The 56,877-nt window shown below is 71.5% G+C and carries 50 protein-coding genes (1 of these 50 only partly in view); 24 read left to right on the top strand and 26 right to left on the bottom strand.

Annotation, left to right across the window (positions count from 1 at the left end; genetic code table 11):
- Positions 1–26 precede the first annotated feature (26 nt).
- Positions 27–656: a hypothetical protein gene (locus tag DEJ08_RS13715; protein WP_111055505.1), complete on the top strand. Its 630-nt coding sequence runs from the start codon at positions 27–29 to the stop codon at positions 654–656.
- Between the two features lie 65 nt (positions 657–721).
- Here DEJ08_RS13715 and DEJ08_RS13710 read toward each other — a convergent pair whose 3' ends face one another.
- Positions 722–1,702: an alpha/beta hydrolase gene (locus DEJ08_RS13710; RefSeq protein ID WP_111055506.1), complete on the bottom strand. Its 981-nt coding sequence runs from the start codon at positions 1,700–1,702 to the stop codon at positions 722–724.
- On the bottom strand, positions 1,695–3,236 hold the full coding sequence (locus DEJ08_RS13705) for an MFS transporter (RefSeq protein ID WP_349775352.1): 1,542 nt from the start codon (positions 3,234–3,236) through the stop codon (positions 1,695–1,697). The genes DEJ08_RS13710 and DEJ08_RS13705 overlap by 8 nt, the downstream gene beginning before the upstream one ends.
- Before the next feature lie 195 nt (positions 3,237–3,431).
- Here DEJ08_RS13705 and DEJ08_RS13700 point away from each other — a divergent pair, with 195 nt between their 5' ends.
- From DEJ08_RS13700 to DEJ08_RS13690, 3 genes are all read left to right on the top strand, one after another.
- Entirely contained in the window at positions 3,432–3,794 is a 363-nt protein-coding gene (locus DEJ08_RS13700) for a hypothetical protein (RefSeq protein ID WP_111022117.1), read from the top strand.
- Positions 3,795–3,805: 11 nt separating this feature from the next.
- Complete coding sequence (locus DEJ08_RS13695; RefSeq protein WP_111055508.1) at positions 3,806–4,615, top strand: hypothetical protein; 810 nt, start codon at positions 3,806–3,808, stop codon at positions 4,613–4,615.
- Positions 4,616–4,679: 64 nt separating this feature from the next.
- On the top strand, positions 4,680–5,486 hold the full coding sequence (locus DEJ08_RS13690) for an isocitrate lyase/PEP mutase family protein (protein ID WP_111055509.1): 807 nt from the start codon (positions 4,680–4,682) through the stop codon (positions 5,484–5,486).
- Between the two features lie 101 nt (positions 5,487–5,587).
- On the opposite strand, the gene DEJ08_RS13685 is transcribed toward DEJ08_RS13690, so the two are convergent.
- The 11 genes from DEJ08_RS13685 to DEJ08_RS13635 all read right to left on the bottom strand — a co-directional run bounded on the left by DEJ08_RS13685 (position 5,588) and on the right by DEJ08_RS13635 (position 21,439).
- The gene (locus DEJ08_RS13685) at positions 5,588–6,550 is read right to left on the bottom strand and encodes a family 16 glycosylhydrolase (protein ID WP_258367289.1); all 963 of its coding nucleotides are present in this window, start codon (positions 6,548–6,550) and stop codon (positions 5,588–5,590) included.
- Between the two features lie 291 nt (positions 6,551–6,841).
- Positions 6,842–8,167, bottom strand: a complete 1,326-nt coding sequence (locus tag DEJ08_RS13680; RefSeq protein ID WP_181439069.1) for an alpha-hydroxy acid oxidase — start codon at positions 8,165–8,167, stop codon at positions 6,842–6,844.
- Positions 8,164–9,651, bottom strand: a complete 1,488-nt coding sequence (locus DEJ08_RS13675) for a rhamnulokinase (RefSeq protein WP_111055510.1) — start codon at positions 9,649–9,651, stop codon at positions 8,164–8,166. The genes DEJ08_RS13680 and DEJ08_RS13675 overlap by 4 nt, the downstream gene beginning before the upstream one ends.
- Before the next feature lie 31 nt (positions 9,652–9,682).
- Complete coding sequence (locus DEJ08_RS13670; RefSeq protein ID WP_111055511.1) at positions 9,683–11,731, bottom strand: bifunctional aldolase/short-chain dehydrogenase; 2,049 nt, start codon at positions 11,729–11,731, stop codon at positions 9,683–9,685.
- Positions 11,732–11,771: 40 nt separating this feature from the next.
- Positions 11,772–12,944, bottom strand: coding sequence for an L-rhamnose isomerase (gene rhaI / locus DEJ08_RS13665; RefSeq protein ID WP_111055512.1), 1,173 nt, complete (start codon positions 12,942–12,944; stop codon positions 11,772–11,774).
- Positions 12,945–13,121: 177 nt separating this feature from the next.
- Positions 13,122–15,440, bottom strand: coding sequence for a family 78 glycoside hydrolase catalytic domain (locus DEJ08_RS13660; RefSeq protein ID WP_111055322.1), 2,319 nt, complete (start codon positions 15,438–15,440; stop codon positions 13,122–13,124).
- 119 nt (positions 15,441–15,559) lie between these two features.
- On the bottom strand, positions 15,560–16,438 hold the full coding sequence (locus DEJ08_RS13655; protein ID WP_111055321.1) for a carbohydrate ABC transporter permease: 879 nt from the start codon (positions 16,436–16,438) through the stop codon (positions 15,560–15,562).
- Positions 16,435–17,367, bottom strand: a complete 933-nt coding sequence (locus tag DEJ08_RS13650; protein ID WP_241660435.1) for a carbohydrate ABC transporter permease — start codon at positions 17,365–17,367, stop codon at positions 16,435–16,437. Before DEJ08_RS13650 ends, DEJ08_RS13655 begins: the two co-directional genes overlap by 4 nt.
- 5 nt (positions 17,368–17,372) lie before the next feature.
- Positions 17,373–18,692, bottom strand: a complete 1,320-nt coding sequence (locus DEJ08_RS13645) for an ABC transporter substrate-binding protein (RefSeq protein WP_111029963.1) — start codon at positions 18,690–18,692, stop codon at positions 17,373–17,375.
- A 589-nt stretch (positions 18,693–19,281) separates the two neighbouring features.
- Complete coding sequence (locus DEJ08_RS13640) at positions 19,282–20,385, bottom strand: LacI family DNA-binding transcriptional regulator (protein WP_111055320.1); 1,104 nt, start codon at positions 20,383–20,385, stop codon at positions 19,282–19,284.
- Between the two features lie 43 nt (positions 20,386–20,428).
- Entirely contained in the window at positions 20,429–21,439 is a 1,011-nt protein-coding gene (locus DEJ08_RS13635) for a LacI family DNA-binding transcriptional regulator (RefSeq protein ID WP_071405040.1), read from the bottom strand.
- Positions 21,440–21,693: 254 nt separating this feature from the next.
- Between DEJ08_RS13635 and DEJ08_RS13630 the strand changes: the two genes are divergently transcribed.
- The 4 genes from DEJ08_RS13630 (at position 21,694) to DEJ08_RS13615 (ending at position 25,584) form a co-directional block, all read left to right on the top strand.
- Positions 21,694–23,049 (top strand): MFS transporter, encoded by a 1,356-nt coding sequence (locus DEJ08_RS13630; RefSeq protein ID WP_214540720.1) that lies wholly within the window; start codon positions 21,694–21,696, stop codon positions 23,047–23,049.
- Complete coding sequence (locus tag DEJ08_RS13625; protein WP_111055319.1) at positions 23,046–23,387, top strand: L-rhamnose mutarotase; 342 nt, start codon at positions 23,046–23,048, stop codon at positions 23,385–23,387. Before DEJ08_RS13630 ends, DEJ08_RS13625 begins: the two co-directional genes overlap by 4 nt.
- A 25-nt stretch (positions 23,388–23,412) precedes the next feature.
- Complete coding sequence (locus tag DEJ08_RS13620) at positions 23,413–24,345, top strand: metallophosphoesterase (protein WP_111055318.1); 933 nt, start codon at positions 23,413–23,415, stop codon at positions 24,343–24,345.
- A gap of 177 nt (positions 24,346–24,522) precedes the next feature.
- Positions 24,523–25,584, top strand: a complete 1,062-nt coding sequence (locus DEJ08_RS13615) for an NADP-dependent oxidoreductase (RefSeq protein ID WP_051596869.1) — start codon at positions 24,523–24,525, stop codon at positions 25,582–25,584.
- 52 nt (positions 25,585–25,636) lie between these two features.
- Here the strand turns inward: DEJ08_RS13615 and DEJ08_RS13610 are convergent, their stop codons facing one another.
- Genes DEJ08_RS13610 through DEJ08_RS13600 form a run of 3 tightly spaced genes read right to left on the bottom strand, consistent with a single transcriptional unit; the run spans position 25,637 to position 28,576 of the window.
- Positions 25,637–26,497 (bottom strand): ABC transporter permease, encoded by an 861-nt coding sequence (locus DEJ08_RS13610; RefSeq protein ID WP_027466217.1) that lies wholly within the window; start codon positions 26,495–26,497, stop codon positions 25,637–25,639.
- Entirely contained in the window at positions 26,484–27,461 is a 978-nt protein-coding gene (locus tag DEJ08_RS13605; protein WP_111055325.1) for an ATP-binding cassette domain-containing protein, read from the bottom strand. The genes DEJ08_RS13610 and DEJ08_RS13605 overlap by 14 nt, the downstream gene beginning before the upstream one ends.
- 38 nt (positions 27,462–27,499) lie before the next feature.
- On the bottom strand, positions 27,500–28,576 hold the full coding sequence (locus tag DEJ08_RS13600; protein ID WP_146248550.1) for a LolA family protein: 1,077 nt from the start codon (positions 28,574–28,576) through the stop codon (positions 27,500–27,502).
- A gap of 125 nt (positions 28,577–28,701) precedes the next feature.
- Between DEJ08_RS13600 and DEJ08_RS13595 the strand changes: the two genes are divergently transcribed.
- Entirely contained in the window at positions 28,702–30,183 is a 1,482-nt protein-coding gene (locus DEJ08_RS13595; RefSeq protein ID WP_111038193.1) for an FGGY-family carbohydrate kinase, read from the top strand.
- 98 nt (positions 30,184–30,281) lie between these two features.
- Here DEJ08_RS13595 and DEJ08_RS13590 read toward each other — a convergent pair whose 3' ends face one another.
- From DEJ08_RS13590 to DEJ08_RS13575, 4 genes are all read right to left on the bottom strand, one after another.
- Positions 30,282–30,764, bottom strand: a complete 483-nt coding sequence (locus DEJ08_RS13590) for a ribose-5-phosphate isomerase (RefSeq protein WP_111029970.1) — start codon at positions 30,762–30,764, stop codon at positions 30,282–30,284.
- The gene (locus DEJ08_RS13585; RefSeq protein WP_111055316.1) at positions 30,761–32,500 is read right to left on the bottom strand and encodes a dihydroxyacetone kinase family protein; all 1,740 of its coding nucleotides are present in this window, start codon (positions 32,498–32,500) and stop codon (positions 30,761–30,763) included. Before DEJ08_RS13585 ends, DEJ08_RS13590 begins: the two co-directional genes overlap by 4 nt.
- A 73-nt stretch (positions 32,501–32,573) precedes the next feature.
- Positions 32,574–33,890 carry an MFS transporter gene (locus tag DEJ08_RS13580; protein ID WP_214521431.1) on the bottom strand — a complete coding sequence of 439 codons (1,317 nt, stop codon included), beginning with the start codon at positions 33,888–33,890 and terminating at the stop codon, positions 32,574–32,576.
- A gap of 29 nt (positions 33,891–33,919) precedes the next feature.
- Positions 33,920–35,089 (bottom strand): zinc-binding dehydrogenase, encoded by a 1,170-nt coding sequence (locus DEJ08_RS13575; RefSeq protein ID WP_111055315.1) that lies wholly within the window; start codon positions 35,087–35,089, stop codon positions 33,920–33,922.
- 107 nt (positions 35,090–35,196) lie between these two features.
- Here DEJ08_RS13575 and DEJ08_RS13570 point away from each other — a divergent pair, with 107 nt between their 5' ends.
- Positions 35,197–36,054 carry a GolD/DthD family dehydrogenase gene (locus DEJ08_RS13570; protein ID WP_111055314.1) on the top strand — a complete coding sequence of 286 codons (858 nt, stop codon included), beginning with the start codon at positions 35,197–35,199 and terminating at the stop codon, positions 36,052–36,054.
- Positions 36,055–36,107: 53 nt separating this feature from the next.
- Positions 36,108–37,085 (top strand): sugar-binding transcriptional regulator, encoded by a 978-nt coding sequence (locus DEJ08_RS13565; protein ID WP_111055313.1) that lies wholly within the window; start codon positions 36,108–36,110, stop codon positions 37,083–37,085.
- A 323-nt stretch (positions 37,086–37,408) separates the two neighbouring features.
- Here DEJ08_RS13565 and DEJ08_RS13560 read toward each other — a convergent pair whose 3' ends face one another.
- Positions 37,409–37,933 (bottom strand): DinB family protein, encoded by a 525-nt coding sequence (locus DEJ08_RS13560; protein ID WP_111055312.1) that lies wholly within the window; start codon positions 37,931–37,933, stop codon positions 37,409–37,411.
- A 191-nt stretch (positions 37,934–38,124) separates the two neighbouring features.
- Here DEJ08_RS13560 and DEJ08_RS13555 point away from each other — a divergent pair, with 191 nt between their 5' ends.
- Entirely contained in the window at positions 38,125–39,657 is a 1,533-nt protein-coding gene (locus DEJ08_RS13555; RefSeq protein ID WP_111055311.1) for an MFS transporter, read from the top strand.
- Between the two features lie 232 nt (positions 39,658–39,889).
- Here the strand turns inward: DEJ08_RS13555 and DEJ08_RS13550 are convergent, their stop codons facing one another.
- A complete protein-coding gene (locus DEJ08_RS13550) occupies positions 39,890–40,918 on the bottom strand; it encodes a GTP-binding protein (protein WP_111055310.1) in 1,029 nt (342 codons plus the stop codon).
- Positions 40,919–40,963: 45 nt separating this feature from the next.
- On the opposite strand from DEJ08_RS13550, the gene ykgO reads away from it, so the two are divergent.
- Together ykgO and DEJ08_RS13540 are read left to right on the top strand one after the other, a co-directional pair.
- Positions 40,964–41,086, top strand: a complete 123-nt coding sequence (ykgO, locus tag DEJ08_RS13545) for a type B 50S ribosomal protein L36 (protein WP_017888460.1) — start codon at positions 40,964–40,966, stop codon at positions 41,084–41,086.
- A 28-nt stretch (positions 41,087–41,114) separates the two neighbouring features.
- The gene (locus DEJ08_RS13540; protein ID WP_111055309.1) at positions 41,115–41,771 is read left to right on the top strand and encodes a histidine phosphatase family protein; all 657 of its coding nucleotides are present in this window, start codon (positions 41,115–41,117) and stop codon (positions 41,769–41,771) included.
- 73 nt (positions 41,772–41,844) lie between these two features.
- Here the strand turns inward: DEJ08_RS13540 and DEJ08_RS13535 are convergent, their stop codons facing one another.
- A complete protein-coding gene (locus DEJ08_RS13535; protein WP_111055308.1) occupies positions 41,845–43,578 on the bottom strand; it encodes a glycerol-3-phosphate dehydrogenase/oxidase in 1,734 nt (577 codons plus the stop codon).
- A 192-nt stretch (positions 43,579–43,770) separates the two neighbouring features.
- On the opposite strand from DEJ08_RS13535, the gene DEJ08_RS13530 reads away from it, so the two are divergent.
- The 3 genes from DEJ08_RS13530 (at position 43,771) to ald (ending at position 46,983) form a co-directional block, all read left to right on the top strand.
- Positions 43,771–44,733: a sugar-binding transcriptional regulator gene (locus DEJ08_RS13530; RefSeq protein ID WP_027466231.1), complete on the top strand. Its 963-nt coding sequence runs from the start codon at positions 43,771–43,773 to the stop codon at positions 44,731–44,733.
- Between the two features lie 48 nt (positions 44,734–44,781).
- The gene (locus DEJ08_RS13525; RefSeq protein ID WP_111055307.1) at positions 44,782–45,741 is read left to right on the top strand and encodes a helix-turn-helix transcriptional regulator; all 960 of its coding nucleotides are present in this window, start codon (positions 44,782–44,784) and stop codon (positions 45,739–45,741) included.
- A gap of 141 nt (positions 45,742–45,882) precedes the next feature.
- Positions 45,883–46,983 carry an alanine dehydrogenase gene (gene ald / locus DEJ08_RS13520; protein ID WP_111055306.1) on the top strand — a complete coding sequence of 367 codons (1,101 nt, stop codon included), beginning with the start codon at positions 45,883–45,885 and terminating at the stop codon, positions 46,981–46,983.
- A gap of 153 nt (positions 46,984–47,136) precedes the next feature.
- On the opposite strand, the gene DEJ08_RS13515 is transcribed toward ald, so the two are convergent.
- Positions 47,137–47,946 (bottom strand): TspO-related membrane protein, encoded by an 810-nt coding sequence (locus DEJ08_RS13515; RefSeq protein WP_111055305.1) that lies wholly within the window; start codon positions 47,944–47,946, stop codon positions 47,137–47,139.
- 153 nt (positions 47,947–48,099) lie between these two features.
- Here DEJ08_RS13515 and DEJ08_RS13510 point away from each other — a divergent pair, with 153 nt between their 5' ends.
- The 7 genes from DEJ08_RS13510 to DEJ08_RS13480 all read left to right on the top strand — a co-directional run bounded on the left by DEJ08_RS13510 (position 48,100) and on the right by DEJ08_RS13480 (position 55,338).
- Positions 48,100–49,083, top strand: a complete 984-nt coding sequence (locus DEJ08_RS13510) for a magnesium and cobalt transport protein CorA (protein ID WP_111029980.1) — start codon at positions 48,100–48,102, stop codon at positions 49,081–49,083.
- Between the two features lie 79 nt (positions 49,084–49,162).
- Positions 49,163–51,274: an alpha-galactosidase gene (locus tag DEJ08_RS13505; RefSeq protein ID WP_111055304.1), complete on the top strand. Its 2,112-nt coding sequence runs from the start codon at positions 49,163–49,165 to the stop codon at positions 51,272–51,274.
- A 100-nt stretch (positions 51,275–51,374) separates the two neighbouring features.
- A complete protein-coding gene (locus tag DEJ08_RS13500; RefSeq protein ID WP_071405054.1) occupies positions 51,375–52,658 on the top strand; it encodes a chloride channel protein in 1,284 nt (427 codons plus the stop codon).
- A gap of 95 nt (positions 52,659–52,753) precedes the next feature.
- A complete protein-coding gene (locus tag DEJ08_RS13495) occupies positions 52,754–52,966 on the top strand; it encodes an Rv0909 family putative TA system antitoxin (protein ID WP_071247674.1) in 213 nt (70 codons plus the stop codon).
- A 135-nt stretch (positions 52,967–53,101) separates the two neighbouring features.
- Positions 53,102–54,394 carry an aminotransferase class V-fold PLP-dependent enzyme gene (locus DEJ08_RS13490; protein WP_111055303.1) on the top strand — a complete coding sequence of 431 codons (1,293 nt, stop codon included), beginning with the start codon at positions 53,102–53,104 and terminating at the stop codon, positions 54,392–54,394.
- A complete protein-coding gene (gene sufU, locus DEJ08_RS13485) occupies positions 54,391–54,840 on the top strand; it encodes a Fe-S cluster assembly sulfur transfer protein SufU (RefSeq protein WP_111038180.1) in 450 nt (149 codons plus the stop codon). Before DEJ08_RS13490 ends, sufU begins: the two co-directional genes overlap by 4 nt.
- Before the next feature lie 27 nt (positions 54,841–54,867).
- Complete coding sequence (locus tag DEJ08_RS13480) at positions 54,868–55,338, top strand: GNAT family N-acetyltransferase (RefSeq protein WP_111055302.1); 471 nt, start codon at positions 54,868–54,870, stop codon at positions 55,336–55,338.
- Here DEJ08_RS13480 and DEJ08_RS13475 read toward each other — a convergent pair.
- Both DEJ08_RS13475 and DEJ08_RS13470 read right to left on the bottom strand, forming a co-directional pair.
- On the bottom strand, positions 55,331–56,140 hold the full coding sequence (locus DEJ08_RS13475; RefSeq protein ID WP_111055301.1) for a hypothetical protein: 810 nt from the start codon (positions 56,138–56,140) through the stop codon (positions 55,331–55,333). The genes DEJ08_RS13480 and DEJ08_RS13475 overlap by 8 nt on opposite strands.
- A gap of 18 nt (positions 56,141–56,158) precedes the next feature.
- On the bottom strand, positions 56,159–56,877 hold the 3' portion of the coding sequence (locus tag DEJ08_RS13470; protein WP_111055300.1) for a zinc-binding alcohol dehydrogenase family protein. The gene runs 334 nt beyond the window's last position; 719 of the gene's 1,053 nt are visible here — the last part of the coding sequence; the start codon falls outside the window, past its right edge; the stop codon is at positions 56,159–56,161.

The raw sequence follows: 56,877 nt of genomic DNA, 5'->3' as shown, positions 1-56,877 counted from the left end.
CGAGAAGCCGACCCGAAGGCGACCCGATGGACAACTGCGACGAGCGACGGCCTGGTGCCCTCGCGTTCAAGAAGCATCTCGGCGAGCAGTTCGGCGGTGATCTCCGGCGGACAAGGGCAGCCCCGGTCGCGCCACGGCTCCACGGCGCGGTGCAGGCGACTGCCGCGCGAGCGCACACCGCCGGCGCCTCGAACGGCGGACTCCGTCAGGTCGTTGCTGAGCCAGTCCCGGTGCGGTTCGAGATGGCGAGCACGGGGCTGTCCCTCGCCGGCCTGGGGGTCGCGATCGGATGCGGAGTCGCGCGCACGATCGGCCAGCAGATCCTGCCAGTCGCGAGGATCGTGGATCCCGAGGCGGGCGACGCGGAGCTCGACGAACGCGGCGTGTTCGAGGCACAGCTCGCCGAGGTGCTCACGGAGTCTTGGCCTCTCACCGTGGAACTCGCTGCAGAGGAGCTGGCGGCGGACACCATCATCATGCCCGTCGTCGGTGATCGCGTGCACTACAGCAGGGGTTCCGGGCACCTCATCGGGCTGCAGGGAGTCGTCGTTGAGTCCGAAGACCGACAAGCCCTGCCGCGCGGGCTGCGGTCCGTGCAGCTCGACGGTGAGGCGTGGCCGATCGTCGTCACGGTGGTGTCCCTGGACCGGATCTAGCTGTTGCTGCGAACAGGAGCCGGTCCCGGCACGAGCGCCGCGATGCGCTCGTGCCGGGACTGCCGTCAAACCGCCGGGCTGAGGAGACGCCCGGTGAACTCGCGCAGGGCCCGCACGGCCCGCCGCGACAGCGTCGCGTCGGGCATCATGCTCGTCGATCCGTGGAACGCTCCCGGCCACACGTGCAGTTCCGCCTGGACCCCTGCCGCCCACAGCGAGCTGGCGTAGGCGACGGTCTCGTCGCGGAACACCTCGGTGCTGCCGCAGTCGATGTACGCGGGCGGGAGCCCGGCGAGGTCGGTCGCGCGGCCGGGTGCGGCGTAGATCGACACGTCCTCGCCGCCCCGCCGGTCACCGAGGTAGGCGTCCCAGCCGAACCGTGTCATCTCCCGGTCGGCGACCCCGACACCGTCGAACTGCCGAGCCGACAGTGTCGCGTCGCGGTCGTCGAGCATGGGGCTCACGAGCACCTGGCCGATGACGGAGGGCCCCCGTCGGTCGCGGGCGAGGAGGGCGGTGCCGGCGGCGAGACCGGCACCGGCGCTCTGCCCGACGAGGACGATGCGCTCCGGGTCGATGCCGAGTTCGTCGGCGTGCTCGGCTGCCCAGACGAGACCGGCGTAGCAGTCCTCGACCGGGTACGGGTCCGGGTGTTCCGGAGCCAGGCGGTAGTCCGGGCTGACCAGGACCACGTCGTGCACCAGCAGCCACTCGTCGTAGGAGTCGAGGTTGCCGAGGTGGTGGCCGAACATCATGCCGCCGCCGTGGATCGCGTAGGCCAGGGCAGCCGTGCCGGTGCGGCCGGTACGTTGGATCACGGCGAGGTCGATCGGGTCACCGCGGTGCCCCGGGATCGTGATGCTGCTGCGCTCGAGGCCGCGAGCATGCAGTCCTTCGTCGAGCTGCGCCTCGGTCATGTCCAGCTGTCGCATCTGCGGCAGCATCTGCGCCGTGAGGTGGAAGCGGCCGCGCGCATCCATGGCGGTGAGGAAGGGCACGAACTCGGGATCGAACGGCGGGCGGGGGAGGGCGATGGTGTCAGACACGGGAGGTCTCCTCGGTGATGGTGATCGGGTCGGTGTGTGCAGGGGTGGTGTCGGCAGGGTCGGACGGGGCCTCGTCCTCTGGTTCGACGGCGGGCTGGGCTCGGAGCATGCCGACCACGACGAGCAGTGCTGCGACCGCGGCGAGGCCGAGCCCGGCGACGGTGAGGGCGTCCTGGAAGCCCTCGAGCCGGGCGGCGGTCCAGGTGGTCGTGGTGATGCTCCCGGCGACGAAGGCGGCGACGATGGTCCCCGCCGCGGCCACGGCGGCACCGCCCGCGAGCTCGCTCGACGTGTCGACGAGCGCCGCTCCGACGGAGGTGCGGTCGGCGGGCAGGCCCGTGAGGACCGAGGCGCCGGCGACGACGCCGACGACCCGCATGCCGGCGGCGACGAGCACGAGCGCGACGAGCACCCACAGGTACCCGTACCGGCTCAGGGCGCCGAAGACCGCGAGACCGGAGACGACCGAGACGGCGCTCATCCAGGCGGCGCGGCCCAGGCCGACCCGCTGCACGAACGGCCCGACGAAGCGGCCGCCGACGAGCAGGACGACCACCTGCGGCAGCGTCCCGACGGCGGCCAGGGCCGGCGGCCAGCCCCAGGCGAACTGCAGCTGCAGGGTCACGAGGTACGACAGTCCGGCGACGGCCAGACCCGACGCGGCCTTGAACGCGAGGCCGCTCGAGACGAGTGGTCGGGCGAGCAGGTGCAGGTCGATCAGCGGGTGCCGCGCGGTCCGCTCGCGGGCGACGAACCCCACCGCGCAGGTGACGGCGAGGGCGAGGACGGCCCACCCCCACCAGCCAGCGGCTCCGGACTCGACCAGGAACGTCGGCGCCACGAGCGCTCCGGCCGTGGTCACGGTACCGAGCAGCGCTCCGACCACGTCGACCGGATCACGATGGAGCCCTGAAGCCTCGTCGCGGGCGACACCGAGCCGGATGCCGACGAGTGCGAGGACCGCGATGGGCATGTCGGCCAGCAGCAGCACCTGCCACGGGGCGACGGCGAGCACGAACCCGCCGACGGTCGGCCCGATGGCCAGCCCGACGAGCCCGGCCGTGGAGATGACGGTGAGTGCCCGCACCCGGAGGCCTTCGTCGTCGAAGAGCCGGAACGCCAGCGCCATCGACCCGGGCGTCGTCATCGCCGCGGCGACGCCCATCGCGACCCGCACGGCGATCAGCTGCTCGGTCGACGTGACCACCGCCGTGGCGAGGCTCGCCAGGGCCAGCAGGACGAGCCCGGCGAACATGACCCTGCGGCGTCCGATGCGGTCGGCGACAGCGCCGAAGAGCAGCATCAGCCCTCCGAAGGCGACCGAGTAGGCACCTGAGACCCACTGCAGGCCCGTCGTCGACGAGCCCAGGTCGCGACCGATCGTCGGCAGGGCGACGTTGAGCACGGAGTTGTCGAGCATCTCGAACAGGAACACCGCGGACAGCCCGGCGAGGGCGATCCAGGCGTCGCGCAGACGAGGCGACGAGTCACCGGCGGGCACGCGCCCGGTGGTGAGAGCGGGACTGGGGGACACGATGGCGCACTCCTTCGAGGGAAGAAGTGGCGACTCGTTCGATGCCGCGTGCGGGTGCGTCGCAGATCGCGGCGCCTTTTACCTCAGTGATCGAGACCATACACGGACTGCCCACTCGAGGAAAGTCCGCGGTGGACGTCCCGGTTGCTGCCGTCGCAGTTCGAGGTGGGAAGTGGCAGGACCTACCCTGGACGGATGCTCTCCCGCCGCGAAGCCGCCGTCCGGCTCGACATCCCCCTCGAGATGGCGACCCGCCACGGCATCCCGTCGCGCCTGAGCGAAGCGGAGCTCGACGCGATCGAGCAGGACCCGCCCGCCTGGCTCGTGCAGTCCCGGGCCAACCGCACCGGCACGAAGAAGGTCTGGACGCGCCTGGAGTGCGTGGTCTGCGGCTTCGACGAAGAGGCACGCCCGAAGAAGTGGTGGCCCGAGTGGGACTACCTGATGTGCGACTACCACGCCCCGTACCAGGCGCCCGAGCCCACCGCCGGCCTGACGCGGCGTGAGGTCGAGGGCATCGGTAGCCGCTTCATCGCGCTCGTCGACGAGAAGCTCTGAGCAGCAGCACGATGCGCCTGCTGAGCGAGGCATCGCGGGGCGACTGGCTCGTCGCGCGTGCCGGGCGTTGGGCGAGCGTCGGTGGTGTCGCGGGCACCGGGTTCGAGGCGTACGCACGCCTGTTGCACCCGGTCGGCGCGCACCGGGCGGACCTCGACACCACGGACGAGTGGGGCGACCACCCGGACGTCGAACACACCCGCTGGCGGTGGGCGGAGGTCGCCCGCCGCAACGACCGCGTGATGCACCCCCTGGTGCAGTGGCAACGCCTGACCGACGACGAGCAGACGACGTCGTGGGCCGACGGCTGGCGCGTGGACCAGTCGGACGACGGGTGGTTCGACCCGCAGGACCTCGCCGTCCTCACCACGCACCTACGGAGCGCGACGTCGACCCCCGAAGACCTGGTCGTCGGAGCGTGGGAGGGGACGGGCGGGCCGCCGTCCGCTGAACGCCGGCACCGGATCCGACGTGCGCGGGGCTTGATGGCCTGGCCCGCGCGGGACACCTGGCTCTTCAGTGCGACCCTGGACGAGCTCGTCGATCCGTCGTGGGCGCAGCGGGCGGTCCCGGGTTGGGAGAGCTTCGGGCTGCACGGCCAGGTGGCGCCGCACACGACATTCATCTGGCCGGAGGACCACGCGTGGGTCGTCGCCGCCGAGGAGGACTGGGACTCGACGATCGTCGCCGGATCGCGCGCGCTCGTCGACCGCGTGCTCGACGACGGCCGGTTCGAGGCGTTCGAGGTCCGCGAGCACGACGACCTGTCGTGGGACGGAGACCTGCTGAACCCACGCAGGTCTCCTCGCCCCGAGGGCTGAGCGGCGCCACCGCGTCGTCCGGAACCCGCCAGCTCGTCCGCGCTCGGACCGCTGGGATCGAAGGGTGAACACCACTTCGACCAGAGCCGCGACCTTCCACGGCCTCCACGACCACCGATCCCGACCACTCGTCCTCGTCAACGTCTGGGACGCCACGAGCGCCCGACTCGTCGAGGATGTCGGCGCGACCGCGATCGCCACGACCAGTGCGGGCGTCGCCTGGTCACTCGGGCGACCGGACGGGAACACCCTGACCCGCGCGGAGGCGATGGACGCGGTCGCGCGGATCGCGGCTTCCGTGTCGGTGCCGGTCACCGTCGACGTCGAGTCCGGGTACGCCGACGATGCGGACGGCGTTGCGCGCACGGTTGAAGCGGTGCTCGAAGCGGGCGCCGTCGGGATCAACATCGAGGACGGCAGGTTGCATCCGGATGCGCTCGCCGATCGGATCGGGGCGGCCCGGCGCGCGGCCGACCGAGCCGGGGTGCCGCTATTCGTCAATGCACGGACCGACGTCCACCTCGCCGGTCTCGTCGATCCCGAACGGCTCCTGGCCGAGACGCTCGAGCGAGCTCGTCGCTACCGCGGAGCCGGCGCTGACGGCGTGTTCGTCCCCGGAGTGCGAGACGTCGAGACCATCCGTGCGCTGGTGGAGTCGATCGACGGCCCGGTGAACGTGATGGCCGGTCCGGGGTCGCCGACCGTGGCGGAACTCGCCCGGCTCGGGGTGGCCCGCATCAGTCTCGGTTCCGCCGTCGCGCAGGCCGCGTACGCCGTCGTTCGGCAGGCCACGGCCGAGCTGCGGACCACCGGCACCTACGACTCGCTGGCGGGCGGGGTGGACTACGCGGACCTGAACGCGCTCTTCTGAGCGGCGCGCGACGCCCTGAACGCGACCACACGGACGGACGGGAGGCCCGGTGCCAGCTGGCACCGGGCCTCCCGTCCGTCCGTGGTGCGGACCTGCGGACGCTACTCGGTCGTCGAGACCCAGTCGATGAGCAGGTTGCCCTGCTCGCCCCAGTTGCCGACCTGGAACATGAAGCGGTGCGGGGTCGTCGGCACGTCGTGCGTGACGGTGCCCAGGACCTTGCCGTCGACGCTGTACGTGACGGACTCACCGGGGACCCAGTCGACCTTGTAGGTGTGCCAGTCGCGCCACGAGACGCCGGTGCCGAGCTGGACGCGCTCGGCTTCCTTGCCCGGGGTCATCGAGTGGTGGAACACCGAGGGGCTGTCCTCGAAGTTGCCCTCGGGGAAGTCGATCTCGCCGTCGGCCCACACGTTCGACGTCGGCCACAGCATGAAGGCCGCGCCGTTGCCGTCGCCGCCGGTCGCCTTCGCGCGGACCGAGAACGAGCCACCGACGTGGTCCCAGGCGCCGTCGGAGGAGCCGAAGGTGCCGGCCGCTCCGGCACCGGTGCCGAGGGCGACGTCCATCACGCCGTCGTGCACCGACACGGTCTTGCTCGGCGCGTAGATGCCCGAGGTGCCGTCGGGGTAGGGCTGCCACGACTGCGGGTACAGCGACTGGGCGAGGCCGGTGACGGCGTTCGTGGTGAAGTCCTCGACGAACGGGGCGTCCGGTGCGATCGCGGACAGGTCCGCGGGGGAGGCCTCAGCCTCGGGCGCCGCTTCCGGCGCGACCTCGGACTCGGGCTCGGCCTCTGCGTCGGGCGCGGGCTCGGCGACGGGGGCGGAGTCCTCGATCGGCGCGGAGTCCTGCTCGGGCTCCGCATCCGGGGTCCACTCGTCGGTGGGGGCCGGGGTCTCCGTCTCGTCCGGGGCCGGCGTCGGGGTGGGGTTCACCGGGGCGTTTTGCCAGCGGCGTTCGCCGTCCCAACCCCACCAGGTGCGGGCGGAGGCGGCGGTGGGGACGCCGAGGACCAGGGCGCCGGCGGTCGCGACCGCCAGGATCGCGCGGTGGCGGATCATCGGGTGCCCCCTCGGGTGACCGGGGGCGTGGACGTGGTGCGTGGGGTCGTGCCGCGCGAGGGCGTGCACGTGCTTCGGGTCGAGATGTCGGGCTCCTCGTGGATGCTCGGGCGCAGGATGCGGGGAGGGATGGACGCATCAGCCGGCCGGATGCCGAGGGTTTCGTTGACACGTCCACGGACATCTTGCATCATTTGTGACCCGTTCGGGGGGCGTCACGGAAATCGACCGACGAACGCCCGGTGTCCGACCGTCGAACGTGCATGGTGCAACGCGCGGCGAGCCGACCGCTCAGACCCGGGGGATCGGCTGCAACCGCTGCAGTTGCGTCACGTGCCCCGGCTCGAGCTCGTCGAGCGAGGCCACCCCGAGCAGCCGCATGGTCCGCTCGATCTGCTCGGACAGGATCTGGATCATCCGGTCCACCCCGGCCTCGCCGCCGGCCATCAGCCCGGACAGGTAGGCACGGCCGACCATCGTGAACGTCGCGCCGAGGGCGACTGCGGCGACGATGTCGGCGCCGGACATGATGCCCGTGTCGAGGTGCACCTCGGTGTCTTTCCCGACCTCCTTGACCACGGAGGGCAGCAGGTGGAAGGGGACGGGGGCGCGGTCGAGCTGCCGGCCGCCGTGGTTCGACAGCGTGATGCCGTCGACGCCCAGGTCGGCCAGGCGCTTGGCGTCCGCCAGGGACTGCACGCCCTTCACGACGATCTTGCCCTGCCACTGGTCACGGATCCAGGCGAGGTCCTCGTAGGTCACGGTCGGGTCGAACATGTGGTCGAGCAGCTCGCCGACGGTGCCGGACCAGCGGTCGAGCGACGCGAACGCCAGCGGTTCGGTGGTCAGGAAGTCGAACCACCACCACGGCCGCGGGATCGCGTTCACCACGGTCCGAGCACTCAGCTGCGGCGGGATCGAGAACCCGTTCCGCTTGTCCCGCAGCCGTGCACCCGCGACGGGGACGTCCACGGTGACGAGCAGGGTGTCGAAGCCGGCCTGCTGGGCGCGGGAGACCAGCGCCATCGACTTCTCGCGGTCCTTCCACATGTACAACTGGAACCAGTTGCGCCCGTGCGGGTTGGCGTCGCGGACGTCCTCGATCGCGGTGGTGCCCATCGTGGAGAGCGAGAACGGGATACCGGCACGTCCGGCGGCCCGGGCACCGGCCCGCTCGCCCTCGGTCTGCATCAGCCGCGTGAAGCCCGTCGGCGCGATGCCGAACGGGTACGACACCGGTGCCCCGAGCACCTGGCGCGAGGTGTCCACCCGCGACACGTCCCGCAGGATCGCTGGGGTGAACTCGATGTCCTCGAACGCCTGCCGCGCGCGGGCGAGGGAGATCTCCGCCTCGGCCGCGCCCTCGGTGTAGTCGAACGCGGCCTTCGGGGTGCGCCGGGCGGCGATGTCGCGGAGGTCCCAGATCGTCAAGGCCTGTTCGAGGCGCTGACGCCGACCCGGCAGTGAGGGCTTCTTGAACTGCATGAGCGGGGCGAGGTCCCGCACCGTCGGCAGCTGCCGCTTGACCCGCGTGCGAGCGGCGGACGCGGAGCCGGTCGCGGGCGCCGGTGCCCCGGTCGCGGGGTCGATCCGGTGCTGGTCGTCGGTCGTGGTCATGCGTGGCTCCTGACGGGGGATCGATCGGGATCGGCGCGCGACGACGCCGAGGGGGTGTACTGCACGGGCTCGACGCTCCGTGCGACGATGCTGCGGAGTGCCTCCAGTGAAGCCCCTCCGAGGCCCGCGAGTCCAGCGGCGCGCGCCTGCACCAGCACGTTGCCGAGTGCGGTGGCCTCGACCGGACCGGCCACGACCGGCAGGCCGGTGCGGTCCGCGGTCAGCTGGCAGAGCAGCCGGTTCTGCGAGCCGCCGCCCACGACGTGCACGACCCGGATGGCCTTGCCGGTCACGTCGGCGATGGTGCGCAGGGTCTCGGCGTACGCCGTCGCCAGCGACTCGAGGATGCTCCGGACGAACTCCGCGCGCGACGCGGGGGCGCTCAGCCCGTGCGCCGCGCACCACGCGGCGATCCGCGCCGGCATGTCGCCTGGTGCCGTGAACGACTCGTCCGCGGGGTCGAAGACGGGGACCGGGGCGGTGACGGCCGCGGCGGAGGCGAGCAGGGCCTCCAGGTCGACGTGGTCGCCACCGCGCTCCCAGGTGCGGACGCTCTCCGACAGCAACCACAGTCCGGACACGTTCTTCAGGAACCGGACGCGGCCGTCGACACCGCCCTCGTTCGTGCAGTTCGCGCGTCGTGCCGCGTCCGACAGGACGGGCGCGTCGAGCTCGACGCCGACGAGCGACCACGTGCCCGACGAGATGTAGGCGAAGTCCGGCTCCGTCGCGGGGACCGCGACGACGGCGCTCGCCGTGTCGTGCGAACCGACCAGCGTCACGTCGGTCTGCCCGCCGACGAGCGCGGCGACGGACGGCAGCAGGGGGCCGAGTCGGTCGCCCGGGTCGCGCAGCGTGGGCAGCAGCCCGGTCGGGAGGCCCGCAGCAGCCCGCACCGCGGGGTCCCACCCACGGGTGGTCGCGTTCAGTGCCCCGGTCGTCGAGGCGTTCGTGCGCTCGGCCGCCTCGACCCCCGTCAGCCAGTACCCGAGCAGGTCGGGCACGAGCAGCGCACGCTGCGCGAGCTGCAGTGACGGGTCGGCAGCCCACTGGAACAGGGTGTTGAACGGCAGGTGCTGCAGGCCGTTCCGGGCGTACAGCTCGGTGGCGCCCATCCGGTCGTGCACGGGGACGACACCGCCCTGGTGCCGGTCGTCGCGGTAGTGCGACGGCAGCCCGAGCAGTCGGCCGTCGCGGAGCAGGCCGTAGTCGACCGCCCACGAGTCGATGCCGATGCTGGCGATCGCAGGGTGCTCGGCGAACGCACGCCGCAGCCGCTCGGTCACCTGCCGGTACAGCTCGACGACGTCCCAGTGCAGGGTGTCGCGGCCGGTGTCGGCGTCGCCCTCGTGCAGGGTGACGGGGCCGTTCGGGAACCGGGCGACGTGGTCCATCCGGACTCCGTCGGGGTCGACGTGGCCGACGATCACCCGGCCGCTGGTCGCCCCGAGGTCGACCGCGGCGACGCTGCCGCTGGTGTGCATGCCGTGCTCCTGCTCGGTTCGTTGGTCGTCGCTACCGCAGGAAGGCCGCGGCGACGCCGGCGTCGACGGGCACGTGCAGGCCGGTGGTGTGCGAGAAGTCGTCGGTGCAGATGGCGTAGACGGCGTTCGCGACGTTCTCGGGCACGACCTCGCGCTTGAGGATCGTGCGCTGCGCGTAGAACTTGCCGAGGTCCTGCTCCTCGATGCCGTACGTCTTGGCGCGGTTGGCGCCCCAGCCGCTCGCGAAGATGCCGGAGCCGCGCACGACCCCGTCGGGGTTGATGCCGTTCACGCGGACGCCGTGCTCCCCGAGCTCGGCCGCGAGCAGCCGCACCTGGTGGGCCTGGTCGGCCTTCGTGGCGGAGTACGCGATGTTGTTCGGCCCGGCGAACACCGAGTTCTTCGACGAGATGTAGACGATGTCGCCGCCCAGGCCCTGCTCGATGAGGACCTTCGCCGCGGCCTTCGACACCAAGAACGAACCCTTCGCCATCACGTCGTGCTGCAGGTCCCAGTCCTGCTCGGTGGTCTCGAGCAGGCTCTTGGACAGCGACAGACCCGCGTTGTTCACGACGAGGTCGAGGCCGCCGAAGTGCAGCAGGGTCTGCTGGATCGCCTGGTCGATCGCGGCGGCGTCCGTCACGTTCGCGGCGACGCCGATGGCTTGGTCGAGGCCGCCGATCTCGGCGGCGGTCTCCTGCGCCTTCGCCAGGTCGAGGTCGGCGATGACGACGGCCGCACCCTCGGCCGCCAGGCGCTTCGCGATCGCCTTGCCGATGCCCGACGCCGCCCCGGTGACCAGGGCGATGCGCGTCGCGAGCTTCTTGGGCGCGGGCATCCGCTGCAGCTTCGCCTCTTCGAGGGCCCAGTACTCGATCCGGAACTTCTCGGTCTCGTCGATGGGGGCGTAGGTGCTGACCGACTCGGCGCCGCGCATCACGTTGATCGCGTTCACGTAGAACTCACCGGCGACCCGGGCGGTCTGGGCGTCCTTGCCGTACGAGAACATCCCGACACCGGGCACCAGCACGATGAGCGGGTCGGCGCCGCGGATCGCGGGGGAGTCCGGCGTCGCGTGCCGGTCGTAGTACGCCTGGTAGTCCGCGCGGTACTGCTCGTGCAGTTGGTGCAGGCGTGCGGTCTGCTCCTCGACGGAGGCCGTTGCGGGCAGGTCGAGGATGAGCGGCGTGACCTTGGTGCGCAGGAAGTGGTCCGGGCAGCTCGTGCCGAGGGCCGCGAGTGCTTCGGCGCGCTCGCTCGCCAGGAACTCGAGCACGACGTCGCTGTCGGTGAAGTGCCCGACGACCGGCTTGTCGTGCCCGGCGATGCCGCGGATCGTCGGGGCGAGGGCTGCGGCGCGTGCGCGACGTTCGTCGGTCGGCAGTGCTTCGAACCCCGCTCGGATGCCGCCGAACGGGTCCGCCGTGCCGTGCTCCGCGAGGTACTGCTCGGCGGTGTCGATGATCCAGCGGGAGTTCGCCTCGGCCTCGTCGCTCGTGTCCCCCCACGCGGTGATGCCGTGGCCGCCCAGGATCGTGCCGATCGCCTGCGGGTGGTCACGCTTGACGCCTGCGATGTCGAGCCCGAGCTGGAACCCGGGCCGTCGCCACGGCACCCAGACGACCCGGTCGCCGAAGATCCGCTCGGTCAGGGCCGGACCGTCCGCCGCGGTGGCGATCGCGATGCCGGCGTCGGGGTGCAGGTGGTCGACGTGGGCGGCGTCGACGAGGGCGTGCATCGCGGTGTCGATCGACGGCGCGGCTCCACCCTTCCCGTGCAGCGTGTAGTCGAAGGCGGCGACCATCTCGTCCTCGCGCTCGACGCCGGGGTAGACGTCCTGGAGGGCACGGACGCGGTCGACGCGCAGGACCGCGAGGCCCGCCGGGGTGAGGGTGCCGAGGTCGCCCCCGGTGCCCTTCACCCAGAGCAGCTCGACCGGTTCGCCCGTGACGGGGTCGGTGTCGGTGCCCTTGGCGGAGGTGTTCCCGCCCGCGTAGTTCGTGATCCGCGGATCCGAGCCGAGCGCGTTCGAGCGCGCGACCAGCGCCCGGATCGTGGTCTCTGCGTCGGTGCCGTGCATTGCGGGGTCCACCCGTGCCTCCACTGTGTTCGTCATGTTCCTACGCGCCCCAGCCGGCCTGGACGCCGCCGACGCGGTCCTCGGCGATGGACTGCTGGTAGCCCGAATCCAGGTACGCGCGCATCGGGTTCGCCGGCAGCCCGCGGGACTCGCGCCACGCGGCGAGGTCCTTCCGGACGTCGGTCTGGTAGGCGTCCATGAACACCTCGTTCGCGCCGAGGACGTCGTGCGCCTCCTGCGCGGCGGTCAGTGCGACGCGGTCGAGGAGCAGCGCGCGGGCCGTCATCTCCTGCACGTTGAGCACCGAGCGGATCTGGCCGGGGATCTTGTCCTCGATGTTGTGGCACTGGTCGAGCATGAACGCGACGTCGGGGTTGTCGTACCCGCCGCCGCGGACGACCTCGACCAGGATCCGGAACAGCTGGAACGGGTCCGCGGCGCCCACGATCAGGTCGTCGTCGGCGTAGAAGCGCGAGTTGAAGTCGAAGGAACCGAGCTTGCCGAGGCGCAGGAGCTGCATCACGATGAACTCGATGTTCGTGCCGGGGGCGTGGTGCCCGGTGTCGAGGCAGACCATCGCCTTCGGCCCGAGCGCCGCCGTCTGCACGTAGCTGGTGCCCCAGTCGGGGACGTCCGTGTGGTAGAACGACGGCTCGAAGAACTTGTACTCGAGCACCAGTCGCTGGTCGGCGCCGAGGCGGTCGTAGATCGTGCTGAGCGACTCGTGCAGACGGTCCTGGCGGGAGCGCATGTCCTCCTGCCCCGGGTAGTTCGAGCCCTCGGCGAGCCAGATCTTCAGGTCGCGGCTCCCGGTGGCGTCCATCACGTCGATGCAGCGCAGGTGGTGGTCGATCGCCTTCTGCCGGATCGTCTCGTCGACGTGGGTCAGGGCGCCGAACTTGTAGTCGTCGTCCTGGAACGTGTTCGAGTTGACGGTGCCGAGCGAGACCCCGTGCTCCTCGGCGTGGCGCTTGAGGTCGGCGAAGTCATCCACCAGGTCCCACGGGATGTGCAGTGCGACGGTGGGCGCCAGGCCGGTGTACCGCTGCACCTGGGCGGCGTCGGCGATCTTCTCGTAGGGGTCGCGCGGGGTGCCCGGCGTGCTGAACACCTTGAAGCGGGTGCCGGAGTTGCCGAAGGCCCAGCTGGGCAGCTCGATCTGCTGTCGTGCCAGCTGGTCGGCGATGCCGGCGAAGCTCGGGGTCGATGTCATCGTGTCACTTCCTCGTGTGCGATTGAATCGTTTCATACAGTACGGCTTGCGCGGGTTTCGCGCAACCGCGGTGGTGCTGTGGGCGGGGCGGGGCGGGGCGGGGCGGGGAACCAGGTTCCGGACACAGCACCACGCACTTCCGCGGTGTTGTGTCCGGAACCTGGTTCCGGCAGACCCCTACGCGGCGGGGACCGCGGCGGGCGCGCGCAGGTCGTGCCTTCCGCTGCCGAGCCGCTGCTCCGCAGCACCCGGCAGGCGCACCACCGCGGTCACGCCCTCGGGGACGGTCGCCCGGACGTGCAACTCCCCGTCGACGAGCTCCCACCGCACCGCGACGTGCCCGTGCACGGTGTCGAGCGAGGTCTCCGCCCACGTCAGTCCACCGCCCGGCTGCGGGGCGATGAGCACGGACTCGTACCCCGGCGACAGCGGCGACAGACCACCCACCACCCGGTGCATCCAGTCCGCCACGGCACCGAGTGCGTAGTGGTTGAACGAGGTCATCTCACCCGGGTTGATCGTGCCGTCCGGCAGCATCGAGTCCCAGCGCTCCCACACCGTGGTCGCCCCCATCGTCACCGGGTACAGCCACGACGGGCACTCCGTCTGCAGCAGCAGCCGGTACGCGTCCTCCAGGTGCCCCGTCTGCGTCAGCGCATCGGTGATGAAGGGCGTTCCCGCGAAGCCCGTCGAGATCCGGTACCCGGACGCCTCGACCAGCTCGGCGAGACGCTCGCCGGCCACGGCCTGCTCCTGTTCGGACAGGATCCCGAACACGATCGCCAGTGTGTACACCGTGGTCGCGTCCGACAGGATCCGCCCGTCATCCTGCAGGTAGTGGGTGCGGAACCCGGCCTGGAGGCGCGTGGCGAGTTCCCGGAACTCCGCTGCTTCCGCCTCGTGACCGCCCAACACCTCCGCCGCGTCCGCCACGATCGTCGCGGACCGGTAGGCGCAGATGGTCGCGACGACGCCCTTGTCGGCCTTCGCGTCGGCCGGGGCCTCGGGCGGGGCGTCCGGGTCGAGCCAGTCGCCGAACTGGAACACGGTGTCCCACAGGTCCTCCGGGGACAGGTGGTCACGGACCCGGCGCAGGTGTGCGGCCATCGAGTCGAACTGCTCCTCGAGCACCGCGGTGTCGCCGTACGCCTGGTACAGGGTCCACGGCACCCAGACCCCGGCGTCCGACCAGACGGCGGTCGCGTCGGGCGTGCCGAAGTCCTCGGCGGGGGAGTACTTCAGCACGTCCGGCACCACGAACGGGATGATCCCGTCGGCGTGCTGCTGCTCGAGCCAGACGTCGCGCAGCCAGTCGGCCAGGAACGTCCGGGTGTCGAACAGGTACGAGGCCGTCGGGGCGAACGCGGCGATGTCGCCCGTCCAGCCGAGTCGCTCGTCGCGCTGCGGGCAGTCCGTCGGCACGCTCAGGAAGTTGCCCTGCATGCCCCGGACGACGTTGTCGTGGAAGGTGTTCAGCAGCTCGTGGCTCGACGCGAACGTGCCGGTGCGGGTGAGGTCCGACCCGACCTGCACGGCGGTGACCGCAGCGCGGAGTTCGTCGTGCGTGCCCGGCCAGCCGTCGACCTGCGCGTACCGGAACCCGTGGAACGTGAACCGGGGCTCGAACGTCTCGGGCTCGTCGTCACCGCGCAGGGTGAAGTGGTCCGTCGCCTTCGCGGTGCGCAGGGGGCGGGTGCCGAGCTCGTCGTGCTCGAGCACCTCGGCGTGCTGCAGGGTCAGCACGGTGCCGGCCGGGCCGGTCGCGGTGACCCGGAGCCACCCGACCAGGTTCACGCCGAAGTCGAGCAGGGTCGCTCCCGACGGGCTCGTCCAGATCGCCACCGGGGCGATCTCGGCCAGCGGGCGCACCGGCGGCACCGTGTCGGCGACGAGTTCGCGCTCGCCGATGTCGACCGTGTGCACCGTGCTCGTCTGCCCCCGGTGCCCGTCAACGCTGGGCACGGTGACCTCGCCGGGCGTCAGGAACGAGCCGTCGCGGAGTCGGGCGTCGATGTCCTGCCCGTCGTAGAGCTGGTCCGCGGTGATCGCGCTCGACAGGGCCTGCCAGTCGGTGTCGGTCGTGACGTGCTGCTCGTGCCCGTCGGCGAAGGTGATCCGGAGTTCGGCGAACCCGGCGCGCTCGTCGGTGTACCAGCCACCGCCCCCGCCCCAGGCCAGACGTCCGGCGGCCCAGCCGTTTCCGACGACGAGCGCGAGCACGGCCGGCTGCCCGGGGACCGTGTCGGACAGGTGCTCGGTGACGTCGTGCGAGACGACGCGGATGCGCCACTCGTAGCTCGTCCACCCCGGTTCGAGCAGGTGGTCGGAGACGCGCTGCCCGCCGAGCCAGGCCTCGACGACGCCGAGGGCGCTGACGTCGAGGGTGGCGGCGGTGACGGCGCCGTGGCCGTCGTCGAGGGTGAACTCCCGACGCAGGATCGGAGCGCTGCCGAGGTCGGTGTCGGCCGCGATGAACGGTGCGGTCCAGGTGGTCATGTGGTGGTCCTTTCACGCGACCGGTCGTCGTCGACCGGTGCGGGGGTCGTGGGCCCGGCCGTCCGCCCGGGTGGGCGGTGTGGCGGAGGCGGGTCGCGCCTCCAGGCCGGGGTGGGCGGTCAGCCCTTGACGGCGCCGCTGGTCATGCCGGCGACGATCTGACGGTTGAAGAAGACGTAGAGGATCAGCGGCGGGATCGTGATGAGCAGCACGTCGGTGAACAGCAGGTTCAGCTGGCTGACCGACTGGCTCTGGAACGCGTAGAGCGTCTGCTGCACCGTCGCGTTCTCGGACCCCGGCAGGAAGTACAGCGGGTTGGTGAAGTCGTTGAACACCGTCACCGACTGCACGAGCACGACGGTGATGATCACCGGCTTGAGCAGTGGCAGCACCACCCCGAAGAACAGGCGGATCGGGCCAGCGCCGTCGAGCACGGCCGCCTCGTCGAGTTCCTTCGGGATCGTCGCGACGAACGCCCGGAACAGCAGGATGCAGAACGACAGGCCGAAGGTCGCCTCGATGAGGATCATCCCGCCCATGGTCTTGAACAGGTTGAGCCCCTGCAGCACCCAGATGGTCGGCACGATCGCCGGCGGCACGATGAGCCCCGCCAGCACGAAGAAGTTGATCAGGGCGTTCCACCGGCTCGGTCGCCGCTGCAGGACGTACCCGACCATCGCGGAGAACACGACCATGACGGTGACGCTGCCGACGGTGAGCAGGGCGCTGTTCCAGAACGCGCGGAGGATCCCACCGTCGCCGCTCTGGAACACCGCCTGCAGGTTCTGCCACAGCTGCCAGTCGGTCGGCAGGCTGAAGCCGAGCTGGTTCGCCTCGGCGGGGTTCTTCGCCGCCTGGAGCAGGACGAAGACGAACGGCACCAGGAAGACGACGAAGCTGACGACGATGGCGATCGAGCCGATGATCCACCGGCGGGCACGGCCGGGGTGGCGGGACCGCGTCGGGGTGCTGACGCGGGTGCTGGCGAGCGTGGTCACAGCTCTGCCTCCTTGCGGTTGAGGAGCCACGAGATCGGCACCATGATCGCCGTGACGACGACGAACAGGACCACGTTGCCGGCGGTGGACAGGCCGTAGAACCCGGCCTGGTACTGCTTGTAGATCACGCTCGCGATCACGTCGCTCGTGAACCCCGGCCCGCCGCCGGTCATCGCCCAGATCAGGTCGAACGACCGCAGGCCGCCGATGAGCGACAGGATGATGACCGTGCCCATCGCGGGGCGGGACAGCGGCAACGTGATGTTCCGGAAGATCGACCACGCGCTCGCGCCGTCGACCCGTGCCGCCTCGAAGTACTCCTGCGGGATCGCCACGATGCCGGCGATGAAGATGAGCGTCGCGATGCCGACGCCCTTCCAGACGTCCACCGCTGCGACGCTCCACAGCGCGAGCGCCGGGTCGGTCAGCCACCCGGGGGTGGGCAGGCCGACCGAACCCAGCACGCCGTTGATGATCCCGTGGAACGGGTCCATCAGCGCCTTGAACGTGATGCCGATGCCGATGGTCGACACGAGCACCGGGAAGAACACGACCGCCCGCAGGTAGCCGCGCCCCAGCACGGGCGACGTGAGGAGCAGGGCGAGGGCGAGTCCGAGGACCACCTTCGCCGCGCTCGTCACGAAGCCGTACTGGAAGGTGTGCACGAACCCGGAGACGAGCTGCGGGTCCTGGAAGAACCGGACGAAGTTGTCGAAGCCGATGAAGGTCTGGTCGAACAGCGTCCAGCGGGTGAGTGAGAAGTAGAACCCGGCGAAGGTCGGGACCGCGAAGAACACGACGTACAGCGCGATCGCGGGGATGAAGAACCACGCGGGGTAGAACGAGCGCATCCGCTTGCGCGCGGGTCCGGGGCGGCCGGCCTTGCGTGTCTGCGGCGGGGCCACCGCCGTCGTGAGGGTCGCGGTCACGCCGATCACCAGCCCTTGATGCCGAGCTGCTGTGCCTGCTGGACGACGTCGTCGTCGTACTGGTCGGCGCCCTTGCTCGCGGTGGTGATGCCCGAGCCGACCTGCACGCAGATCTTCTCGAGGTTCGGGCCCTTGATCGGGGACAGGAACTCGAGCGCGGGGCTCGCCTTGCCGTCGTCCAGGTACTGCTGCAGGTCGTCGATCATCGGGGGCACGTCGTCCGGGAGCGAGCAGGTCGAGATGACGTACGGGCCGGCGGGGGTGCCGGTGTCGTTCTGCACCTGGCAGCCCTCGGTGGAGTTCGCGAAGGCGACGAACTTCTTCGCGGCCGCCAGCTTGTCACCGGTGGTCGTCTTCGGGATGTACAGGCCGTTCGGCTCCCAGATCGTCAGGTTCGTGTCCGCGGCGTCCTCGGCCGGCAGGGCGAACGCGCCGATGTCGTCGACGGCGTCGGGGGAGTCCTGCTGGATCGCCGAGATCGCGTTCGTGAGCATCGGGTACTGCGCGCCGGTGCCGTCGGCCAGCATCTTCAGGCCGTTCGCCTGCGTGGCCGAGGCGTAGTCCTCGTTGTAGAGGTCCTTGTCCTTGCCCTCGGCGAGGTGCTCGAACCCGGCGAGAGCGGGTTCGTCGGCGTAGGACTCCTTGTTGGCGGTGTAGTCGTCCGCCCACTTGTCGTCCTGCGCGGTGATGTTCGCGAAGTCGCCGAGGACGAACAGCTGGCTGGTCCAGGTGTCGCCGTAGGTCTGGATGATCGGGGCGACGTCGCCGGCGTCCTTGATCTTCTCGCTGTTGCTGATGAACTCGTCCCACGTGGTCGGGACCTTGAGGCCGAGGTCGTCGTAGACCTTCGTGTTGTAGAGCACCGCACCGCCGAAGCTCGTGCCGAACGGGGCGCCGTACATGCCCTTGTCGGTGCTGACGACCTTGGTGAACTGCGGGTCGACGTCACTCGCCCACTTCTCGTCGGACAGGTCCACCAGGGTGTTGTCCGGGTTGAGGGCCTGCATGAGCGAGCCGGAGTTGTAGTTGAAGACGTCGGCGGCCTCGCCGGTCGACAGCCGGGTCTTGATCAGGTTGTCGCCGTCGGTGCCCTGGGGGCGGGTGTCGAACTTGACGGTGATGTCGGGGTTGGCCTTCTCGAAGGCCTCGATGAGCGGCTTCGCGGTGGCCGCGGTGGCCGGGGCGTTGTCGGCCTGGTAGGTGATCTCGACCTTGCCGCCGCCTTCGTCGGCGGAGCCGCCGGACGAGCACGCTGCGAGCCCGCCGATCAGGACCGTCGCGCCGCCGATGGCGATCGCGCGCTTGGTCACGGAACGAACTGACATTCCTTACCTCCTCGTAAGGCCCGGGGCTGGGGTACCCCGGGTGAAACGGACCCGGATCCCGCGCCGTCGCGGGGTCCGGTTACTGCGTTTTAGAACGTTTCAATCAGGATGGAACCACGAGGATTGAAGCGTGTCAATCGCTGTGCCGATTTCGTTACGCGATCCCGCAGCTCGCTCGCTCGTTCGTCGTTCGGTGCGAGGTTCAACACTCGGTGACGGGCGCGCGGGCTCGCACGGAGTGCGCAACCTCGCACCGAGCCGACGCGCGGTGCTGCACCGTGCGGTGGTCGCGCCGCCCGCCGGCCGGGAGGCCCGTGCCGGCCCCGCCCCGCGCCTCCCGTCCGGTGTCCGGTCGCGTCCGCGGGCCCGCGTCGCCTCGTGCGCGCCGGCCCGGCCCGGCAGCCCGCTGCCCACTGCCCACTGCCCACTGCCCACTGCCCGCAGCCCGCTGCCCCGGCCGCTGCCGCTGCCCACTGTCCGCGAAAGCGACAGTGTGCCGCCGAACGTTCGCGCCGATCTGTCGCTCTGGCGAACCGGACGCAGCGACGGCCCGCGGATGTGTCGCTTTCGCGGGTTGGTCCGCCGCCGGTCAGGCCTCGGTGCGCCTCGGGTCGCTCGGTGTCGCACCAGCGACGGCTGCCGCGGCGGCCGCTGCGGCCGCGCCCTCGCGACCGAGCGTGCTCTCGCGGGGCACCAGCTCGCTGCCGAGCACGACGGTCCGGTGCACGTGCATCGGGTCGGTGAGTTCCTCGAGCAGCAGTTCCACCGCGGCCGCACCCATCTCCGAGCCGTGCATCGTCACCGAGGTCAGCGGCACCGCACCACCCCACGCCACGGAGTTGTGGTCGCAGCCCGACACGGGGATGTCCTCGGGGACGCGGATCCCGGCGGCTCGGAGCTCGGAGACGACCGCCATCGCGAGCAGGTCGGTCACGCCCAGCACTCCGTCGGGGCGTTCGCCCTCGGGCATCCGCGCGATGCGGAGCCCGGCGTCGGTGCCTCCGGGAGGGTCGATGTCCCCGGCGTCGACGTCGACGAGTACGACCCCCGGGTGCGCCGCGACGGCCCGCAGTACCCCCGCCCGTCGGCGGTCGACGGGCTGCAGGTCCGGACGGGCGCTCACGAACCCGATGCGTCGGCAGCCGCGGTCGATCAGGTGCTCGGTCGCCAGGAACCCGGCCTGCTCGTTGTCCACGACCACCGCGCACGCGTCGAGCTCGGTCGGTTCGTAGTTGACGTACACGACGGGTCGGCCGTGGCGCCGCGCGACCTCGACCTGGTCACGCGACTCCGTCATCGAGGCGAGCAGGATCCCCGACACCCGGGCGCTCTCGAGGTAGGCGAGGTGTTCGCCCTGCGCCTGCAGGTCGTCCTCGCTGCTGGCGATCAGCAGGGTGAAGCCGCGTTCCCGCGCGGCCAGCTGCGCTCCGTTGACCATGTCGCTGAACAGGGAGTTCCGCAGCGACATCACGACCAGGCCGATCGCGCGCGTGCTGCCGGACACCAGGGCGCGGGCGTTGCGGTTCGGGGTGTACCCGAGCGCGTCGATCGCATCCCGCACGCGTGCGGCGGTGGCGTCGGCGACCCGCTCGGGGTGGTTCAGGACGTTCGAGACCGTGGCGAGCGAGACCCCGGCCCGGGCGGCGACGTGGTGCACGCTCGGCGGACCGTCGCGCCGGGGGACATGCACCATGCTCCGATCGTAGGCGGCGGGGGAGCCGTGTCCGGACCGGCCCCTAGGCGTCGGCGACGGAGGACTGCCGCACCACGAGCTCCGGTGTGAACTCCACGTGCTCGAGGTCGATGTCCTGCCCCTGCTCGACCTGCTTCGTCAGGAGTTCGATCGCGCGGCGGCCGAGGTCCTGCGCCGGCTGCCGTACCGACGTCAGCGGGACCACGGCGGACTCGGCGAACGCGATGTCGTCGTAGCCGACGATGGCGATCTGCTCGGGCACCGCGATGGTGCCGCGCATGATGAAGGCCTGTTCGAGCCCGACGGCGAGCAGGTCGTTGGCGGCGAAGACGGCGTCCGGGCGATCGGCGGCCGGGCGGGCCTGGATCGCTTCGCCGATGCGGCGCCCTTCGAGCACGGACAGCGAGGTGGTCGGCAGGGCTTCGAGCCGGATGCCCGCGGCCTGGGCGGCGGCGAGTGCCCCGGCGTGCCGGTCGGCGACCTGGCGGATGCCGAACGGCCCGCCGACGAAGGCGATGTGGGTGCGGCCGATCGCCGCGAGGTGCTCGACCGCGATGCGGCCACCCGCGACGTCGTCGACGGAGACCGAGGCGAAGTGCTCGTCGTCGGCGCGACGGTCCACCAGCACCACGGCGGTGCCCTGGTCGCGCAGCCGCGCGAGGCGGGACAGGTCGTCACCGGCGGGGGAGATCAGGAGTCCGGCGACACGGCGTTCCTCGAACAGGTCGACGTAGGTGCGTTCGCGGTCGGTCGACTCGTCGGAGTTGCCGATCAGGACCGCGAGGCCGTTGTCCATCGCGGCGTCCTCGGCACCCCGGGCGACGTCGGTGAAGAACGGGTTGCCGCCGTCGAGCACGATGAGGCCGACGGTTGAGCTGCGTCCGGCCCGGAGCTGCCGTGCGGAGTCGTTGCGGACGAACCCGAGCGTCGCGATCGCCGACTGCACGCGTTCCACCGTGCCGGGAGCGACCTTGTCGGGGCGGTTCAGCACGTTCGACACCGTTCCGAGGGACACGCCCGCGAGCGCTGCCACCTCTCGCACACTGACCGCCATGTGGTCATCCTGGCATCGGCGCGGTCCGCGCGGTCGGCCCGCGCCGTGATCTGTGGAAAACGCGGACGGGAGGCGCGGGGCGGGCCGGTACCGGGCCTCCCGTCCGTGGGGTGTCGCGTCGACTGCCCGCGCACGGTGCGAGGTACGCGGCTGGTGCCCGGCGAATCCGCTCTTGCCAGCGCACGCACCGGAGCGCTATCGTCCTCGTCGTCCCGTTGAAACGATTCACCGACGAACACGCGAACGGAGGACCAATGGCGGTCCGCATCGGAGCCCGGAACACCACGGGCTGGAAGGCCACCGTCTCGGTGGCCATGTCGAACTACATCGAGTCGGGGTCGATCATCGCGATCGCCACGAGCCTGAGCCTGTGGCAGGCGGAGTTCCGGATCGGCGACCTCGAGGTCGGCCTGCTCGCGAGCCTGTCCGCGAACGCCTTCGGTGCCGCCCTCGGCGCGATCGTCGGCGGACCGCTGTGTGATCGGTACGGCCGGAAGTTCATCTACACGTACGACCTGCTCCTCTACATGCTCGGCATCCTGCTCGCGGTGTTCGCCGGCAGCTACGGCATGCTCCTGGTCGGCTTCATCCTGACCGGCATCGCCGTCGGTGCGGGTGTGCCGGCGAGCTGGACCTACATCGCCGAGCAGGCCCCCGCGGACAAGCGCGCGGCCCACGTCGGCACGGCACAGCTCGCGTGGTCGATCGGGCCGATGGTCGGGTTCGCCCTGGCGATCGCCGCGGCCCCGCTCGGCCTGCTCGGCAGCCGCCTCATCTTCGCCCACCTGTTCGTCGTCGCCGCCATCGTGTGGTGGCTCCGCCGCGGGCTGCCCGAGTCGGCGATCTGGAAGGACGAGCGCGCGGCCACCGGCACGGCGAACTTCTTCCACGGGATCACGCAGCTGTTCAGCCGCCGGAAGAACCTGACCGCGATGCTGTTCCTGTTCGGCGTCTACGCGCTCTGGAACACCGTCGCCGGGCAGGCCGGCATCTTCCAGCCGCGGGTGTACGCGGCGACCGGGGTCACGAGCGTCACCGAGCAGTACGGACTGCAGATCCTGGTCTGGGGCTGCACCGTGGCCGCGACGTACTTCGGCTTCATGCGGTACGCCGACCGGGTCAGCCGCCGCGCGCTCTACGCCGCCGGGGCCGTGCTGGCGATCATCGCGTGGGCCGTCCTCATCTACGCGCCCGCCAACCTCGGCACCCTGCTGTTCTTCGCCGTGGCGTGGGGCATCTCGTCGGGCATCGGCGCGCAGGCGTTCTACGGCCTGTGGACGAGCGAGCTCTTCGCCACCCGGTACCGCGCCAGCGCCCAGGGCGTGCTGTTCCTGGCCGCCCGTGTCATGGTCGGCCTGCTGAGCATCTGGTTCCCGCTGCTGCTGTCGGACATCGGGCTGCGGGCCCTCGGCGGCCTGATCCTGGGCCTCCTCGCGCTGTCGTTCCTGGTCGGCACGATCTGGGCACCGCGCACGCAGGGCAAGACCCTCGAGGCGATCGAGGCCGAGCGCTACGGCACCGTCACCACGGTCACCGGGACGGTCCGCACCGCCGACGAGCGCACCGTCCACGACGCCGAGCAGCGTCGCCGCGAACAGGCCGGCCGGTGACCCGCGTCTGCTTCCGGCTGCAGGTGCAGGTCGAGCTGCTCGACGCCTACCGCGAGCGGCACGCCACCGTGTGGCCGGCGATGCTCCGGGCGATCGCGGCGGCGGGGCGGCGGAACTACTCACTGTTCCTCGACGACGACGGACTGCTCATCGGGTACTACGAGACGGACTCGGTGGCCGATGCGGACGCCGCGCTCGCCGCGTCCGAGGTGGCCGCGGCGTGGGAGGTGCACATGCAGGACCTCTTCGCCGGGGCCACCGGGCGCGCCGACCAGACGGCGCGGGTGCTGCCCGAGGTGTTCAACCTGGAGGACCAGCTCGCGGCCGCGCCGGACTGACGGGGGCCGTGGCTACCGTGGACGCATGCAGCCGCCAGCAGCCGGGACCCTCCGCATCCTCCACCTCTCCGACACCCACCTGACCGGCGACGGGTCCCTGCACCAGGGCGCGGTCGACACCACGGCCGCCCTCGAACGGCTGCTCGCCCACGTCGACGCGGTGCCCGGCATCGGGCTGGTGGTGGTCTCGGGCGACGTCTCCGAGGACGGCAGCCCCGAGTCCTACGCGACCGTGCGGGACCGCCTCGGCGGCTGGGCGGAACGGCACGGAGCGGCCCTCGTCGCGGTGCCCGGCAACCACGACCTGCGCGAGGGCTTCCGGCAGGTCCTGGCGAACGGGCACCTCCTGGGCGACGGCGGCACGGCGCTGATGCACACGCTGGAGTACCTGCCGCCGACGGTCCCCGTCTCCGGGCAGTCGGTCGTCGCGGGTCGACGGATCGTGACCGTCGACACGAGCGTCCCGGGTGCCGGGTACGGCGAGCTCAGCGACACGGCGCTCGAGCACCTGCGCACGGCCCTCGCCGAAGACGCCCACAGCGGCCCGGACGACGCCCCGCGCGGCACCGTCGTCGTCCTGCACCACCCGCCGCTGCCCGCCCCGACCGAGCTGCACGAGGCCCTCCGCCTGCAGAACCCCGAGGCGCTCGCCGACGTCATCCGCGGTTCCGACGTGCGGGTCGTCCTCGCAGGCCACTACCACCACCACTTCGCCGGGTCGCTCGCCCGCGTCCCTGTCCTCGTCGCCCCCGGTGTCGCGAACGACACCGACGTCGTCGGCCCGTACGACGAGGAATCCGCCGTCGTCGACAGCGGCGCGCTCGTCGTCGACGTCGCCGCAGACGGCTCCGTCTGGTCGACACCGGTCCGCGTGCCACGGGGCGACGCCGACCCGCGGGCGTTCCGCCTCGACCCCGAGACGGTCCGCGCCGTCATCGCGGCCGCCGGCAAGCACTGAGCCCGGTCCCCACGTGCGGTGGACGCGCGTGACGGCGGATTGGAGGCCCGTGGCGGCGCCGCCACGGGCCTCCAGTCCGTCGTCTGGTCACGTCCACAGCCGCGGTACCCCACGTCTTCGGGTTGCGTGCGGGAACACCGAGTAGCACGGACGCACACCTGGAGCGAAGGAGCACCCATGCGAGTCGGCAGTGCAGTGCAGTACGACCGGTACGGCGACTTCGACGTCGTCGAGCTCGTCCCCCAGCAGAAGCCCGAGGCCGGACCGGGCGAGATCGTCGTCGAGATCGTGGCCGCAGGCCTGAACCACATCGAGCGGTTCCTGCGCGAGGGGAAGCTCCGCGACCACGTCGACCTCGAGTTCCCCGCCCACCAGGGCGTCGACTTCGCCGGCATCGTGCGCGCACGGGGCGACGGCGTGAAGGACCTCCGCATCGGCGACGAGGTGATGGGGCACGCGCCGACCGGCGGCGCCCACGCCACGTGGATCGCGGTGCCGCGCGGCGCCGTCATCAAGAAGCCGGAGCACGTCGGGTGGGAGGTCGCCGGCGGCCTGTACCTGGCGGGCTGCACCGCGGTGTCGGTCGTCCGGTCGCTCCGGCTCGGACCGCAGGACACCGTCGTGATCTCGGCCGCAGCCGGTGGCGTCGGACACATCGAGTGCCAGCTGGCGCACGACGCCGGCGCGACCGTGATCGCCCTCGGCAGCCCCCGCAACCACGACTACCTGCGACAGATCGGCACGCTGCCCGTCGCCTACGGTGAGGGCGAGGAAGACCGCATCCGCGACATCGCCGACGGCCGGCCGATCACCGCGTTCATCGACAACCACGGCGAGAGCAACGCCGAGCTGCTGGCCGAACGTCTCGGCGTCGGCCAGGAGCGCTTCGTGTCGTCGGAGGAGCGCCGGGACATCGAGGTCCGGTTCCTCCGTGCACCCGCCGAGGACGAGGAGACGCGCGAGCTGCTCACCCTGCTGGCGAAGGCCGTGCAGGACCGCCGCGTGCAGGTCCTGATCTCGGGCTTCTACCCGTTCGAGTACATCGTCGAGGCCTACGAGGACCTCGCCGAGATGAAGTCCCGCGGCAAGGTCGTGATCGGCATGCAGACCGTGGAGACCGGGGCGCGGCTCGACTGGTACCGCTCCGAGAAGGCCCGTGACCTGCGCGACCGGTACGCCGATGCGCGGGGGACCGACACGGAGACGATGGCCGGCGGATCGGCGTCGCCCGCGAGCTGAGCGAGCTGCCCGTCGCAGGGGCCCGACACCTTCGTGCCGGGCCCCTGCCGCGTCAGCTCAGGATGTCCTTCGAGGCGAACCGGCTGTACGCCAGCGCCCCGAACACCACGACGTACCCGAGCTGCAGCACCGCGTTCGACCCGAACGAGTCGAACGAGATCGGGTCGCGCAGCAGGTCGCCGAACCCGAGCCACTGGTGCGAGAACAGGAACGGGTGCAGCCAGTCGAGCTGGGGGAGCTGGTCGAGCACCTGCGACGCCCCGGCGAGCACGACCGTCGCGGCCATCGCGCCGACCGGCACGTTCGTCAGCGTCGACGTGAACATGCCGATCGCCACGAGCCCGAGCATCGACATCGCGACGTACAGCGCGAGCAGCAGGGCGCGGCCGGCGTACGACCAGCCGCCCACCTGGGTGCCGGAGAGCAGCGTGACGGGGCCGATCGGGAACAGCACGGCGCCGATCGCCGCTCCGACCAGCACCACCAGCAGGGTGGCGGCCAGGCAGAACGCGACGGCACCGGCGAACTTCACCAGGATGAACCGCACGCGGCCCGTCGGTGCGACGAGCAGGTAGCGGATCGTGCCGTGGCTGGCCTCGCCCGCGACGGTGTCACCGGCGACCACGCCGACGGTCAGCGGCAGGAACAGCGGGATCGACACGGTCAGTGCGGTGAACGCCACGAACAGGCCGTTGTTGGTGATGTCGCCGAGGAACGCCGGCCCGCCGTCATCGCCGTCGGTGGTGAGCTTCACGGCGACCGCGATCAGGATCGGCACGAGCGCGAGCGCCCCGAGCATCGCCCAGGTGCGGCGACGCCGGAACACCAGCGCGAGTTCGGAACCGAGCAGTGCGAACGGGCGCTGCCGGCGGCGGACGGGCAGGTCGCGCACGGCCGCGTCAGGCTGCGACATCGAATCCCTCTCCGGTGAGTGCGACGAACAGGTCCTCGAGGGTGCCGCCGCCCACCGTCAGGCCTCGGACCCGGACGTCGGCGCGCACGAGCTCCGTGGTGATCGTCTCCGGCAGCAGCTCGTTCGGCAGGTCGGCCACCAGTACGTCGGCCCCGCCGTCGTGCCGCGGGGTGAGCCCGAGTCGGGTGAGGACGGAACCGGCCTGCCCGATGTCGGGCGTCCGCACGGTCACGGTCCGGGCCCCGGCTGCGCGCAGCTCGTCGAGGGGGCCCTGCGCGACGATCTTGCCCGTCCGCATGACGGCTGCGTGCGTGCAGATCTGTTCGATCTCGGCCAGCAGGTGGCTCGACACGAACACCGTGGTGCCGTCGTCGGCCAGGGAGCGGATGAGGTTACGGACCTCGCGGGTGCCCTGTGGGTCGAGGCCGTTGGTCGGCTCGTCGAGCACCAGCAGGTCGCGCGGGGACAGCAGGGCGTTCGCGAGACCGAGCCGCTGTTTCATGCCGAGGGAGTACGCGTGCGCCTTCTTGTCGGCCGCGTGGGTCAGCCCGACGCGGTCGAGGGCATCGGCGACGCGGGCCTTGCGGGAGCGCGGGTCCGACGTGGGGTCTGCGGCGTCGAAGCGCTGCAGGTTCGCCCGGCCGGACAGGTACGGGTAGAAGGCCGGCCCCTCGACGAGTGCACCGACGCGGGGCAGGACGTCGTGCAGCGCCTTCGGCATCGGTTCGCCGAGCAGCTCGATGGTGCCGCCGCTCGCGCTCGAGAGCCCGAGCAGCATCCGGATCGTGGTGGTCTTGCCGGAACCGTTCGGCCCGAGGAACCCGAACACCGCGCCGCGCGGCACCGCCAGGTCGATCCCGTCGACCGCACGCTGCTTGCGGAACACCTTCTGGAGGTCCGTGGTGCGGATCGCCAGGTCGGGCGCCGGCCCGGCCGTGCTCGCCTGATGGTCGGCTGAGTTCACCTCGTGGTCGGCTGTGCTCACCTCGTGGTCGACCGCGCTCACTTCGCGGCGTCGACCAGGGAGGCGACCGGCACGGCACCCGCGAGCACGCGGCCGTCGTCGGTCAGGTAGACCGAGACGAGCGACGTCTGCACGGCACGGCCGCCGTCGACGGGCTTCGTCAGCTGGTCGAGCAGGCCGGAGGCCTCGCCCTCGAGCCCGGACCGGTCGACCGTGCCGGCGGGGAGCTCGGCGATGGTGCTCCAGCCCGTGCCCGTGAAGGTCGGCTCGTCACCGCTCGGGGTGCCACGGTGGTCGCCGTGCTCGCCCTTCGCGTGGGATCCGGCCTCGGACAGGTCCTTTTCGGTCACCTTCGCGTTCGACGGTGGGGTGAAGTCGAAGAGCCGGGCCGCCGGGGCGCCGTAGTCGAGGCTCGTGAACCCGACCTGCACCGCGGGGTCGTCCGCGCCTGCAGCCTGGACGCTCGCACGGAGCGGGAGCCCGGTCTGCTGGTCGACCGCCAGCCGGACGGCTCCGACGAGGGTGTCGGACGACTTCGGCGTGAGGGTGATCTGCCAGGCGTCGTGTCCGGCGACGCTGACCTCGGTCGGCTTCGACACGGTGGTGGTCGGGGTGATCGCGTCGATGGCCTGCTTCGCGATGTCGGCCGGGGTGGTCGTGCCGCCCCGCGGGTCCTTCGCGGTGTCGCTCGGCAGGGTCACGTGCGTGGCCGTTCGCTCCTTCGAGTCCCAGGTCCAGACGTCCGAGCCGTTGCGGACGACGTCCTGCTCGGCGAGCTGCTGCGTCAGCTGGACGCGCTGCTTGTCGGGGCCGTCGACGTAGACACGGGCGGTGTGCGACGCGGTGAGCAGCCCGAGCACGTCGGAGGCGTCGCCCTCGAGCGAGGAGCCGCCGGACCCGGTGGGCAGTTCGGGGAGCCCGAGTGCGCTCGTCTGCGAGAGCTTGCCCGAGTACTTGGCGTCCGACGACTTCGCGATGCTGGCGATGACGTCCGACGCGCTGGGGTTCGTCCCCGCGATCGGGTCGTTCGCGGCGTTCGCGATCATCGGGGCGGCAACGGCGCCGGCGACGACGACCGGTGCGATGACGGCTGGCAGCCAGGCTGACTTCTTCATCGGGTTCCCCTCGTGGAGCATTGGAGTCGTCGGTACCGTACGTCCGGCCCCCGACAGGCAGCTGGGCGTCGCTCGTAGACTCGTGGCGCGACCGGCGGCGGTCGTGTGGCGGCGAAGGAGGCGGCATGCGAGCGGTGCTCGGTCTGGACATCGGGACGTCGAGCACGAAGGCGTTGCTGGCCCGGTTCGACGGCACCGTGCTCGCCGAGGTGAGCCGTCGCCACGAAGTCGACCGCCCCGAGCAGGGCCTCGTCGAGATGGACTCCGACGTCTGGTGGGAGGAGTTCACCGCCCTCACCCGCTCCCTGCTCGACCGCGTGCCCGACGTCGAGGTGCAGGCGGTCGGCGTGAGTGGCATCGGACCGTGTGCGCTGCTGACCGACGTCGACGGTGCGCCGCTCGGTCCGGCGATCCTGTACGGCATCGACACACGCACGGCGGAGCTGCTCGACGACGTCGCGGCCGAGCTCGGCGGCGAGGACGCGATCCGGGCCCGCTGCGGGTCCGCCCTGAGCACCCAGGCCGCCGGCGTGAAGCTCGCCTGGCTCGCCCGGCACGAACCCGACGTCTGGGCGCGGGCTGCCCGGTTCACGATGCCGTCGTCCCGCGTGGTCGAGCGGCTGACGGGCGAGTACGTCCTCGACCACCACTCGGCCAGTCAGACGACACCGCTCTACGACGTGCACGCGAACCGGTGGATCCCGGAGTGGTGCGACCGGCTGGCACCCGGTCTCGCCATGCCGCGCCTGCTGTGGTCGGGCGACCAGGCGGGCGTCGTGACGCCCGAGGCGGCCGCGGCCACGGGCCTCCCGGCCGGCATCCCCGTGACGGCCGGGACCATCGACGCCTGGGCCGAGGGCGTGAGCGTCGGTGAGTCCGTGCCGGGCCGGATGTTCTTGCAGTACGGCACCACGATGTTCATGATCGTGCCGACGGCCGAACCCACGGCGGTGCCGGGGATGTGGACGACCGTCGGCACGCACCCGGGCCAGCCGAGCGTGTCCGGGGGGATGGCGACCTCCGGGGCGATCACGGACTGGTTGCGACGGCTGGTCGACGGCGAGTGGTCGACCATGCTCGAGGAAGCGCGGTGCTCCGGCATCGGGGCGAACGGGCTGCTGATGCTGCCGTACTTCGCGGGGGAGCGGACGCCGATCGCCGACCCCGACGCCCGCGGAGTGCTCGCGGGGCTGACGGTCCGGCACACGCGCGGGGACATCTACCGGGCGACGCTCGAGGCGACGGCGTACGCGGTACGGCACCACCTCGAGGCCCTGCGCGACGCCGGGGTCGAGGTCCGCGAACTCGTCGGGGCCGGCGGCGGGCTGCTCGGACGGCTGTGGCCCACGATCGTGTCGGACGTCACCGGGCTGCGGCAGACGGTGCCGAGCGTGACGATCGGTGCCTGCTTCGGCTCGGCGTACCTGGCTGCCGAGCTCGTCGCGGGGCCGGGCGACACCGTGGACATCGGTGCGTGGAACCCGCCGGCGACGGTGATCGAACCGGACCCTGCAGCGACCGCGGCGTACGAGGCCGGCTACCGGGACTACCGCGAGCTGTACGAGGCGACGAAGGCCGTCGTGCACCGCTTGGCCGCGCGCGGGTGAGCCGACGCGGGATGGCTCGCAAGACACCGGTGTTCGCGTGCCGAACACCCGAACGGGCGTGTTCAGCGCGCGAACACCGGTGTCGTGCGGAACCCTGCCTACGCCTGGGCGTCGACGCCGGCGGGCGCGCTGCCGTCGTACTCGCAGATGGCGTTGACCTTCTCGGCGCTGGCACTGGAACGGTCGAACTCGTAGCCGAGCCACTCCTTCGCCAGCCGACGGGCGAGCTCGACGCCGACGACACGCTGCCCCATGCAGAGCACCTGGGCGTCGTTCGACAGGATCGACCGCTCCACGCTGTACGAGTCGTGCGCGGTGACGGCACGGATGCCCGGCACCTTGTTGGCGCTGATCGCCACACCGAGGCCGGTGCCGCAGATCAGGATCGCCCGGTCGGCTTCGCCGTTCGCCACCAGGCGCGCAGCGTCCACGGCGACGTGGGGGTAGGCGGTGTGGCCGTCCGCGTCGACGCCGACGTCGGTGACGTCCGACACCCGGTCGTCGGCGAGCAGGTCGGCCTTGATGATCTCCTTGTAGTCGAACCCGGCGTCGTCGGACCCGATCACGAGACGGTACGTCATGCGTGTGTTCCTTCCTTGTCAGCACGGGCGGCGAGGACCTCGCCGATCCGCGTGAGGATCATCCCCATCGAGGTGGCACCCGCGTCGGGTGTCCCCAGGCTCTTCTCGGCCAGCGGCCTGGCCCGTCCGACCTTCGGCGTGAGGTCGGCGGTGGCCTCGGCCTGCTCGACCGCGACCCGCGCCGCGGTCTCCCACGCTGCCACGAGCGGTGCGCCGGTGTCGACGGCGCGGCGCAGTTCGTCCACGAACGGCAGCAGCGCGTCGAGCAGCGTCTTGTCCCCGCGGGACGCCCCGCCCAGGTGGACGATCGAGTCGGCGAAGGCCTGCGCCGCGTCGACGACGTCGGCGGCCTGGTACGACTCGCGGTCGTCGCCGAGGGAGCGGCCGAACGCCTCGAGTGCGGCGCCCCACAGGACACCGGAGGTGCCGCCCGCGAACGCGGCCCACGCGTCACCGGCGCGTCCGAGGACGAAGGCGACCCCGGCCTCCGGGCCGAGCCCGTCGACCGCCTTGCGCGCCGCACCGATCCCCTTGACCATGCCGCGGCCGTGGTCGCCGTCCCCGGCGACCGCGTCGATGCGGCCGAGCGTCTCCTCGTGCTCGCGCAGGAGCGCGTCCATCGCCTCGACGGCGGCTCGCGCCGTCTGCGCGGCCTGCCGGGAGGCATCGGTCGCCTCCGGCACGACCGTCGCCTCGTCCTCGGCGGCGTCCACCGCGTCGGCCGGCACGAGCGCCGCGACCGGCGCCGCCACCTTGCGGTACGCGGGCGTGTAGGCGTCGGCGCGCCAGAGCCGTTCGAGTTCGTCGTCGAGCCACTGCAGCGTCAGCGAGCAGCCGCCCATGTCGAGGCTCGTGACGAGTTCGCCGACCTCGGGTTCGACGACCTCGAGCCCCGCGTCCTGCAGCAGCGGCAGCACCCGGCCCCAGAGCAGGAAGAGTTCCTCGTACTTGGTGTCACCGAGCCCGTTGAGGATCGGGGCGACCCGGGAGCCGGCGGCTGCGGGGCGGTCGGTGAGCAGCCGTTCGGCGAGCAGGGACGCCAGGTCCGTCGCCCGGAGAAGCGGGACGTCCTGGATGCCCGGCTCGCCGTGGATGCCGAGCCCCAGGCCGAGGTGGCCGTCGGGGACGGTGAACAGCGGTTCGGTCGCGCCCGGCATGGTGCAGCCCGAGAACGCGACGCCGATGGTGCGGGTCGCGGCGTTCGACGCACGGCCGATCCGTTCGACCTCGTCGAGGTCGGCTCCCTCGGCAGCGGCGGCGCCCATCGCCTTGAAGACGGAGAAGTCACCGGCGATGCCGCGGCGCTTCGTCTCGTCGTCGGCACTGGCGACGTCGTCGGTGACCACGACGATGCGGGTGTCGATGCCCTCGGCACGCAGCCGCTCGGCCGCGAGCCCGAAGTTCATGGTGTCACCGGCGTAGTTGCCGAACGACAGCACGACACCGCGGCCCTGGTCGGCGGCCTTGGCGACCGAGTAGACCTGCGCGGTCGACGGCGAGGTGAAGACGTTGCCGACGACGGCGCCGGTGGCGAAGCCCGGGCCGACGACGCCGCAGAACGCGGGGTAGTGGCCGGAGCCGCCCCCGACGACGACGGCGACCTGCGGTGCGGCCCCCTCGGTGGGCAGGGTGACGACGCCGCCGTGGACGCCGCGGACCCGGTCGGCGTAGAGCGCGAGCCAGCCGCTCAGCTGGTCTTCGGCGAACTCGTCCGGGTCGTCGTGGATCGTGGTCATGGTGCGGGTCCTCCGGGGATGGTGGTGGGGTGGTGCACCGGGCGACGACGGGACGGCCGTCGTCGCCCGGAACTCAGTGTCCTCGGTCGCCCTGCGGGACCTTGAGGAAGTGGATCATCACGAACGCGCAGGCGTACAGGCCGACGAACGTCCACGTGGCGGCCTGGCCGCCGCCGCCCAGGGCGAAGACCGCGGCGACGACGCCGGTGCCGAGGAACGCGGCACCACCGGCGGCCGTGGTGTACATCGCCATGGCGGCGCCCTTGTGCTCGGGGGCCAGCGCCGGCATGATCGCGCCCATCGGCACGAACCCGGCGAGCAGGCAGCCGAACACGCAGCCGGCGACGACGGAGAGCACGTAGCCCCAGTCCGAACCGGCGGGGACGAGCTGCGGCACGTACCACCAGGCGATGAGCCCGAGGGCGGAGCCGACGATGCCGAACCACTTGACGGTGCGTTGCCAGCCGATCTTGTCGCCGACCCAGCCGAACAGGGCGTTGACCAGGATGTTCGTCGCGTAGACGCAGACGGTCATGAGCAGCCAGCGGCTCTGGCCCCAGCCGCGCTCGTTCGCGATGACCGCGGGGAGCACGACGAACATGCCGAACTCCGGCGCGGTGTTGATCAGGCGGACGAGGAAGCCCATCAGGATCTTCGGTCGCGTGACCGTCAGGCGGATGCCGCTCGTCAGCACCTGCCAGGCGCTCTCGCCGGCGGGGGCGATGCGCGTGAACCCGTTCGGCAGCCGGACGCCGAACAGCATGATGAGGAACCCGATCACGACGAGACCGATCGAGGCGACCATCGCGCCGGTCTCACCGACCGTTCCGCCGCCGAACACCGGGATGGCACCGATCGCGAACAGCGAGCCGAGGGTCGGCAGGCCACCCGTGAAGGCGACGTAGAACCAGCCGACCGCGGAGCCGTTCCGTTCGACCGGGGTGGTGATGTTCACCCAGACCAGGAACGCGAAGGCGAACAGGGGGTAGCCGAACCCACGCAACGCGTAGGTGACGGCGGCGAACGGGACGCTGCCGGCGCCGAGTGCCAGCAGGAACAGGACCTCGAACACGACCCAGACGGCGAAGCCGAGGATCATCACGCGGCGCGGCCCGACCAGGTCGGACAGGGCACCCGAGACGTAGCTGCCGATCAGTGCGGCCAGGCTGTAGAACGTGACGATCGTCGCCACGGTGGCCTCGGGGCTGCCGAGGACCGCCACCATGTGCGGCGTGATGAAGTTCGACTCGACGCCGTTCCCGGTCATGAAGACCAGGACGGCGACGAACCCGAGGGCGAGCGGACGGGGGATGCCCATCCGGTCCAGGCGGCCCTCGGTGCGGGGCGCGGTCGTGCGGGCGCCGGTGGCGCGGGCTGTCGTCGCTGACATGCTCGTTCTCTCCCTGCTGGCGGAGTCGGTCAGGCCTGTGCGGCCTGTGCGGCCTGTGCGGCCGTGGTGGGGGCGGTCAGGGACGGGATGATCGACACCTTGACGCTGGCACCGGCGGAGTCGCCGACCAGGTCGAGGGCCTCCTGGAACTGCTCGAGCGGGAACTGGTGCGTGCAGATCTCCGACATCGGCAGGGTCTCGGCCTCGAGCAGCTTGATCGCCGCCGGCCAGGTGTGCGGGCCGAGGTGGGCGCCGCGCACGTCGAGTTCCTTGTCGTCCGAGATGATCGACCAGTCCACGGACACGTCGTCCTTGAACACCGAGTACTCGACGAAGGTCCCGAGCTTGCGGAGCAGGTTCAGTCCCTGCGGCACCGCGGACGGGTGCCCGGTGGCCTCGATGTAGACGTCGGCGCCGTAGCCGTCGGTGAGCTCCTTGACCCGGGCGACCGCGTCCTCCTGGGCGATGTTGATCGTGAGGTCGGCGCCGACCTTGCGAGCCAGCTCGAGCTTCGCCTCGACCACGTCGAGCGCGATGATCCGGAGCGGGTTCTTCTGCCGCGCGCCGGCGATGGCGGAGAGGCCGATCGGGCCGGCACCGGCGATCACCACGGTGTCGCCGAACTTGATGTCCCCGCGCTCGACTGCGTGGAAGGCGCAGGACAACGGCTCGGAGAACGCGGCGACCTGGCCGGGCAGCGCCTTCGACACCGGGTGGGTCAGCGCCTTCGCCGGCACGAGCACGTACTCGGCCATCGCGCCGTCGTAGCCCTTGAAGCCGAACATGTCGTGCACGTTGCACATCCAGTACGCGCCCTCGAGGCAGTAGCGGCACTCCCAGCACGGCACGATCTGCTCGCAGGCGATCCGGTCGCCCAGGTCGACGCCGCGCTTGGCCAGGGCGGCGTCGTCACCGGCGACGATCGTGCCGACGAACTCGTGTCCGGGGATGCGGTCCCGCTCCGCCCAGGCCGCACGGTTCTCGTCGCCCCAGAACTTCGCGGCGCCGTGGTAGCACTTCAGGTCGCTCGCGCAGATGCCGACGGCGTCGGTGCGGAGCAGGAGTTCCCCGGGGCCGGGCGTCGGGACGGGACGCTCCTCGAGCCGGTAGTCACCGGGGCCGTGGACGACGACGGCGCGCATCGTCGTGGGGATCGTGGTGGGGGCGGTCGTGGCCGCGTTCTCGGTCGTCGTCGACATGAGCTGTTCCTCCGTTGGGTGGCTTCGGCGATGACTGTACACCTTCCAGAACGTTTGTCCAGAACACAATTTCTGGTAGGTTCGGCACCGAACGCAAGGGAGCGAACATGACGACGGACTTCGCCGCGGCCCTCCGACCGGGCCCCGACACGATCGACCTGACCAACGACTTCAGCGGCCGTACGGCGGTGGTGACCGGCGGGGCGTCGGGCATCGGCAACGCCATCGCCCGGGCCCTGGCTGCACGGGGTGCCCGTGTCGCCGTCGTCGACGTCCGTGCGGACGGCGCCACGTCGGCCGCGGCCGACCTGCCCACGTCCGCGCTGCCCGCGACGGCCGGGCCGGACGCCGCCGCCGACGGGGCGGGCACGGCCACGGGCCTCCACGCCGGGTTCGCCTGCGACGTGACCGATGCCGACTCCGTGAACCGCACCGTGGCGGACGTCGTCCGGCACTTCGGCGGCGTCGACGTGCTGGTGAACTGCGCCGGCATCGCCGCGCTCGCCCCGGCGGAAGACCTGGCAGCCGACACCTGGGCGGCGACCATCGACGTCAACCTGACCGGCACGTTCCGCGTGGCGCAGGCCGTCGGCCGGCACATGCTCGACGCCGGGTACGGGCGGATCGTGAACATCGCGTCGCAGGCGGCCCACGTCGGCATCGACGGGCACGCCGCCTACTGCGCCTCGAAGGCCGGCGTCATCGGTCTGACGAACGTGCTCGCACTCGAGTGGGGCGGACGCGGCGTCACCGTGAACACCGTGTCGCCGACCGTCGTCCTCACCGACCTCGGCCGTGCGGCCTGGGCGAACGAGAACGGCATCCGGCACCAGGACGAGATCCCCACCGGCCGCTTCGCGACCCCCGACGAGATCGCCGCGGCCGTGCTCTTCCTGGCAGGGGAGTCGAGCGCCATGGTGAACGGTGCGGACCTCCGTGTGGACGGCGGGTTCACGATCCGCTGAGCCCTGCTCGGACTACGATCGCGGTGTCCGATCGAGTCGAAGGGTCCTGCTCCATGTCGTCCGAGAGCACCGCTCGCCCCGGCCCCGCCGCCGACGCGTCGCGGACCCGGTTCCCGCTGGACACCGTCTACCAGGCGGCGCGGATGTACTACCTCGAGGACGCCACCCAGGTCGAGATCGCCTCTCGCCTCGGGGTCTCACGCCCGACCGTCTCGCGGCTCGTCGCCGAGGCCCGCAAGGCCGGACTCGTCCGCATCGAGGTCGTCGACCCGTTCCAGGACGAGACCGTGGCACTCGCCGAACGGCTGCAGGTCGTGCTCGGGCTCCGAGCCGTGCACCTCGCCGCCGTCACTCACGCGGCCACGCTCGGCGCCGACCTCGCCGCACCGCTGGCCGCCGCGGTCGAGGGCATGGGACTCGTCCCCGGCGACGCCGTCCTGATGTCGTCCGGACGCACCGTGTACGACGTCGCACGGTCCGGCATGCCGACCATGCCCGGCGTGCAGCTCGTCCCGACCGTGGGCGGGCAGGCCGACCCGATGCCGTGGTTCCAGACGAACGAGATCACCCGGACGGCCGCGGAGCACTCCGGCGCGATCCCGGCGTTCCTGTTCGCCCAGGCGCTGCCGTCCCCGGCGATGCGGTCCACCCTCGACGAGGACCCGGCGTTCCAGCACGTCGTCGGGCTGTGGAGCCGGGCGAAGGGCGCGATCCTCGGCATCGGTGCACCGACCCACACGCGGGACGCCCTGGCCCGGGGCATCCCGGTCGAGGACGCCGCGTTCGACCGGGCGGCCGGCGACGTCTGCCTGAACTTCTACGCCGCGGACGGCTCGCCGATCGAGTTCCCCGGCAGCGACCGGATGGTGCGGACCTCGCGCGAGATCCTGTCGACCGTGCCGCACGCGGTCGGGGTCGCCGTGGGCAGCGCCAAGGTCACGAGCATCTTGGCCGCGGTGCGGGGTGGGCTGGTCAACGAGCTGGTGACCGACGCCGCGACGGCGCGCGCCGTGCTCGACGCACTCGCCTGAGCGCTCCGGCTCGGCGCCCGATCCTTCCCATCACGCGTGCGATGGATGGTGCTTTCGGGCATACCTGGTCGATTCTTCGTGGCAGGTACGCCCGGTTTCGGTAGGTACGCCCGATTCCGGCAGGTACGCCCGGTTTCGGTAGGTACGCCCGAGTCCGGCAGGTACGCCCGGTTTCGGTAGGTACGCCCGATTCCGGCAGGTACGCCTGAGTCCGGCAGGTACGCCCGGTTTCGGCAGGTACGCCCGGTTTCGTGGGTGACCGCAGGCGGCCTGGAGGCGCGGGGCGGGTCCGCACCGCGCCTCCAGGCCGGTGGTCCCCACGTCTAGAGCGTGCGCCGCACGTCCCACAGGTGGTGCACCGGGTCGTGCGCGTAGTAGGTGGCGAGCGTCGCGACGGTGAAGGCGCTGCCGTCGGACCGGAGCCCGGTGCGCCCGAGCACCTCGTCGGGGACGGCCGCGAAGGCCCGGGCCGCGCGGTCGGCCGACTCCCGCAGTTCCCGAGCGACGACCGCCGGGTCCTGCTCGCCGTAACGGTCCTCGACGGCGGTGGCGTCCTGGTCCCAGTTCGGGAACGTCGGGGCGTCCTCGGTGAGCATCAGCTCGAGGCGCTCCGCCATCTTCCGGTGCACGTCCCGCACGTGGGCGCCGTACTCGAGCGGGGACCACGTGTGGTCGTCGGGGCGATCACGGAGGTCGTCGCGCGTGAGGACTCCGGGCCACCCGGCCGTGTTCTCGTCGATGATGCCCGGCACGTCGCGGACGGTCACCGCGCTGCCGTCGTAGCCGCACTCGGGACACGCGGACTCGATGACCCACGTCCAGTTCTTCTTCTCGGGTTCGATCGCCATGGGCCGATGTTACGGCCTCGTTACTCAGCTTCCGGGTTCGCCGGACTGGTGCGGATCGGCGGCGACCCCCGTTCGGGTGACACGCCGTTCCCTGAGAATCACCGGCCAATGACATTTCGGTTGCTCGGTAACGTCGCTCGCTGTTCTGGGCCGGTTCCCGACGGCCCACCGATCTTCTCGAGGAGCAAGGCATGGGTTCCGACCCCAGCAGTACCAACACCCGACCACACCGACGGCTGCGCGAGAGCGACGTCACCGTGGTCGACAAGAGCATGATGCGACGAGCAGTCAGCGGCATGGTCGTCGGCAACACCATGGAGTGGTACGACGTCGGTGTGTACGGCTACCTGGCCGTCACGATGGGGAAGGTCTTCCTGCCGACGGCCGAACCCTCGGTGCAGATCCTGTTCAGCCTCGGGGTGTTCGCGGCGACCTACATCGCACGTCCCCTGGGTGGCATCGTGTTCGGACGCCTGGGCGACAGGATCGGCCGGCAGAAGGTGCTCGCGACGACGCTGATCATGATGGCGGCGTCGACGTTCCTGATCGGGGCGCTCCCCGCGTACGCGACGATCGGCGTGTTCGGCCCGATCCTGCTCGTCGTGCTGAAGCTCGCGCAGGGCTTCTCGACCGGTGGTGAGTACGCCGGGGCGACGACGTTCGTCACGGAGTACGCCCCGGACCGCCGTCGCGGGTTCTTCGCGAGCATCCTGGACTTCGGCAGCTACCTGGGCTTCGCGCTCGGTGCCACGGTCGTGTCGGTGCTGCAGCTCACCCTGGGCGAAGAAGCGATGACCGCGTACGGCTGGCGGTTCCCGTTCCTCGCCGCCGGTGTGATCGGCGTCGTGGCCATCTACTTCCGTCTGCGGATCGAGGAGTCGCCGGTGTTCCAGGCGACCCAGGCCGCGCAGGAGGCCGCGACCGAGTCCCGTGCGTCCTTCGACGGTGAGCGTCCGGCCAACGTCGTCGCGATGGTCCGTCAGCACTGGCGTCCGATCGTCATCGCGATCATGCTCGTCGCCGCGTCGAACACCGTCGGCTACGCCCTGACCTCGTACATGCCGACGTACCTGACCGACTCGCTCGGGTACTCCGCCATCGACGGCACGCTGCTGACGATCCCGGTGCTCCTGCTGCTCGCGGTGATGCTGCCGCTGACCGGCAAGCTGTCCGACCGTCTCGGCCGCCGCGTCGTGATGTGGATCGGTGCGGCCACCACCGTCGTGCTCGTCGTGCCGGCGTTCATGCTGATCGGGCACGGGGCGCAGTGGTCGACGCTCGCCGGCCTCGGGCTGCTCGCGCTGATGACCGCGCTGTGGGTGTCGAACCAGGCCGCGTCGTTGCCGGCGCTGTTCCCGACGTCGACGCGGTACGGCGGCATGGGCTTCGCCTACAACATCGCGATCGCGGTGTTCGGCGGGACCACTCCCCTGATCGTGCAGGCGCTGCTCACGGCGACGGGTGACGAGCTCGCCCCGGCGTACTTCCTGATGGCGATGAGCGTCGTCGGCGCGATCGGTGTCTTCTGCATGAAGGAGTCCTCGCAGCGCCCGCTGCCCGGGTCGATGCCGGCCGTGGAGACCGAGGACGAGGCGAAGGAGCTCGTGCTCACGCAGGACACGAACCCGCACCTGGACCTCGGTGACCTGCCGTTCGCGGCGCAGGACGCGGCGGCTGCTGCTGCGCGTGAGGCTGCCGCGCGGGAGGCGTCGCCGGTGCGGTGACGCTGCGGTTCTCGACGTGACCACGGACGGGAGGCGCGGTGCGGGTCCGACCCGCACCGCGCCTCCCGTCCGTGCGTGCGCACACTGCGACGATCCACGCGACGATCGACGCGCGTTCTGTCGCAACATGCGCACGGAGCGGATGTGTGCGCATGAGACGACGATGCACGCGTCGATCGACTCGTGCTCTGTCGCAAGACGAGTGCGCAGCCGCCCGCGCCCGCGCCCCACCTCACTCGTGCCGGTGCTCCGACGCCGGGTCCACCGCGGGCCACACCGGGAACGGGTCCGGCCAGCCGCGCCACACGTCCGGCCCGGCGAGCAGCTCCGACGGCGTGAGCAGCGCCCCGTCGAGGGCCCGCTCGATCGCCCGGACGTCGAGCTGCTCGCCGACGAACCACAGCGCCTGGCCGATCGGGGCGTCGGCGTCCCAGGACGGGTTCGCGGTGGGGTCGAGCGCGAGCATCGACCCGAAGCTCGACCACGAGCCGACGTGGTCCGGCCGGGACGCCAGGCGGAAGAACCCCCGCGACCGCAGCACGCGGCCGTTCACGCCGGCGGACAGGTCCTCGGCGATGACGGTGGAGAGACGCCCGGGGTGGAACGGCAGCGGCTCCCGGTAGCGCATCGAGACCAGGGCGTCGCGGGCCTCGCGCCCGGTGTCCGCACCGCTCGACAGTGCCCGCATCCAGCCGGCACCGGTGGCGAGCACCCGCGCGGCTCCACCGTTCGAGGCCGGCAGGTCGGCGGCGCTGCGGATCGCGGGCAGGGCGACGATCACGGCCTGGGGTGCCATCCGGTGCAGCAGTGACACGAGCGCCCGACGCCGACGGCCCGACAGCGGTTCGATGCGGTCGAGGGCGATCACCGTCGCGTACTCGACGAGTGCGGCCATCCGGTCCGCGGCCACGAACGCGTCGTCGACGTCCGACCACAGCAGGTGCGCGACGTCGTCGGCCCGCAACACCCCGACGACGTGCCGCAGCACCCGGTCGTCGCCGGTCTCGGACCGTGCCGCGTTGGCGAGCAGCATGCCGACCGCTCGGGCATCGGCTCCCGGGTGCAGGGTGACGACGAGCCCGTGGCCCGCGTCGGGTCCGCAGACCCGGTCGAGCTGGTCGGCCCGGTCGGCCACGGCGCGGGCAGTGGCGAAGGCACTCCCGGCGACGTGCATCCGGTATCCGTCCGAGATCCGGGCGGCGACGCGGTCGGCGTCGACCTGGTGCAGGGCGGTGACGAGGGTGATGGCAGCAGCACGCATGTCCGCTACTGTAACTGAAAACCGTTATCAACAAGGAGGCTCGTCGTGAAGGTCCGCAACTCCCTCAAGGCCCTGAAGAAGATCCCCGGCTCGCAGGTGGTCCGACGCAGGGGTCGCGTCTACGTCATCAACAAGAAGAACCCCCGCTGGAACACCCGGCAGGGCTGACGTCAGCGGCGGTCCGTAGGGTGGCGGCATGCGACTGCTGCTCATCCGCCACGGCCAGACCCCCGCGAACGTGCACGGCATCCTCGATGCCGTGGTGCCCGGACCGGGGCTGACCGAGCTCGGGCAGCAGCAGGCCGACGCCCTGCCCGCAGCACTCGCTGACCGGGGGATCGAGCGACTGTTCGTGTCGACGATGGTCCGCACGCAGATCACCGCGGCGCCCCTGGCGACCTCGCTCGGCCTCGATCCCGAGGTGCTGCCGGGCCTGCGTGAGATCGAGGCGGGCGACACCCAGGGCAAGAGCGACAAGGTGTCCGTGCAGACCTACATCTCCACCGTGCACGGCTGGTCCGGCGGCGACCGGACGACCCGGATGCCCGGTGCCGAGAGTGGCGTCGAGTTCTTCGAGCGCTACGACGACGCCGTCCGGCAGATCGAGGCCACCGGGGTCGCCGTCGCCGCTGCCGTCAGCCACGGTGCCGCGATCCGCACGTGGGCGAGTGCCGCCGCACAGAACACCCCGGACCACTTCGGCACGAAGCGTCACCTGGAGAACACCGGCATCGTCGAGCTCGAGGGCTCGTTCGCGGACGGCTGGCGCCTGGTCGACTGGGAAGGCGAGCCGGTCGGCGGCGACCAGCTCATCGACCGCACGGCGCTCGACCCCACCGGCGAGCGTTTCTGACGCGACCAGCAGACAGACGGGAGGCGCGGTGCCAGCTGGCACCGCGCCTCCCGTCTGTGGTCGGTCGCGTCGACTACGCGAGCTGGGGCGCCGACGCGGACGTCAGTGGCACGATCACGCCGTGCGACTCACGCAGCACGTCGAGCGTGCGCTGGACCTCGTCCGCGCGCTCCTCGGTCGTCCAGCCGAGCGCCTCGGCGAGCACGTCGGCCAGCTCGTCGAGCAGGTCGATCGTGACCCCGCCGACGAACGCCAGGTTCGTGCGGCGCAGGACGACGTCCACCAGGTGGACGGCCTGCTCGTGGCGGGCGAAGTACGCGACCTCGGCGCGGGTGAGCGACGGGTCGGACTCGAGCGGCTCGACCGGGCCGTCGGTCAGGACGTCCACGACCTCGGCGGCACGGGTGCCGTAGCGCTCGAGCAGCCCCTCGACCAGCGACTCGTCCAGGCCGTCGCGGTGCGACTTGATCCACAGGGCACGCTGGGCGTCCGTGGTCGGGAACTCCTTGCCACCGCCGATCGGCATGCCCGTGGTGTCGACCTTGCGGCTCATGCCGAGCTTGGTCGTCGCCTCGGTGGACAGGTGTGCAGCGAGGGCACGGAAGGTCGTCCACTTGCCGCCGACGAGCGACAGCACGGTCGACTTCGGCAGGCCGGCGATCTGGGTGTCCACGATCCGGTAGTCACGCGACACGAAGCCGGGGGCGGTGTCCTCGTGGCGGGGGAGCGGACGGATGCCGGAGTAGCTGTAGACGATGTGGTCGCGGGTGACGTCGATCTGCGGGAACACGTGCTTCACGAGCCCGAAGAAGTAGTCGATCTCCTCGTCGGTCGTCGTGACCGGCTTCGAGGGGTCGGCGTCGATGTCGGTCGTGCCGATGAGGACCCGGCCCTTGAGCGGGTAGATGAGGACGATGCGGCCGTCGTCGTTCTCGAAGAACAGCTCGCGGCCCTTGGTGGCCTCGAGCAGCTCGTCGTTGTGGACGACGATGTGCGAGCCCTTCGTGCCGCCCATGAACTTCGTCTCGCCGCCGAACGCCTCGTTCGTCAGGTCGGTCCAGGGGCCGGAGGCGTTGATCACGACGTCGGCCGTGAAGACGAACTCGTCGCCGGTCTCGCGGTCACGCAGCAGGACGCCGCCGTCGCGGGTGCCGGCTGCCTCGACGTAGTTGACGGCGCGTGCCTTGTCGGCTCCGGCGGCCAGGCCGTCCTTCAGGACGTCGAGGGCCAGGCGCTCGGGCTCGTGCACGCTCGCGTCGTAGTAAGTACCCGTGTACTTCAGGTCCTTGTTGAGGGCGGGCATGTCCTCGAGCGCGGCCTTCTTGGTGCGGAAGACGTGCTTCGGGACGGAGCCGCCGTCACGCGAGAAGGAGTCGTAGATCGTCATGCCGATCTTGATGAGCATCGCGCCGCGCTCCTTGGTGGAGCGCTGCTTGTGCGTCAGCATGCGCAGCGGGGCGTTCATGATGCCGGAGAACGTCGAGAAGATCGGCATGGTCGTCTGCAGCGGCTTGACGTAGTGCGGGGCGATGCGGATCAGGCCGTTGCGCTCCTGCACGCTCTCGCGCACCAGGCGGAACTCGCCGTTCTCCAGGTAACGGATACCGCCGTGGATCATGTGGCTCGAGGCCGCGGAGGCGCCGGAGGCGTAGTCGCCACGCTCGACCAGGGCGACGTCGACGCCCTGGAGCGCCAGGTCGCGGAACGTCGCGATGCCGTTGATGCCGCCGCCGACGACGAGGACCTGCGCGTTCGGGCGCTCGGTGAGGGCGGTCACCGTGTTCCGGGGCTGTGTCTTCTTCGACATGGTTCGTCGCTTCCTTCGTCTGTTCGTGGGGTCAGGATCGATCGTGCGCTCGTTCGACAGGGCGGGCAACTCGCGTGCACGAACGTGCAGCACACGTGTCGTCCAGGCCCGACACGGCGGTCAGGAGGCGCGGCAGGGGTTGCAGAGGCCCTGCACGTCCGTGCATGGTTGCGTTCGACAGATCGGAGCACCATGAGCGATGCGGCTCAGCCCATGCGCACGCAGCAGGCGCTGCGCGCCGCCCACCTGTACTACCTGCAGGACCTGACGATGGACGCGATCGCCGACGAACTCGGCACCTCGCGCTCGTCGGTGTCGCGGCTGCTGAAGTACGCCAGGGACACCGGGCTCGTCGACATCCAGATCCGGTCGCCCCTGGACCAGGCCGCTGCGCTGAGCCGGAGCATCCGCTCCCGCTTCGGGGTGCACGCGCACGTCGTCCCGGTGCCGGACCACACGAGCGACGTCGACCGGCTCGAGCGGGTCGCGCTGTCCGCCGCCCGGATCCTGACGCAGTACGTCGAGTCGAACATGGTCATCGGGATCTCGTGGGGCTCGACCGTGAGTGCGGTCAGCCGCTACCTGGTGCCGAAGACCACCCACGGCTCGACGATCGTGCAGATCAACGGCGCCGCGAACACCCGCACCACCGGCATCGTCTACGCGTCCGAGATCCTGCGCCGGTTCGGCGAGGCCTACGGGGCCTTCGTGCAGCAGTTCCCGGTGCCGGCGTTCTTCGACGACCCCGCGACGAAGGAAGCGCTGTTCCGGGAGCGTTCGATCCGCCGCGTGCTCGACCTGCACGAGCGGATGGACCTCGTCGTGTTCGGTGTCGGTGCCCCGCAGGCCCCGGTGCCCTCGCACGTGTACTCCGGCGGGTACCTCGATCCCGAGGACCGCGACGAGCTCACGCAGGCGGGGGTCGTCGGGGACGTCTCGACGGTGTTCTACCGGGCCGACGGCTCGTGGAAGGACATCGGGGTGAACGCCCGGGCCGGCGCTCCGGACCTCGACACGATCAAGCGCGCGCCGCGGCGGGTCTGCGTCGTCGCCGGGCGGTCGAAGGCGGCGTCGCTGCGGGGCGCGCTGGCCGCCGGGCTCATCACGGACCTGATCCTGGACGAGAGCGTGGGGCAGGCGATCCTGCAGCCCTGAGTCAGGACCTGACGCAGTTTGTCGGTGGTCCGTCGTAGGTTCTCGACCATGGTGCTTTCTCTCGAACAGCCCGGTCAGCGGTACTTCCGGCGGATGGTCGGCAGCGACGTCGACCAGGCGCTCGCGTTCTTCACGGGCGACTACGACTTCCGTGCACCACTGGTCCGTCGCACCCACGAGAACGCCCACTGGGACTTCGCGGGCGTCGGTGACGAGCGGATGTCCCTGCGCTCGTCACGGTTCATGGTCGACCTGCGGAGCGAGAGCCAGGTCGACGACGAGTTCCTGGTCGCCTGGATGCGGAGCGGCTCGAGCCGGATCACCTCGGGCGGCGAGACGTACGAGCTCGAGGCCGGGGTGCCCGTCGTCCTGCCCTTCGCCGAGCCGTACGCGCTGCACCACCGCGACATCGCCCTGAACCTGGTGCACCTGGACCGCGACTTCGTCCGAGCCGTGGCCGGCGACGACGACTTCGCCTTCGAGCCGATGCGCCGCCCGACGGCCGACGGCATCGCGCTGTGGCGGTCGGTGGTGCGGAAGTACTCGGCCACGTGGCTCGACGTCGACCGGTCGATGAGTCCGATGGTGCAGCACGACATCGCCGAAGCCTTCGCGACCGCGGCGATCCGGGCGTTCCCGCAGCGCAACAAGTGGCGTGCGACGGTGTCCGGCAGCGGCCCGGAGCGCGACCGCCTGCGCCGGGCGCTCGAGTTCGTGCACGAGCACGCGCGCGAAGCGATCGGTACCCCGGACATCGCCGCGGCGGCGGGGCTCAGCCCGCGCGGGCTGCAGCAGTCCCTCCGTCGGCACCTCGACCAGACTCCGGGGGAACTCCTGCGCGGCGTGCGACTCGACGGTGCCCGGACCGACCTGGTCGGCAGTGGCCTGGACGAGACGACGGTGGCCGAGATCGCGCGGACGTGGGGCTTCGGGCACCTCGGGCGCTTCTCGGCGACCTACCGCAGCCGTTTCGGGGAGCTGCCGAGCGAGTCGCTGCGCGGGCACTGACCGACTGCTGCTGCGGACCGCTCCGCCGAATCTGATGACACGGATCGCGCTGCGGCTGTCCGGATGTTCGGGTGAGCGCTGCTGTGGGCGAATCCGGTGCTCAATGGACGGGACGAACGCACCGCCCACGAAGGAGTCAGCATGCGCATCGGCGTCCCCACCGAGATCAAGAACAACGAGTACCGCGTCGCGGCCACGCCCGCCGGTGTCGCCGAGCTCGGGTCGCACGGCCACCAGGTGTTGGTGCAGGCGGGTGCCGGGGCCGGTTCGGCCTTCACCGACGACGAGTACCGCACCGCCGGCGCCACGATCGTCGACACCGCGGCCGAGGTGTGGGAGCGCGCCGAGCTGATCCTCAAGGTGAAGGAACCGGTCGCGTCGGAGTACCCGATGATCCGGCCGGGCCAGGTGCTCTTCACCTACCTGCACCTCGCCGCCGACCGACCGCTGACCGATGCGCTCATCGACTCGGGCGCGACGGCGATCGCCTACGAGACCGTGCAGCTACCGGACCGCTCGCTGCCCCTGCTGTCGCCGATGTCCGAGGTCGCCGGCCGACTGTCCGCCCAGGTCGGCGCGTTCCACCTGATGCGCACGAACGGTGGGCGCGGGCTGCTGCTCGGCGGGGTCCCCGGCACGCCGAAGGGCCGCGTGGTCGTCATCGGCGGCGGCGTCGCGGGGGAGCACGCCGCCACGATGGCGCTCGGGATGGGCGCCGACGTCACGGTGTTCGACATCAGCCTGCCGCGGCTCCGGGCCCTGGACGCCCGGTTCGACGGCCGCGTCACGACCCTGCGCTCGTCGGCGCACGCCATCGCCGAGGCCCTGCGCGACGCCGACCTGGTGATCGGCTCCGTGCTCATCCCCGGGGCGTCCGCGCCGAAGCTCGTCACCGACGCGATGGTCGCCGACATGCGGCCGGGCTCGGTGCTGGTCGACATCGCGATCGACCAGGGCGGCTGCTTCGAGGGCTCCCACCCGACCACCCACGACGACCCCACGTTCGCCGTGCACGACACCGTGTACTACTGCGTGGCGAACATGCCCGGCGCCGTTCCGCGCACGAGCACGATCTCGCTGACGAACGCCACGCTGCCGTACGCCGTCGCGATCGCCGACCGTGGCTGGGAAGCCGCGCTCGAGGCCGACCCCGCACTCGCCGCCGGCCTGAACGTGCACGACGGCCGGGTCACGAACGCCGCGGTCGCCGCCGCGCACGGCCTGGTCGCGTCCGCGCGCTGAGGCCGGGGGCGTCGGGCTGTCCGGCCGCCCACTTCGCGAAAGCGACAGTTCCCCGCCGAACATCGGCGGGGAACTGTCGCTTTCGCGGCCCGGACGGGTGCGAGGCCGCGGGAACTGTCGCTTTCGCGGGCCTGACGCGCAGGTAGCCGCGCGTCAGGCCGCGACCGGGGCCGCCGCCCGACCGGCACGGCGTCCGACCCAGCCGGCGCGGGCACGCACCACCACGGTCACGACGACCACGGCCGCCGCAGCCACCACGGCCGCGACCGCCGTCGGCACCGAGACGAGCGGTCCCTCGAACCGGGCCACGGCGACCCACGCCAGAGCCCACGCGACCGAGGCCATCGGCGCCAGGCGTCCCCGGCCCCACAGCGCGATGAGGACCCCGACGAGCCCGGCCACCGCGGCGACGACCACGCCCCACGGGTCCTGCCCGAGTCCGAAGCCCCGGAAGCCCGCCGCCGTCAGTACCGCAGCGGTGTTCGCGGCCGTCGCGACGCAGACCCACCCCAGGTACAGCCCGAACGTGCCGTCGGTCAGGATCGCCTCGACGACCCCGCGGGACGGGGTGCGGCGCAGGATCGTGAACGTCCAGATCAGCACGGCGAGCAGTGCGACGATGATCGGCTCGCTCGCCCACAGGAACCCGAACTGCACCGACAGGATCCACGCGGCGTTGAGCAGCAGGGAGAGCACCGCCGGCACCACCAGCCGCTCGTGCCGTTCGTCGTTCGCGGTGCGGAAGAGCTGCAGGACCGCGTAGCCGATGAGCCCGGCGTAGACGACACTCCAGATCGAGAAGGCCGGGCCGTCCGGGGCGATCGCGGTGGAGGACGCCGACAGGGCGCCACCGGCGGCGTCCTGGATGGGCGTGCCACCGGCAGCGCCCGACCCCACGTACGCGCCGATGACGGCGACGACCGCGCTCACGGCCACCGCGATGCGCTTCCAGATCCTCTTCATGACAGTCCCTTTCGTCAGCATGCTGATGACCTGCACCGTAGGCGGCCAGTGGCGGCGTCCGTGCAGCGCACGTTCAGGCAGGACGCGGGGCGTGTGGCGGGGCCGCCACGGGCCTCCAGGCCGGAGACCGGCCACCCTGCGTACGGTGGGCGCGTGAGCGTCGAACTGAACACCGTCTACATCGACCGGATCGCACCGATCGCGAGTCCGTCCCTCGACGACACCTTCCGGATGCTCGACGAGCAGGGCGCCAGCGCGTGCATCGTCCTGCACCAGCCCGACGCCGAGGAACTCGGCGACGTCGCGGTCGCCCTCGGCCTGCACGAACTCGCCGTCGAGGACTCCGCCGAGGGGCACCAGCGACCGAAGCTCGAGCGCTACGGCTCGACGCTGTTCGTGGTGCTCAAGCCGGCGCTGTACAACGACCAGCAGGAAGAGGTGGCGTTCGGCGAGGTGCACGCCTTCGTCGGTGAGACCTTCTTCCTCGCCGTCGTGAAGGCCGACCCCCGCGGCAAGCAGACCGTTCCCAAGGCGCTGCAGCGGTTGAGCGGCAAGCCCGGGCTGGTGACCGTCGGCCCGCAGGCGCAGCTCTGGGCGCTCATGGACTCCATCGTCGACGGCTACGTGCCGGTGATCGACGGACTCGAAGAGGACATCAACCAGATCGAGGACCAGCTGTTCTCGGGCGAGGCCGGGGTGTCCCGGCGCGTGTACGAGCTGTTCGGCGAGGTCGTCGACTTCCAGCGTGCCGCGCGTCCACTCGTCTACATGATCGAGAACCTGCACCGCGGCGCCGAGAAGTACCACCTGCCGATCGAGATGCAGCGGCGGTTCCGCGACGTCCTCGACCACGCGATCCGGGTGGTGGAACGCCTCGACACGTTCCGGCAGCTGCTGCAGAACGCCCTGACCGTCGACTCGACCCTGGCGGCGCAGAAGCAGAACGACGACACGAAGAAGATCTCCGGCTGGGCGGCGATCCTGTTCGCGCCGACGCTCATCGCCGCGATCTACGGGATGAACTTCACGCACATGCCCGAACTCGGGTGGACGTGGGGGTACCCGCTGTCGATCGTCGCGATGGTTCTGTTCGCCGCGATCCTGTACGTGGTGTTCAAGGTCAAGCGCTGGTTCTGAGCCGCGCCGCAACCGGATTTGCAGCGGACAGCCCCGGACCGGAAAGCTCTGACGTGCAACGACGCCGACTGGAGCCCGCATGCCGCACGAACTCGTCCACCTGACCGCCGGTGGCGTCTCGCTCGTCCTGGACTGCCGCGACGACGCGCTCCCCGCCGTCGTGCACTGGGGAGCGGCACTCGGACCGCTCGACACCGACGCGCTGACGGCTCTCGCCGACGCCGACGTCACCCCGGTGTCCCCGAACGAGATGGACGACCCGGTCCGCCTGTCGGTGCTGCCCGAGCCACACCGGGGCTGGAGCGGTCGTCCGGGGCTCGCCGGGCACCGTGACGGCGCCGACTGGTCGCCGGCGTTCACGGTGACGTCGCTCGCGGTCACCGACACCGCGGTCACCGCCGATGCCGAGGACACCACCGCCGGGCTCACCGTCCGGGTCACCATCGAGATGCTCGGCTCCGGGCTCGTGCGGGCCCGCGCGAGCGTGACGAACACCGCCGACGGCGTCTACACCGTCGACGACCTGACGCTCGCGATGCCGATCCCGTCCGGGGCCCGCGAGATCCTGGACTTCGCCGGCCGCTGGGGCAAGGAGCGGACCCCGCAGCGCCGCGAACTCGTCGTGGGGACCCACCAGCGCGAGGGACGGAAGGGCCGCACCGGCACCGACGCCGCGACCGTGCTGACGGTGGGGGAGCCGGGCTTCGGCTTCGCCCACGGCCGGGTCTGGGGCGTCCACACCGCCTGGAGCGGGAACCACCGGCACCACGCCGAACGGCTCGCCACGGGCCGCCAGGTCATCGGCGGCGGCGAACTCCTGCTGCCCGGCGAGGTCCGGCTCGGCACCGGCGCCACGTACGAGGGGCCGTGGGTGTACTTCGCCCACGGGGACGGCCTCGACGACCAGGCCCGACGGTTCCACCGCTGGCTCCGCAGCCGACCGCAGCACCCGACGACGCCCCGCCCGATGACGATCAACGTGTGGGAGGCCGTGTACTTCGACCACGACCTGGCCCGTCTCGTCGACCTCGCCGAGCGTGCCGCGGCCCTCGGCGTCGAACGCTACGTGCTCGACGACGGCTGGTTCCGTGGCCGCCGCGACGACCACGCCGGCCTCGGTGACTGGTACGTCGACGAGGACGTCTGGCCGGACGGCCTCGGCCCGCTGGTCGACCGCGTCCGTGCGCTCGGCATGGAGTTCGGCCTGTGGTTCGAACCCGAGATGGTGAACGAGGACAGCGACCTGGCGCGCGCCCACCCGGAGTGGATCCTGCAGGCCGACGGTCGGCTGCCCGCGCGTTCCCGCGACCAGCAGGTGCTCAACCTGGCGATCCCCGAGGCCTTCGACCACGTGCTCGAACGGATGACGGCGATCATCGGCGAGTACGCGGTCGACGCCGTGAAGTGGGACCACAACCGCGACCTCGTCGAGGCGGGGTTCCCGGGCGGTGGCGCAGCGGTCCACGAGCAGACCCTCGCCGCGTACCGGTTGATGGCGACGCTCGGCGAACGCTTCCCGTCGCTGGAGATCGAGTCGTGCTCGTCGGGTGGCGGTCGGGTCGACCTCGGCGTCATCGAGCACACCGCGCGGGTGTGGGTGTCCGACGACATCGACCCGCTCGAGCGCCAGCAGATGCACCGGTGGACGCAGCAGCTCCTGCCGCCGGAGCTGCTCGGGTCGCACATCGCGAGCGGCCGGAACCACACGACCGGTCGCGTCCACGATCTCGCCTTCCGTGCCGGCACGGCGCTGGTCGGGCACCTCGGCATCGAGTGGGACCTGGCCGGCGCGACCGCCGACGAGTCCGCTGCACTGACCGAGTGGATCGCGCTGTACCGGGAGCTCCGCCCGCTGCTGCACGGCGGCGACCTGGTGCGCTCGGACGAGGTCGACGACGCACGGCTCGTGTACGGCACGGTCGCGCCGGACCGGCGGCAGGCCGTCTTCTTCCTCGCCAGCATCGGCCGCTCCGAGGTCTCCGGCACCGGCCGGGTCACCTTCCGCGACCTCGACCCCGACACGGCGTACCGCGTCGACCCGGTGGTCATCGGCGACGGCCACGACCTGGTGCGACCGGACTGGTGGTCCGGCCCGCGGGTGTTCAGCGGCCGGGTGCTCGGCACCGTCGGCCTGCAGCCGCCGCTCATGCCGGCCGACTGCGTGGTGCCGTTCCGGGTGACGGCCGTCTGACGGCGGGTGGTCGGGGCTCCCGGCCTGGAGGCCCGTCCCGCGTCCGGCGGGCCCGTTGCGGTCCGTCATCGGGTGCGTCCAGCCCGTTAGGCTTCCGGTCATGCCGCACTCCGGACACGCGACCCCGGTCTGGGCCCTCAAGCTCGCCGTCGTCACCGCCCTGGTGGGCGTCTCCGGCGGCATCGCCGGCATCGCGGTCTGGCTCGCGCTCCAGCTCATCCAGTTCGTCGCCTTCGGGTACGGGTTCGGTGGGCACCTCGAGGCCGCCGACGCATCGTCGGGCCTGAACCGGTTCCTCGCGCTCACGGCGGCCGGCGTCCTGACCGGGTTCGCCTGGTGGGCGCTCCGTCGGTGGGGGCGCTCGATCGTCTCGGTCACCGCGGCCGTCGACGGCAAGCGGATGCCGGCCCTGGCGACGCTCGCGAACGCCGGCATCCAGATCCTGGCCGTGGGGCTCGGCGCGTCCATCGGCAAAGAGGTCGCGCCGCGTGAGGTCGGAGCCTGGCTTGCTCAACTCGTCACCCGGCGTGCGGGGCTGACCGCACGCGAGACGAAGATCCTCGTCGCCTGCGGTGCTGCGGCCGGCCTCGCCGCCGTGTACGACGTACCCCTCGGTGGCGCGCTGTTCGCGGTCGAGGTCCTGCTCGGGGAGATCAGCTTCGCGACCGCCCTGCCCGCCTTCGCCACGAGTGCCGTCGCCGCCATCACCGCCCGGCTCGTGATCCCGGACGAGGTGCTGTACCACGTGCCCGCGATGCACCTGTCGCCGTCGCTGCTCGTCTGGGCGATCGTCGTCGGGCCCGTGCTGGGGCTCGCCGGGGTCGGGTTCGTCAAGCTGACCAACCGGCTGCAGGGCATCGCGCCGAAGGGCTGGCACCTGCTCGTCGTGCTGCCGGTGGTCTTCGCGATGGTGGGGCTCATCGCGATCCCGTTCCCGGAGATCCTCGGCAACGGGCGGGCGCTCGGCCTCGTCGCGATGAACACCACGCTCGACGACGCCTCGTTCGCCGGCCTCTCACCGATCGTCCTGCTGCTGTTGCTCGGGGTCCTGCGGACCGTGACCACCTCGGCGACCATCGGAGCGGGTGCGGTCGGTGGCACGCTGACCCCCTCGATCGCGATCGGTTCCGCGATCGGTGGCGGGCTGGGCGGTGCGTGGCTGCTGCTGTGGCCGGCCGACGGCCCGAGCCTGGCGGCCTTCGCCTTCGTCGGTGCAGCGGCCTTCCTCGCCACCACCATGCGGGCGCCGTTCACCGCCCTGGTGCTCGTCGTCGAGTTCACCCAGCAGGGCACCGACATCCTCGTGCCCTCGTTGCTCGCGGTGTCCGGTGCCGTCGCCGTCGGGTACGTGCTCGCCCGCCGTCGCAGCGCTCAGATGGTGTGAAGACCCCGAACGTTCCGGTACGGACGGCTACCCGGCGGCCTACTGTCGGCGCCAGGACGGAGCGACGGGCTCCGCACCGAGACGAGGAGCAGCCGATGGCGGGTTTCGACGACATCACGAAGAAGGCCCAGGAGTTCCTGAAGGACGGCAAGGTCCAGGACGCCCTGCAGAGCGAGAAGGCCGAGGGCGTCAGCGACAAGGTGCTCGGCGGTGTGGCCGACGCGGTCAAGAAGGCCACGGGCGGCAAGTACGACGACAAGATCGACGGTGCCCGCGACGCAGCGGACAAGAAGATCGGCAACGAGTAGCGAACGACGTGCAACGGCCCAGGACCCGGCGTGGTCCTGGGCCGTCGCCGTGCCGACTGGACGTGGTCGGGAACAACGGACACCATGGACGGGTTGCTCCGGACAGCAGCACCAGGAGGACGAGACGTGACAGTCGTGGCGCCGAACCAGCCGCTCACCGAGACCGAGGTCGAGGCGATCAAGCGGGACTTCCCGATCCTCGCGCAGGACGTGAACGGGCAGCCGTTGGCGTACCTGGACTCCGGGGCGACGGCTGAACGCCCGCGCCAGGTCCTCGACGCCGAGCGCCGGTTCCTCGAACACGACAACGCCGCCGTCCACCGCGGGGCCCACACGCTCGCGGCGCTCAGCACCGACGCCTACGAGGACGCCCGTGCCACCGTCGCCGGCTTCATCGGAGCCGCCGCCCCGACCGAGGTCGTGTGGACCGCGAACGCCACCGACGCCCTCAACCTCGTCGCCTACGGCATGGCCAACGCCAGCCGTGGCCGCGGCGGTGTCGACGCCGAGCGCTTCCGCCTGGGCACCGGTGACGAGATCCTCGTGACCGAGGCCGAACACCACGCCAACCTCGTGCCGTGGCAGGAGCTCGCCGCACTGACCGGAGCGACCCTGCGCTGGATCCCGGTCGCCGACGACGGCACCTGGACCGCCGACGACGCCGCGGCGCTGATCACCGACCGCACGAGAGTCGTCGCGTTCTCGCACGTCTCGAACGTCACCGGGATGATCGCCCCCGTCGAGCAGGTCGTCGGCCTCGCCCACGCCCGCGGCGCCCTCGTGGTGCTCGACGCCTGCCAGTCCGCACCGCACCGTCCCCTCGACGTGCAGCAGCTCGGAGTCGACTTCGCCGCGTTCTCCGGGCACAAGATGCTCGGCCCGAACGGCATCGGCGTGCTCTGGGGTCGTGCCGAGTTGCTCGACGCCCTGCCGCCGTTCCGCACCGGTGGCTCGATGATCACCACCGTGACGATGGAGGGCTCCGAGTTCATGCCGGCGCCCGAGCGGTTCGAGGCGGGCACGCAGCCCGTGTCCCAGGCGGTCGCCCTCGCCGAGGCGGTCCGCTACCTGCAGGGCATCGGCATGGAACGCGTCCGCGCCCACGAGGAGCACCTCGCCCGCCGGATGCTCGACGGTCTCGCCGCCGTGCCCGGCATCCGCCTGGTCGGTCCGCCCGCCGGGGTCCCGCGCTCCGGCCTGGTCGCGTTCGACGTCGACGGCGTGCACGCCCACGACGTCTCGCAGTACCTCGACGCGCAGGGCATCGCCGTGCGTTCCGGCCACCACTGCGCCCAGCCCCTGCACCGCCGCCTCGGCCTCGTCGCGACGAGCCGGGCGAGCACGTACGTGTACACGACCGAGCACGATGTCGACCGGTTCCTCGCAGCCGTCGCCGAGATCCGCGACTACTTCGGAGCGACCGCGTGAACGCCCTCGACAGCCTGTACCAGCAGGTCATCCTCGACCACGCGAAGGCGCGGCACGGCGACGGTGCGATGCCCGACGCGGATGCCTCGCACTTCGAGCGGAACCCCACGTGCGGCGACGAGATCACGGTGAGCCTGCGGCTCGAACCGGGCACCGACCGCATCGCCGGGCTCGCCTGGCAGGGCGACGGCTGCTCGATCTCGATGGCCTCGGCATCGGTCCTCACCGACATGGCCGTCGGCCGCACGGTGCCCGAGTTCCTCGCACTGACCGAGGAGTTCCGCACCATGATGCGCTCGCGCGGTGTCGGTGAGCCTGACGAGGACGTCCTCGAGGACCTCATCGCCTTCCACGGCGTCTCGAAGTTCGTCATGCGCGTCAAGTGCGGCATGCTCGCCTGGGTCGCGGCGGAAGCAGCCGCGCGCGAGGCGACCGCTTCCCGCTGAGCCGGCTGCGGCCACGCAAGGGGAGCGATGACCATCGAGACGGAGCGACCGGGCGCAGGCCGGGCGGACGCGATCGTGCGGGCCTACCTGACAGAGGTCGCATCGCGGTGGTACGGGCGGGCGGCGACGCCGGCCGAGGTCGATCGGGCGCTCGACGAGGAGCCGTACGACGACCTGCAGGGGGACTCCGGGGTGTTCGTCGTCGCGAGTGAAGGGGAAGCCGCTGTCGCCTGCGCCGGCGTGCGCTTCGTCGGTGCCGTCGGCGAGCTGACGAAGGTGTTCACGCTGCCGGAGCACCGCGGCCGAGGCGTCGGTTCGGCGCTCCTGCGCCACGTCGAGGACGTCTGCCGGGGACGCGGGATCACGTCGCTGCGGCTGGACACCCGCGCTGAGCTCGCCGAGGCCTGTGCGCTCTACGAGCGGCTCGGCTTCGTCCGGGTGGCGCCGTTCAACGACGATCCGTACTCGGACCGCTGGTACGCCAAGCGGATCAGCTGACGACGCCGATCTCGCGCAGCGCGTCACCGACACTGATGCGCTCGTTCCGATCCTGCGCCAGCGCCCAGCGGGCCTCCGCGCGCGCGATGGCCTGGTCGTCGAGACCGAGGAGCTCGTAGAGCCCCTCGAGCTCACGCAGTGCGAGGTGCATGAACCGCAGCGGGAACTTCCGTTCGGGGCTCGCGAAGCTCTGCTGGGCCAGCTGGTCGAGGACGCCCGGGTCGGTCTCGCGCTGTTCCATGAGCAGGACGACGGTTCGTGACCGCGTCCCCATGAGGAAGGCCGACCGCACGTTCTCGTCCGGATCGGTCGCCAGTGTGATCTCGACGGCGAGGGGGAGGTCCTCTTCGCAGGCGAGCTCCCAGCGCTGCGAGGTGTCCCCGTGGATCGCCGTGAGCATGTCCGGGTGGACGCCGAGGCCGCGCTCGCCGCGTTCCGGTCGCAGCGACGTCGGGCGGGGGTCGTCCCCGACGCCGGCGGTGGGGAAGCCGACGCCCGTGTACACGGTGTGGGCGATCGGCAGGAACTGGAGTGCCTGGTGCAGTGCGGTCGCAGCGTCCTGCACCGCGGAGGCGGTCACGTCACCGTCGGCGACCTGGAGCGCCGTGGCGTAGTCGGACAGTGCGATGTGCTGCTGCTCGATGGCCCGGGCGAACATCTCCTTGCCCCTGGCGGTGTCGCCGAGGAGCCGTGGGTCCAGTTGCATCGTGACGGCGCTCGGGTCCTGCAGGTGTCCCCGTGGTGTGCCACCGCCCGACATCATGATCTCGAACGTCTCGTCTTGCTCGTGGGCGTCGGTCACGTCGCTGACGCTACCGGCTCAGGGGAGCGTGACGACGAGCTTCCGGGCGGAGACACCGGCGCGGAGTTCGGCGAGGGCGTCCGGGATCGCGGCGAGTCCCGATCCGACGACAGATGCGGTCGGCGTCGCCCGGTACCGCCCGGTGCGGAGCGCCTCGGGCAGGAAGTCGCGGTAGATCGCGGGGCCGACCTCGGACTCCGTCGGGCGGCCGCCCCAGATCGCGGTGACGTGGACCCCGTGTCGGCGCTCGAGCCGCGCCCGGATCGTCGTCACCGGTGTCGGGTACGCCGACGCGAGTCGACCTGAGCCGGTGGCGGCTCGGACGATCGGGAGCGTGCGGGTCAGCGAACCCTGGCCGAAGGCGAGGGTGCCGGCGAGCTCCCGGTCGGCGAGTGCCTCGAGGATGCGGCGTGCGGCACCGTCGTCGCGGTAGTCGAACACGGCCTCGGCCCCGAGGTCCTGCACGAACCCGTGGTTCTTCGGCGATGCGGTGCCGATCACGGCGTACCCGGCGGCCCGGGCGAGCTGGACGGCATTGGCGCCGACGCTCGTGGACGCACCCCACACCAGGACGACCCCGGGCTGCTCGGACGTGTCGGCCGTCGGGAGCGACAGCGCGAGCTGGTCCGGTTCGAAGAGCCCGGCCGCGGCGGTCGAGACGGCGAGCGGCAGCACCGCCGCCTGCTCGGCGGGCAGGGCATCCGGAACCGGGGTCGTCACACGGTCGAGCAGCAGGA

This window comes from Curtobacterium sp. MCLR17_054, from assembly GCF_003234335.2.
GTDB classification, from domain to species: Bacteria; Actinomycetota; Actinomycetes; order Actinomycetales; family Microbacteriaceae; genus Curtobacterium; species Curtobacterium flaccumfaciens.
The sequence above is the reverse complement of the archived record's forward strand: the minus strand, read 5'-3'. Positions and strand labels throughout refer to the sequence as shown.

What these genes read in the sequence shown, in the direction of transcription:
- DEJ08_RS13715 (WP_111055505.1), top strand. Translation starts at nt 27, where the DNA reads ATGGACAACTGCGACGAGCGACGGCCTGGTGCCCTCGCGTTCAAGAAG.
- DEJ08_RS13700 (WP_111022117.1), top strand. Translation starts at nt 3,432, where the DNA reads ATGCTCTCCCGCCGCGAAGCCGCCGTCCGGCTCGACATCCCCCTCGAG.
- DEJ08_RS13695 (WP_111055508.1), top strand. Translation starts at nt 3,806, where the DNA reads ATGCGCCTGCTGAGCGAGGCATCGCGGGGCGACTGGCTCGTCGCGCGT.
- DEJ08_RS13685 (WP_258367289.1), bottom strand. Translation starts at nt 6,550, where the DNA reads ATGATCCGCCACCGCGCGATCCTGGCGGTCGCGACCGCCGGCGCCCTG.
- DEJ08_RS13680 (WP_181439069.1), bottom strand. Translation starts at nt 8,167, where the DNA reads ATGACCACGACCGACGACCAGCACCGGATCGACCCCGCGACCGGGGCA.
- DEJ08_RS13675 (WP_111055510.1), bottom strand. Translation starts at nt 9,651, where the DNA reads ATGCACACCAGCGGCAGCGTCGCCGCGGTCGACCTCGGGGCGACCAGC.
- DEJ08_RS13670 (WP_111055511.1), bottom strand. Translation starts at nt 11,731, where the DNA reads ATGCACGGCACCGACGCAGAGACCACGATCCGGGCGCTGGTCGCGCGC.
- rhaI (WP_111055512.1), bottom strand. Translation starts at nt 12,944, where the DNA reads ATGACATCGACCCCGAGCTTCGCCGGCATCGCCGACCAGCTGGCACGA.
- DEJ08_RS13660 (WP_111055322.1), bottom strand. Translation starts at nt 15,440, where the DNA reads ATGACCACCTGGACCGCACCGTTCATCGCGGCCGACACCGACCTCGGC.
- DEJ08_RS13645 (WP_111029963.1), bottom strand. Translation starts at nt 18,692, where the DNA reads ATGTCAGTTCGTTCCGTGACCAAGCGCGCGATCGCCATCGGCGGCGCG.
- DEJ08_RS13640 (WP_111055320.1), bottom strand. Translation starts at nt 20,385, where the DNA reads ATGGTGCATGTCCCCCGGCGCGACGGTCCGCCGAGCGTGCACCACGTC.
- DEJ08_RS13635 (WP_071405040.1), bottom strand. Translation starts at nt 21,439, where the DNA reads ATGGCGGTCAGTGTGCGAGAGGTGGCAGCGCTCGCGGGCGTGTCCCTC.
- DEJ08_RS13630 (WP_214540720.1), top strand. Translation starts at nt 21,694, where the DNA reads ATGGCGGTCCGCATCGGAGCCCGGAACACCACGGGCTGGAAGGCCACC.
- DEJ08_RS13620 (WP_111055318.1), top strand. Translation starts at nt 23,413, where the DNA reads ATGCAGCCGCCAGCAGCCGGGACCCTCCGCATCCTCCACCTCTCCGAC.
- DEJ08_RS13615 (WP_051596869.1), top strand. Translation starts at nt 24,523, where the DNA reads ATGCGAGTCGGCAGTGCAGTGCAGTACGACCGGTACGGCGACTTCGAC.
- DEJ08_RS13610 (WP_027466217.1), bottom strand. Translation starts at nt 26,497, where the DNA reads ATGTCGCAGCCTGACGCGGCCGTGCGCGACCTGCCCGTCCGCCGCCGG.
- DEJ08_RS13600 (WP_146248550.1), bottom strand. Translation starts at nt 28,576, where the DNA reads ATGAAGAAGTCAGCCTGGCTGCCAGCCGTCATCGCACCGGTCGTCGTC.
- DEJ08_RS13595 (WP_111038193.1), top strand. Translation starts at nt 28,702, where the DNA reads ATGCGAGCGGTGCTCGGTCTGGACATCGGGACGTCGAGCACGAAGGCG.
- DEJ08_RS13590 (WP_111029970.1), bottom strand. Translation starts at nt 30,764, where the DNA reads ATGACGTACCGTCTCGTGATCGGGTCCGACGACGCCGGGTTCGACTAC.
- DEJ08_RS13585 (WP_111055316.1), bottom strand. Translation starts at nt 32,500, where the DNA reads ATGACCACGATCCACGACGACCCGGACGAGTTCGCCGAAGACCAGCTG.
- DEJ08_RS13580 (WP_214521431.1), bottom strand. Translation starts at nt 33,890, where the DNA reads ATGTCAGCGACGACAGCCCGCGCCACCGGCGCCCGCACGACCGCGCCC.
- DEJ08_RS13575 (WP_111055315.1), bottom strand. Translation starts at nt 35,089, where the DNA reads ATGTCGACGACGACCGAGAACGCGGCCACGACCGCCCCCACCACGATC.
- DEJ08_RS13570 (WP_111055314.1), top strand. Translation starts at nt 35,197, where the DNA reads ATGACGACGGACTTCGCCGCGGCCCTCCGACCGGGCCCCGACACGATC.
- DEJ08_RS13565 (WP_111055313.1), top strand. Translation starts at nt 36,108, where the DNA reads ATGTCGTCCGAGAGCACCGCTCGCCCCGGCCCCGCCGCCGACGCGTCG.
- DEJ08_RS13560 (WP_111055312.1), bottom strand. Translation starts at nt 37,933, where the DNA reads ATGGCGATCGAACCCGAGAAGAAGAACTGGACGTGGGTCATCGAGTCC.
- DEJ08_RS13555 (WP_111055311.1), top strand. Translation starts at nt 38,125, where the DNA reads ATGGGTTCCGACCCCAGCAGTACCAACACCCGACCACACCGACGGCTG.
- DEJ08_RS13550 (WP_111055310.1), bottom strand. Translation starts at nt 40,918, where the DNA reads ATGCGTGCTGCTGCCATCACCCTCGTCACCGCCCTGCACCAGGTCGAC.
- DEJ08_RS13540 (WP_111055309.1), top strand. Translation starts at nt 41,115, where the DNA reads ATGCGACTGCTGCTCATCCGCCACGGCCAGACCCCCGCGAACGTGCAC.
- DEJ08_RS13535 (WP_111055308.1), bottom strand. Translation starts at nt 43,578, where the DNA reads ATGTCGAAGAAGACACAGCCCCGGAACACGGTGACCGCCCTCACCGAG.
- DEJ08_RS13530 (WP_027466231.1), top strand. Translation starts at nt 43,771, where the DNA reads ATGAGCGATGCGGCTCAGCCCATGCGCACGCAGCAGGCGCTGCGCGCC.
- DEJ08_RS13525 (WP_111055307.1), top strand. Translation starts at nt 44,782, where the DNA reads ATGGTGCTTTCTCTCGAACAGCCCGGTCAGCGGTACTTCCGGCGGATG.
- ald (WP_111055306.1), top strand. Translation starts at nt 45,883, where the DNA reads ATGCGCATCGGCGTCCCCACCGAGATCAAGAACAACGAGTACCGCGTC.
- DEJ08_RS13515 (WP_111055305.1), bottom strand. Translation starts at nt 47,946, where the DNA reads ATGAAGAGGATCTGGAAGCGCATCGCGGTGGCCGTGAGCGCGGTCGTC.
- DEJ08_RS13505 (WP_111055304.1), top strand. Translation starts at nt 49,163, where the DNA reads ATGCCGCACGAACTCGTCCACCTGACCGCCGGTGGCGTCTCGCTCGTC.
- DEJ08_RS13500 (WP_071405054.1), top strand. Translation starts at nt 51,375, where the DNA reads ATGCCGCACTCCGGACACGCGACCCCGGTCTGGGCCCTCAAGCTCGCC.
- DEJ08_RS13495 (WP_071247674.1), top strand. Translation starts at nt 52,754, where the DNA reads ATGGCGGGTTTCGACGACATCACGAAGAAGGCCCAGGAGTTCCTGAAG.
- DEJ08_RS13480 (WP_111055302.1), top strand. Translation starts at nt 54,868, where the DNA reads ATGACCATCGAGACGGAGCGACCGGGCGCAGGCCGGGCGGACGCGATC.